Below are 57,671 nucleotides of genomic sequence, written 5' to 3' on the forward strand. Positions count from 1 at the left end.
TCGGCACCATTGGCGCATCGTCGATATCTTTCTGCGTCATACGAAACGCCTCCGGGTAGTGCTCGCGACTGGTACGACGTAGCGGTTCGGTATTACGCCAGGTGTACAGACAATGCTGGCACTGATATACCGTCCAGACACCTTTTACCGGCGAGTTTGCCATCACTTCAATATGTTCATCGGCACAACGTGGACAAATCATCTGCTACTCCTTATTTACGGTTGGCCAGCATGGCGGTCAGTTTTTCTGCCCAGGCTTTCGTTTCCGGTAAATCACATACCGGCTGGCTGTAGTGCCCACGGTTATCCGGCGCGACCGGCGTGGTAGCATCAATAATTAACTTGTCGGTAATCCCCGCCGGACTGGAACCCGGATCAAGCTCCAGCACCGACATATTCGGCAGTTGCACCAGATCGCCCGCCGGATTGACCTTCGAAGACAGCGCCCACATCACCTGCGGCAGGTTGAACGGGTCAACATCCTCATCAACCATAATCACCATTTTCACGTAACCCAGGCCATGCGGCGTCGTCATTGCGCGCAGCCCCACCGCGCGGGCAAAGCCGCCGTAGCGTTTTTTGGTGGAGATAATCGCCAGCAAACCGTGGGTGTACATGGCATTCACCGCCTGCACTTCCGGGAACTCGGCTTTCAGCTGTTGATACAGCGGTACGCAGGTTGCCGGCCCCATCAGGTAGTCAATCTCCGTCCACGGCATCCCCAGATATAGCGATTCAAAAATCGGTTTGGTGCGATAAGAGACTTTATCGATACGTACGACCGTCATATTACGTCCACCGGAATAGTGCCCGGTAAACTCGCCAAACGGCCCTTCGATTTCACGCTTACGGCTTTCAATGACCCCTTCGAGGATCACTTCCGAACCCCAAGGTACGTCAAAGCCGGTAAGCGGTGCGGTAGCGATCGGGTACGGGCTTTCACGCAGCGCTCCCGCCATTTCGTATTCCGACTGATCGTACTTCAGCGGCGTGGCCCCCATCAGGGTGATGATGGGATCGTTACCCAGCGTGATGGCAATCGGCAGATCTTCACCGCGCTCTTCAGCTTTATGCAGATGCAGCGCGATATCATGCATCGGCACCGGCTGCAGGCCAAGCTTGCGTTTGCCCTTCACTTCCATACGATAAATGCCGACGTTCTGTTTGCCGAAGTTGTCCGGATCCAGCGGATCGCGCGACACCACGCAGGCTTTATCAAGATAGAAACCGCCGTCACCATCGTTCAGACGAAACAGCGGCAGAATATCAAACAGGTTGATCTCCTCACCATCAACACAGTTTTCAGCCCACGCCGGGTTGGCACGACGCTCCGGCGTAACCGGAAATTTATCCCAACGGCGAATAAACTCATCAATTTGTTTTTTCACCGGCGTATTGGGCGGCAGGCCTAATGAAATGGCATGATTCTGCCATGAGCCGATGGTATTCATCGCCACGCGGGCATCGGTAAAACCGCTAATATTGTCAAACCACAGCGCAGGCGCACCATCACCAATACGTCCGGTCGCGTTAGCCGCCGCAGCCAGATCCGGCTCAGCGTTGACTTCTTCACTGATTTTCAGCAATTGTCCCTGGTCGTCCAGCGCTTGTAAAAAGCTGCGCAAATCATCAAATGCCATTATTCATTCTCCTGTGAAAAATTCTGCGCCTGCCGTAAACCCTGCCAGCGACGGGCGTTTGGATGCTCCAGACCAAACTGATCGAGCACACGCGCAACGATATGCTGAGTGATGTCATCGACCGTTTGCGGGTGGTTGTAAAACGCGGGCATCGGCGGGACCATCGCCACGCCCATGCGGGAAAGTGCGAGCATGTTTTCCAGATGAATAGTGCTGAGCGGCATTTCACGCGGAACCAGAACCAGCTTGCGCCCTTCTTTCAGCACCACATCAGCAGCGCGCCCCACCAGTCCTTCCGCGTAGCCTGCTCGGATACCGGCCAGCGTTTTCATACTGCAGGGGATAATGATCATGCCGTCAGTACGAAACGATCCTGAGGATATGGTCGCCGACTGGTCCGCCGGGTTGTGGCAATAATCGGCCAACGCCGACACATCACGGACGCTGTACGGCGTCTCCAGTTCAATAGTGGTTTTGGCCCACTTTGACAGCACCAGATGGGTTTCTACCCCCGGCATTTCACGCAGCGCCAGCAATAGCGACACACCAAGCGGTGCGCCGGTCGCCCCGGTCATTCCTACAATCAGTCTCATTTCGCCCTCAATTTTGTTCGTGTACGAACATTTTGATTAAAATACTCCCTCGATGCATTCCGGACAAGAGCACCTCGCACAGATTGCTAAAGCAGCAATGGTTAAACTATGACGCGTTACCCGTTAAGATAGAGACTGACAGATATTCCGGAGCTCTCATGCCGTTAAGAAACACAGCCTTTCACCTTTTACGTCAGCTTTTTCAGCAACATACGGCTCGCTGGCAACATGAATTACCGGATCTGACCAAACCGCAGTATGCGGTGATGCGCGCCATTGCCGAGCATCCCGGCATTGAGCAGGTCGCCCTGACCGAAGCCGCAGTCTGTACCAAGGCAACGCTTGCGGAAATGCTGAGCCGGATGGAAAAACGGGAGTTGGTCAGACGTGAACACGACCCGGCGGATAAGCGTCGGCGATTTGTTTATTTGACCGCGCAAGGAGAAGCATTACTGACCAGCGCAACCCCGTTAGGCGATAGCGTGGATGATGAGTTTCTGGGGCGATTATCTGATGAAGAACGTGAGCAGTTCATACGTCTGGTGCGTAAGATGATGAACTAATCTGCCGGATGGTGACATAAATGTCTTATCCGGCCTACAAAGTCCTGCTCCCCGTAGGCCTGATAAACGCAGTGCCATCAGGCAACAAACATAGAAAAAGGCCAGTCTCAATGAGACTGGCCTTTCTTGATAGAACTTGTGCTTACTCGCGGAACAGCGCTTCGATATTAAGTCCCTGAGTCTGCAGGATTTCACGCAGACGACGCAGACCTTCAACCTGAATCTGGCGAACACGTTCACGGGTGAGGCCAATTTCGCGGCCCACATCTTCCAGTGTCGCAGCTTCATACCCCAGCAGACCAAAGCGACGTGCCAGTACCTCACGCTGTTTGGCGTTCAGTTCGAACAGCCATTTGACGATGCTCTGTTTCATATCATCGTCTTGCGTGGTGTCTTCCGGGCCGTTTTCCTTTTCATCGGCCAGAATATCCAGCAACGCTTTTTCGGAATCGCCACCCAGCGGGGTGTCTACCGAGGTAATACGCTCGTTGAGTCGGAGCATACGGCTGACGTCATCAACCGGTTTGTCCAGTTGTTCAGCAATCTCTTCTGCGCTCGGTTCGTGGTCCAGTTTATGCGACAACTCACGCGCGGTACGCAGATAGACGTTCAGCTCTTTTACAATGTGAATTGGCAGTCGGATCGTACGGGTTTGGTTCATAATCGCCCGTTCGATCGTCTGGCGGATCCACCAGGTTGCGTATGTTGAGAAGCGGAACCCGCGTTCCGGGTCAAACTTCTCGACTGCACGGATCAGTCCCAGATTGCCCTCTTCAATCAGGTCCAGCAATGCCAGACCACGATTGCCATAACGACGAGCAATTTTCACCACCAGACGCAAGTTACTTTCAATCATGCGACGGCGGGATGCGACATCCCCACGCAGTGCGCGACGCGCAAAATAAACTTCTTCTTCGGCTGTTAACAGTGGTGAATAACCAATCTCACCAAGGTAAAGCTGAGTCGCGTCCAACACACGCTGTGTGGCCCCCTGCGATAACAGCTCTTCTTCAGCCAGGTCGTTATCACTGGGTTCCTCTTCACTCAAGGCTTTTTCATCAAAAGCCTCTACTCCGTTCTCATCAAATTCCGCATCTTCATTTAAATCATGAACTTTCAGCGTATTCTGACTCATAAAGGTGGCTCCTACCCGTGATCCCTAACGGAACTAGCACGTGAAAGCCTGGTTCCGCCGAATTATCGCTGCGGTAAATAACGCAGCGGGTTTACGGATTTCCCCTTGTAACGAATTTCAAAATGCAAGCGTGTTGAACTGGTTCCGGTACTACCCATGGTAGCTATTTTCTGCCCCGCCTTGATTTCTTGTTGTTCCCGGACCAGCATTGTATCGTTATGGGCGTAGGCACTCAGGTAATCATCGTTATGTTTGATGATAATAAGATTACCGTAACCACGCAGCGCGTTACCGGCATAGACGACGCGTCCATCTGCGGTCGCGACAATAGCCTGTCCCTTGCTGCCTGCAATGTCGATCCCTTTATTGCCACCTTCGGTAGCCGCAAAGTTTTCGATCACTTTGCCGTCGGTCGGCCAGCGCCAGGTAGAGATTGGCGAGCTGGTTGACGTTGAGCTTGCAGTTGATTCGGTTGCGCTAACTGCCGGAGCCGTTACAGGCGCTGTGACCACAGTCCCAGCAGGCTTGTTGTTCGGCAACATTTTATTAGCACTTTGTTCACCTGAATCCTCAGAATACGTAATTGTTGGTTTCGAAGCAACAGCAACGGTGGAATTTTGTGCAGGGTTGGTCACAACTCCTTGCTGTGCTGCATCCGCCTGGGTGATGGCATTTCCACCGGTAATCGGTGCGCCAGACGCATTGCCCACTTGCAGAGTTTGACCGACATTCAGGCCATACGGGGCCGGAACGTTATTGCGTTGTGCGAGATCACGGAAATCGTTCCCGGTAATCCAGGCAATATAGAAAAGGGTATCGCCTTTCTTAACAGTATAGGTACTGCCGCCCGTATAGCTACCTTTCGGAATGTTCCCATACTTACGGTTGTACACAATACGACCGTTTTCCATCTGCACAGGTTGTTCCGCAACAGGCTGGATCTGTGTTGACTGTGTGGTCGGACGCTGCACCGGCTGGATCTGCGGCGTTTGCTGTACTGTCGACGTCGAGCCCATTTTTGGTGGAGGCGTAATCAGCATACCGGAATTGGTGTTCGTTGATGCACCGCCATCAACGGAACTGACCGGTGCAGGTGGATTCGAGGTATTTGAACAACCTGCCAGCCATAATGAAACCAGTGACAATGCCGCAATGCGGCGAACGGTAAATTTGTGGCTTCCCGCGCTCATTTATCCCCCAGGAAAATTTGGTTAAAACCAGTGACGTAATCACCGTGCAAGGCATCGGACTGGGCACTGGAAACGTGACCACGATACGCTTACTAATTCCAGAATATCCAGGAAAACTCCAGGTATTCAGAGCCTGTATCTACGCAAGCTCCCCTTTTACTAAGGGAACGAAGCGTACGGCCTCCACGGTATCGATAATAAATTCGCCTCCCCGACGACGCACCCGTTTCAGAAACTGGTGCTCGTCACCCACGGGTAAGACGAGAATGCCGCCTTCATCCAACTGCATCATCAATGCGGTTGGGATCTCAGGCGGCGCTGCCGTAACAATGATAGCGTCAAACGGGGCTCGCGCTTGCCAGCCTTGCCATCCATCACCATGACGGGTAGAAACATTATGTAAATCAAGCTGTTTAAGTCGACGACGCGCCTGCCACTGCAAACCTTTAATGCGCTCAACAGAGCACACATGGTGCACCAGGTGCGCCAGAATCGCCGTTTGGTAGCCAGAGCCGGTACCAATTTCCAGCACCCGGGACTGTGGCGTTAACTCCAGCAGCTCGGTCATCCGTGCAACCATATAGGGCTGCGAAATCGTCTGCCCCTGACCAATCGGCAGGGCAATATTGTCCCAGGCCTTATGTTCAAACGCCTCATCAATGAATTTTTCACGCGGCACGGCGGCAAGTGCATCGAGAACAAGCTCATCTCTGATGCCCTGCGCACGTAATTGTTCAAGAAGAGTGTGTACGCGTCTGCTTACCATTGCGTGTCGGCTCCCACGCTGTCTAACCAGTCAGAAACAACTTCATGCGCGCCGTATGCGGTTAAATCGACATGCAGCGGCGTGATGGAAACATAGCCTTCATCGACGGCGGCAAAATCAGTATCCGGTCCGGCGTCGCACTTTTCGCCCGGTGGCCCGATCCAATACAGCGTATTACCGCGCGGGTCCTGCTGTGGTATCACCTGATCCGCAGGATGGCGACTACCGCAGCGGGTGACGCGGATACCTTTAATCTGATCCAGCGGTAAATCCGGCACGTTGATATTCAAAATGCGCCCGGTGCGCAGCGGTTCACGACTCAGCGCCCGTAAGATACGGCAGGTTACTGCGGCAGCAGTATCGTAGTGTTTATGCCCATCAAGTGAGACAGCCAGCGCAGGGAAGCCCAGGTGACGACCTTCCATCGCCGCCGCAACGGTACCGGAATAGATAACATCATCGCCGAGATTAGGACCTGCGTTAATACCAGACACGACAATGTCCGGACGCGGACGCATTAATGCGTTAACGCCCAGATAGACGCAATCGGTAGGTGTACCCATTTGTACGGCGATATCACCGTTATCATAGGTGAACGTGCGAAGTGAGGATTCCAGCGTCAGCGAGTTGGACGCGCCACTGCGGTTACGATCCGGGGCAACCACCTGTACGTCAGCAAACTCACGCAGCGCTTTCGCCAGCGTTTGTATACCGGGTGCGTGAACCCCATCATCGTTACTCAGCAATATACGCATAATCACCCATTGTGTTAATAAGTTCCCTTACAACACTGGTGGCGAAGCTACCTGCCGGTAGCCAGAAACGTAACTCAACGGTTACGTCATCCCACCAGTTCCAGCTTAATTGTTGTGGATACAGCAACATAGCGCGACGCGACGCGTCGACTTTCTCGCGCAATAACAGAGACTGCAGCGCGGTTTCATCAGCAACAGCGGCTTCTTCAAACGCCAGCGCGTCGCGTTGAGTTCCCCACTCACCGCTGCCCGGCAATGCCGCTGTAATCATCAACTCTTTCTCATCGACGCGACGCTGTAATTCAGTTTGTTCTTCCTGTGTGGCGACAAACCAGCTTCCGCGCCCCGATAATTGTAGCGCATCGCCGTCAACAACTTGATTAAAGTCTGTTTTTTTCAGGCGTTCACTGACTATCTGATTAAACAACGCGCTACGGGCCGCCGACAACCAAAAACTGCGTTTATTGCGATCGCGCACCGGCGCATCGCTTTGCGCCCAGCGCAGCGCCCCTTGCAGGTTGCTGCCGCCGATACCAAAACGCTGAGCGCCAAAATAGTTCGGTACGCCGCGCTCGTTAATTGCCTGCAAACGCGCTTCAACATCATTTCGCTCGCTCACTTCACGCAACACCAGCGTAAATTCGTTGCCTTTCAGCGCCCCTAAACGCAGCTTACGCTTGTGGCGCGCGTACTCCAGCACTTTACAGCCTTCAAGCTCAAATTTGCTTAAATCAGGCATCGCATTGCCCGGCACACGCGCACACAGCCACTGTTCCGTGACCGCATGCTTGTCTTTCTGGCCAGCAAAGCTCACTTCGCGGGCATGAATTTTCAGGAATTTCGCCAGCGCGTCAGCCACAAAACGGGTGTTACAACCGTTTTTCAGGATACGCACCAAAATGTGCTCGCCTTCGCCATCGGGTTCGAAGCCTAAATCTTCGACGACGACAAAGTCTTCCGGATTCGCTTTCAGAACGCCATGGCCTTGTGGTTTGCCATGGAGATACGTCAGATCTTCAAACGCAGTCATTTCGTTGCCTTAATGAGTAACGCCACCGCTTCACAGGCAATCCCTTCCCCACGCCCGGTAAAACCGAGTTTTTCCGTGGTGGTCGCTTTCACGTTAACATCATCCATATGGCAGCCGAGGTCTTCGGCAATAAACACACGCATTTGTGGAATGTGCGGCAGCATCTTCGGCGCCTGAGCAATAATTGTCACATCCACATTACCAAGCGTATAGCCTTTGGCTTGAACACGCCGCCAGGCTTCACGCAATAATTCACGACTATCTGCACCTTTAAAGGCCGGGTCGGTGTCCGGGAATAGCTTACCGATATCCCCCAGCGCAGCCGCGCCCAGCAGAGCATCGGTTAACGCGTGCAACGCCACGTCACCATCAGAATGCGCCAGCAATCCTTTTTCATACGGGATGCGCACACCACCAATGATAATTGGGCCAACTCCTCCAAAAGCGTGTACGTCGAAACCGTGTCCAATTCGCATTATGCCTTCTCCTGATATACACAGCGTCCTCCAGGCAGCCTGAAGGATGATGTATCTAGATAGTTCGGGTCAGATAAAATTCCGCCAGCGCCAGATCTTCCGGGCGGGTGACTTTGATGTTGTCAGCACGCCCTTCGACCAGCTGCGGATGAAAGCCGCAATATTCCAGCGCCGAAGCTTCGTCTGTAATAGTTGCACCTTCGTTGAGTGCACGCGTCAGGCAATCGTGCAATAACTCACGTGGGAAAAACTGCGGCGTCAACGCATGCCATAAATCGGTGCGATCGACCGTATGGGCGATGTCTGTTCGCCCCGGCTCCGCGCGCTTCATTGTGTCGCGTACCGGTGCGGCAAGGATCCCGCCGGTACGGCTGGACTCGCTGATTGCCAGCAAACGGGCCAAATCATCCTGGTGCAGGCACGGACGCGCGGCGTCATGCACCAGCACCCAACGGGCCTCCCCTGCGGCTTGCAAACCGGCAAGGACAGAATCGGCACGCTCGTTGCCGCCATCCACCGCCGTAATTTGCGGGTGCGCAGCAAGTGGAAGTTGGGCAAAGCGACTGTCGCCTGGGCTGATAGCGATGACGACTCGCGTCACCCGGGGATGAGCCAGCAGCGCATCAACCGAGTGTTCAAGAATGGTTTTATTGCCAATAGAGAGGTACTGCTTAGGACACTCTGTTTGCATTCGGCGGCCAAACCCGGCAGCCGGCACCACGGCGCAAACGTCCAATAAAGTGGCTGCCATGTTAAATCCCTGGACGGTTTATCGATTGTTTTGCCCTGCAGTCTGAGCGCGTTTAGACGCGTCAGGCACCAGACGATAAAAGGTTTCGCCCGGCTTAGTCATACTGAGTTCGTTGCGCGCACGCTCCTCAATAGCCTCTTGTCCGCCATTGAGATCGTCAATTTCGGCAAAGAGCTGATCGTTACGCGCTTTAAGTTTCGCGTTTGTAGCTTGCTGCGCAGCAACATCATCGTTGACGCGACTATAGTCATGTATGCCGTTCTTACCGAACCACAGCGAATACTGCAGCCAGACTAATAAAGCCAGCAACAGCAGCGTTAGTTTACCCATCCTGCCCCCTGAAAAACGGCATTAATATCCCATAACTTCCGCAGACAACTTTACATCAACGGTCGGGAATGCCGCGACAACGCGGGCAAATGTACCACATTTGCCCGTTGTTACGTATACCCCGTGTAAGGAGAACATAATCTCATTGTTGGTTACGGTTTGAATTATGACCAGAGAGTGAACAACGTCGGCGATTGTTAAAAAAAGGCGTTTGCCTAACCCAATAACCATAAAAATAGTGCGCCAAACATCGCCCCAACCACCAGCAGGGTACAGGTAATGCTCAGCAGCAACCTCCCCTTCAATAGCGAGTGCAAGGCAATACCCGCGACAATCGCCACGGGCAGCAATGCGAGGAAAAAGGGCCAGGTATAAATGAAGAAAAACAGTGTATTAGGGCCATACATCAGACACGGGAATCCCAGCGCCAACAACCACGCGATAAAACCGACCACCGCCCCCGGTAGTGACCAGGTGGTTTCGTCGTCGGCGGCGAAGGTATCTGACTCTGTAATAGTAATGTTATGGCTGTTACGCATATCTAATCCTGTGACCGTGACTGACCGGGCATGTGAGCTCGGGTGTCTCAGGATCTGATAATATCTTCCTGCCTCAGCAGGTCTAATAATTGGGGTACCAAATTTGTTACCAATTGTTCACCATCAAGATGAATCTCTGGCGATTCAGGCGCTTCGTATACCGAATCAATTCCGGTGAAATTGCGTAACTCACCCGCCCGCGCTTTTTTATACAGCCCTTTTGGATCGCGTGCTTCACACGTTGCTAATGGCGTATCGACAAAAACTTCAATAAAACGCCCTTCGCCAACTCGCTCACGAACCATTTTGCGCTCAGCGCGATGCGGTGAGATAAAGGCGGTCAACACCACAAGCCCCGCATCCACCATCAGGTTAGCCACTTCACCAACCCGGCGAATATTCTCCTTACGATCGGCATCACTAAATCCAAGATCGCTGCACAAGCCGTGACGCACGTTATCGCCATCCAAGAGATAAGTACTCACCCCCAGCTTATGCAACGCTTCTTCAAGCGCCCCTGCTACCGTGGATTTACCGGAGCCTGACAGCCCGGTAAACCACAGCACAACACCACGATGACCGTGGCGTTGTTCCCGCTGTTGCGGTGTAACAGGATGGGCATGCCAGACGACGTTTTCGTCATGCAGCGCCATTATTTTCCTCCCAGCAGATCGCGCGCACCCCAGTGTGGGAAGTGGCGACGCACCAGTGCATTAAGCTCCAGCTCAAACGCGCTGAACTGAGAAGCCGCGGCGAGCTCCTGGACGATTGGCTCACGCACCAGTCCCGCGCCAACGGTAACGTTGGTCAGGCGGTCAATAATTATCAGCCCGCCCGTCACCGGGTTCTGCTGATAGGTATCCAGCACCAGCGGCTCATCAAAGGTCAGATTAACCAGACCGATGCCGTTCAGCGGTAGCGCTTCAACGTCACGTTGGGTCAGGTTGTTTATATCGACCTGATATTGCACGCTATCAACGCGTGCGCGGGTCTTCTTGCCTGCGACTTTGATGTCGTAGCTTTGTCCAGGCGACAGCGGTTGTTCTGCCATCCAAACCACATCAATGGCAGCGCTTTGAACCGCCGGCAACGCCTCACCGGCATCAAGTAACAGGTCGCCCCGGCTGATATCGATCTCATCTTTCAGCACCAGGGTGATCGCTTCACCTGCATGCGCTTCCTGTAAATCGCCATCAAAGGTCACGATCCGCGCTACGCTGGACTCAACGCCGGACGGCAGCACTTTGACGCGCTGCCCGACCTTCACGCTACCGGAGGCCAGCGTTCCGGCATAACCACGAAAATCCAGATTCGGTCGGTTCACATACTGCACCGGGAAGCGCATCGGCTGAGTATCAATACTGCGCTGGATCTCAACGGTTTCCAGCACTTCCAGCAGCGTCGGACCGCTGTACCACGGCATACTGGCGCTTTGCGAAGCCACGTTATCGCCTTCCAGCGCAGAGAGCGGCACAAACCGGATATCCAGGTTGCCCGGAAGTTGTTCAGCAAAAGTAAGATAGTCTTCGCGAATGCGATTAAATGTCTCTTCGCTAAAGTCCACCAGATCCATTTTGTTGATCGCCACCACCAGGTGTTTGATCCCAAGCAGCGTGGAGATAAAGCTGTGACGACGAGTCTGATCCAGCACACCTTTACGCGCATCGATCAATAGGATCGCCAGGTCGCAGGTCGACGCACCGGTCGCCATGTTACGGGTGTACTGTTCATGCCCGGGAGTGTCCGCAATAATAAATTTGCGCTTCTCGGTAGAGAAATAACGGTAAGCCACGTCGATGGTGATGCCCTGCTCGCGCTCGGCCTGTAAGCCGTCAACCAATAACGCCAGATCAAGCTTTTCGCCCTGAGTGCCGTGACGTTTACTGTCATTGTGCAGCGATGAAAGCTGGTCTTCATAAATCTGACGCGTGTCGTGCAGCAGGCGACCAATCAGGGTGCTTTTCCCGTCATCCACGCTACCGCAGGTTAAAAAGCGCAGCAGACTTTTGTGTTGCTGGGCGACCATCCAGGCTTCAACGCCGCCTTCATTAGCAATTTGTTGTGCAAGTGTCGTATTCATGGCGGCTCCTTAGAAATACCCCTGACGTTTCTTCAGCTCCATGGAGCCCGCCTGGTCGCGGTCAATCACGCGGCCCTGACGTTCACTGGTGGTTGAGACCAGCATTTCTTCGATAATTTCCGGCAGCGTCTGCGCATTCGACTCGACCGCGCCTGTCAGTGGCCAGCAACCGAGCGTACGGAAACGTACCATGCGTTTTTTAATCACTTCCCCGGGTTGCAGATCGATTCTGTCGTCATCAATCATCATCAACATGCCGTCGCGTTCAAGCACCGGACGCTCCGCCGCCAAGTACAGTGGCACGATGTCGATATTTTCCAGCCAGATGTACTGCCAGATATCCTGTTCGGTCCAGTTGGAGAGCGGGAAGACGCGAATACTTTCGCCTTTGTTAATTTGTCCGTTGTAGTTGTGCCACAGCTCCGGGCGCTGATTTTTAGGATCCCAGCGATGAAAACGATCGCGGAAAGAGTAAATACGCTCTTTGGCACGTGATTTCTCTTCGTCACGACGAGCACCGCCAAACGCGGCATCAAAACCGTATTTATTGAGCGCCTGCTTCAGCCCTTCGGTTTTCATAATGTCGGTATGCTTGGCGCTGCCGTGGACGAACGGGTTGATGCCCATCGCCACCCCTTCCGGGTTTTTATGCACCAGCAGTTCGCAGCCGTAGGCTTTCGCCGTACGGTCACGAAACTCGTACATTTCGCTGAATTTCCAGCCGGTATCAACGTGCAGTAATGGGAACGGCAGCGTGCCTGGATAAAACGCTTTACGCGCCAGATGCAGCATTACGCTGGAATCTTTGCCGATGGAATACATCATCACCGGATTAGAAAACTCGGCGGCCACCTCACGAATGATATGGATGCTTTCCGCTTCCAGTTGCCGCAGGTGGGTAAGTCGTTTTTGATCCATAACCGTTCCTATGTAATGCCGTTATTTTGCTAACGATGCTCAGATAACCTGACTATAGGGAGGGCAAGAGGGCGAATGAAATTACGAATTGGAATGAGTAGTTCCTCAAAGGAATAACGATCCGGAAAAGCAAATATCAAAAAGTGCTTAAGCTACCGGATTTCGGGCATTTAGGAGCAAATGAAATTGTTTTACCTCGATCACAGTTTCATACTAGCGGCTGAAAATTTCTGCTTGGTATTTAAGGACTCATTATGTTTTCCGCAACGCGCCACCTTATTGCTGCCATGGCGCTCGGCGCGTGTTTTATCCTTCCTGCACAGGCAACATCCTCCAAACCTGGCGATATCGCAAATACCCAGGCTCGATATATCGCAACGTTTTTCCCGGGCCGCGTGACGGGATCTCCGGCTGAAATGTTATCTGCTGATTATATACGTCAGCAATTTCAGCAGATGGGCTACAGCAGTGATATTCGGACGTTTAATAGCCGTTATGTTTATACCGCCAAAAATAACCGTAAAAACTGGCATAACGTAACGGGAAGCACCGTTATTGCAGCACATGAAGGCAAAGCGCCGCAGCAGATTATTATTATGGCGCACCTCGACACCTACGCCGCACAAAGCGATGCCGATTCAGATGCCAATCTGGGTGGATTAACCCTGCAAGGGATCGACGACAACGCTGCAGGTGTTGGCGTGATGCTGGAACTGGCGGAAAAACTCAAAGACGTGCCGACGCAGTACGGCATCCGATTTATCGCCACCAGCGGCGAGGAAGAAGGCAAACTGGGCGCGGAGAACATCCTGAAGCGAATGAGCGCCGCCGAGAAGAAAAACACGCTGCTGGTTATCAACCTCGATAACCTGATTGTCGGTGATAAGCTCTATTTCAACAGCGGTAAGAAAACCCCGGAAGCGGTGCGAAAACTGACGCGCGACCGGGCACTGGCTATCGCGCATAGTCGCGGCATTGTAGCCAGCACCAATCCAGGCCTGAACAAAGACTATCCGAAGGGAACAGGATGTTGTAACGATGCGGAGGTCTTCGACGACGCGGGTATTGCTGTGCTCTCCGTTGAAGCGACCAACTGGAACCTGGGCAAGAAAGATGGCTACCAACAGCGCGCCAAAAGCGCCTCGTTCCCGTCTGGCAACAGCTGGCATGATGTGCGACTGGATAACCAGCAGCATATCGATAAAGCCTTACCGGGCCGGATAGAGCGCCGTAGCCGCGACGTAGTACGCATTATGCTGCCGCTGGTAAAAGAACTGGCGAAAGCAGGTAAATCCTGAAGAAGAAGCCCGGTAATAAGTAAACGTTACCGGGCTTTTAACAGTTAGCCTTCGTGCAGCCCGCACTCTCTTTTCAGCCCAAAAAACCGCGTCTCTTCTTCCGCCATTCCCGGCTCCCATTTGCGGGTGGTATGGGTATCGCCGACTGACAGATAGCCCTGATCCCACAGTGGATGGTACTTCAGACCATGCTTTTGCAGATACTGGTAAACCGTACGGTTGTCCCAGTCGATGATCGGCAGAACTTTAAACACACCACGCTGAATAGCCAGCACCGGTAAATGCGCACGACTGCCCGATTGCTCACGGCGCAGACCGGCAAACCAGGTCTGCGCTTTCAGCTCCTGCAATGCCCGGTTCATCGGCTCGACTTTGTTGATGTCATTGTATTTTTCAATGCCCTCAACGCCCTGCTCCCACAGTTTGCCATAGCGCGCTTCCTGCCAGGCCGCACTTTCCTTCGCCCGGTAGACTTGCAGATTAAGCTTGAGCTTGTCCGTTAACTCGTCAATAAACTGGTAGGTTTCCGGGAACAGATAACCGGTATCGGTGAGGATCACCGGGATATCCGGGCGAACCTGATTTACCAGGTGCAGGCTCACTGCCGCCTGAATACCAAAACTTGATGACAGTACATATTCGCCAGGCAGGTTTTCCAGCGCCCACGCCACGCGATCCTCGGCGCTCAATTTTTCCAGTTGGTCGTTGGTTTGCGCCAACGCCATAACGCGTTCAACTTTCGGCAGTTCGTTCAACGCGTTGAGATCGAGTTTGGACATAAGTTCCTCACTGTTTGCCTTGCCTGATGGCGCTGCGCTTATCAGGTCTACCGATTCAGTAGACCCGATAAGTCAATTTCACATTATTCCCAGAAATCCCGGGCAGGATCGAGCACCGGGCGAATAATGCCCGCACGCACCGTAAAGTCACCGAAGCCTTCACCCGCTTCGCGCTCTTTCGCCCAGCGCCCAATCAGTTCATCCAGCGATGCCAGAATTTCCGGCTCGGTGATGTTCTCTTTAAACATCCGGGGAATGCGAGTTCCAATACGGTTACCCCCTAAATGGAGGTTGTAACGTCCGGGCGCTTTCCCCACCAGACCAACTTCCGCCAGCATCGCGCGGCCGCAACCGTTCGGGCAGCCAGTCACACGCATGACAATATTTTCATCACTCAGGCTGTGCTTCGCCATCAGCGTGTCGATGTTGTCGATAAACGTTGGCAGGAAGCGCTCGGCCTCAGCCATCGCCAGCGGGCAGGTTGGGAACGACACGCAGGCCATCGAGTTTTCACGCTGCGGAGTGACCGCATTCATTAAGCCACTCTTCTGCGCAATCTTCTCGATCTTCGCCTTTTCACTCTCAGGAACACCTGCAATGATCAGGTTCTGGTTCGCGGTAATACGGAACTCACCTTTGTGGATCTTCGCGATCTCAAGCAGACCGGTTTTCAACGGACGGCCCGGATAATCCAGGATACGGCCGTTTTCAATAAACAGCGTCAGATGCCATTTATTGTCGATCCCTTTCACCCAGCCGATACGATCGCCGCGACCGGTGAATTCGTACGGGCGGATAGGCTCAAACTTGATCCCCGCGCGGCGCTCAACTTCAGCTTTAAAGGTCTCAACGCCTACGCGTTCCAGCGTGTATTTGGTTTTGGCGTTTTTACGATCGGTACGGTTACCCCAGTCACGCTGAGTCGTCACCACCGCTTCCGCCACAGCCAGTGTATGCTCAAGCGGCAGATAACCAAATTCGCTTGCCGTCCGGGCGTAAGTTTTCTTATTGCCATGCTCAATGGACAAACCGCCGCCCACCAGCAGGTTAAAGCCCACCAATTTGCCGTTTTCCGCAATCGCCACGAAGTTCATGTCATTGGCATGCAGATCGATGTCGTTCTGCGGTGGGATCACCACCGTGGTTTTAAACTTACGCGGCAGATAGGTTTGACCGAGGATCGGCTCCTCGTCGGTGGTCGCAACTTTTTCCTGATCAAGCCAGATCTCTGCATAGGCGCGGGTGCGCGGCAGCAGATGTTCGGAGATCTTTTTCGCCCACTCGTAGGCTTCGGCGTGCAGCTCAGATTCATACGGGTTGGAGGTACACAGCACGTTACGGTTCATATCGTTGGCGGTCGCCAGTGCGTCCAGGCCGACGGAGTGCAGCATCTGGTGTACCGGCTTAACGTTCTTCTTCAGAATGCCGTGAAACTGGAAGGTCTGACGGTTGGTAAGACGAATGCTGCCGTAAATAGTGTTGTCATGGGCGAACTTGTCGATCGCCTGCCACTGTTTGGTGGTAATCACTCCACCCGGCAGACGACAGCGCAGCAGCATCGCGTGACGCGGCTCCAGCTTTTGCTCGGCACGTTCGGCGCGGATATCGCGGTCGTCCTGCTGGTACATACCGTGAAAACGGATCAGCAGGAAGTTGTCGCCTTTAAACCCGCCGGTCAGGCCGTCGTTTAAATCTTCGGCAATGGTACCGCGCAGATAGTTGCTTTCCAGCTTCATACGCTCAGCGTCGGACAGTTTGCCTTCGACCACCAATGGTCCTGGATGTTTTTCGCTCATTAGTAGACATCTCGCTGATAACGGCGCTCAATGCGCAGCTCACTTAAAAATTCATCCGCCGCTTCGATATCCATACCACCGAATTCGGCAATCACTTCCAACAACGCCTGCTCAACGTCTTTCGCCATACGATTGGCGTCGCCGCAGACATAAATGTGGGCACCGTCGTTAATCCAGCGCCACAGTTCCGCGCCCTGTTGGCGCAGTTTATCTTGTACGTAGACTTTTTCTTTTTGATCGCGGGACCAGGCGAGATCGATACGGCTCAGTACGCCCTCTTTGACGTAACGCTGCCATTCCACCTGATACAGGAAATCTTCGGTAAAGTGCGGGTTACCGAAAAACAGCCAGTTTTTGCCTTCAGCTCCATCAGCCGCACGCTGCTGCATGAAGGCACGGAACGGTGCAATTCCCGTACCCGGGCCAATCATAATTACCGGCGTCTGCGGGTTTGACGGCAGGCGGAAATTGTCGTTGTGTTCAATGAACACGCGAACTTCACCTTCTTCTTCCACGCGGTCGGCGAGGAAACTGGAAGCACCACCAGCACGGGCGCGACCTTCTATCTCATAACGCACCACGCCCACGGTGACGTGCACTTCGCTTTCCACTTCCGCTTGAGAAGAGGCAATGGAGTACAAACGCGGCGTCAACGGACGCAGAAGATCAACTAACGCCTGAGCATCCAATTGCGCCGGGGAAAAGCGCACCATATCGACGATGGGCGTGGTGGCGGCATAATGCTGCAACTGTGCTTTGTCACCCACTAACGGCAGCAATGTTTCGCTGCGGGTTAAGGTGGCATAGTTCTCCACGATATTGCCGGTATTCACCGTCAGCTCGAAATGCCACTGCAACGCTTCAGCGAGCGACAAGGTTTTGCCTTCAACCGTCACCGGCTCATCACCTTTCAGCCACAGCAGTTCAACCAGTTCTTTAACCAGATCCGGGTCATTCTGATACCAGACGCCCAAGGCATCGCCCGGCTGATAACGCAGGCCGGAATCGCCTAAATCAATTTCAATATGGCGTACGTCTTTTTCAGAGTCACGGCCGGTAATTTTCTGATTCACCGCAAGCGACGCCGTCAGCGGCGCTTCTTTGGTGTACGGACTGGTGTGTACTTCATTTACCGCACCGCTCGCGGCAACTTGCACAGACGGTACCGCAGGCGCACGTGCTTTCAGGACATCAACCAAACGGGCACGCCACTGCGCGGCGGCGGCCTGATATTCGACGTCGGCATCTACACGATCGAGCAGACGTTCACCGCCCAGCTCAGCCAGTTTCGCATCGAAGTCTTTTCCTGACTGACAGAAAAACTCATAGGAGGTGTCGCCAAGGCCAAACACGGCAAAAGCGGTGTTATCGAGCTTTGGCGCTTTTTTCGAGAACAGGAATTTATGCAACGCCACGGCTTCTTCCGCCGGTTCACCTTCCCCTTGCGTCGACGCCACCACGATCAGCAGTTTTTCATTGGCGATTTGTTTGAATTTATAGTCGCCAGCGTTGATCAGAGTGACGTTGAGCTTCGCGGCGATCAGATCATCGCGCAGGGCTTCCGCCACACGACGCGCATTACCGGTTTGCGAGGCGGAGATAAGCGTAATGCCTGGCATTTCAGCGACAGGCGCAAGCGCCGCTGCATTGCTACCAGGCTGCTGATTCAGCGCGCCCCAAAAATAGCCAGAAACCCACGCAAGCTGTGCGGGAGTGAAATCGGTCGTGGCTGCCTGAAGGCGTGCCAGTTGCTCCGGGTTTAGCGGTAGCAGAGCGGAAGGTGGGGCCTGTGTCGTCATGCGTTGTCATGTTCCAGTAAGCAAAGCGGATTTCAGCAATAAAACCCAAACTGAAGATAAGGTTAACGGCGGGGATAGTAACAATTAAAGAAGGGATAGAAATAACAAATAACCAAATGGACTAACCTGTTTTAGTTATAGTCATTAACGACAAAAACGATTTAATAACTATATGATATATAAATAGTTATCAAACATTAACAGCGTAAATATGACGTTCTGATGCTTAGCGCCCTTTTAACTAATGATAAAAATTGTGCTTTACGGTACCCTACGGCGGTTTTTCGCATTCTTGAGAGTAAATAATGTCCACCACCTTGTTTAAAGATTTCACCTTCGAAGCCGCTCACCGCCTGCCGCACGTACCGGAAGGGCATAAGTGTGGCCGTCTGCATGGTCACTCATTTATGGTGCGTCTTGAAATTACCGGTGAAGTCGATCCGCATACCGGTTGGATCATGGATTTTGCTGAATTAAAAGCCGCGTTTAAGCCGACTTACGACAGACTCGATCACTACTATTTGAACGATATTCCTGGCTTAGAAAATCCAACCAGTGAAGTGCTGGCCAAATGGATTTGGGATCAGATTAAACCTGTGGTCCCTCTGCTAAGTGCTGTAATGGTGAAAGAAACCTGCACAGCAGGCTGCGTGTACCGCGGCGAGTGATTGTAGCCTTGCCGGATGGCAATGCGTCTTATCCGGCCTGCAACAAGCAACAAACTCTGGCCGGGTAAGCGAAACGCTCCCGGCACAGTTATCAGGCAATATTCAGATATTTATGGGTTTGCATCGACAGACGCCAGTTGCGCGCAATACAGGTATCAATACACAAACGCGTCGCATCTTCTTTCTGGCTGATTGGCTGTAAGGCGATGATTCGTGGTTTGTCGTCGCTCAACGTCGCCAGCAGTTCATCCAGCGCTTCAATATCGCGAACGCGACCAACCGGATGTTTGATTTCATTCGCGCGCTCCAGCGCCTGCGACAGCACATCATAACCGCCACGCATATTTACCTTCGGCGATACGGTCACCCAGGTATTCGGCGTACAGCGTACTTCGTGGGTACCACTAGTTTCAATCTGGCAGCTAAAGCCGTTCTTTTCCAGCAGGTCAGTCAGCGGCATCAGGTCATGAATGCAGGGCTCGCCGCCGGTGATCACCACATGACGGGCGGTATACCCCTGACGCGAAATGACCGCCAGCAGATCCTCACTGCTCGCCGCCCCCCATTTGTCGCTTTCTTTGGTCTTGGCCAGGATGCTGTACAGGGAGACTTCCCGATCCTCAAGCTTATCCCAGGTGTGTTTGGTATCGCACCAGGCACAGCCAACCGGGCATCCCTGTAAACGAATAAAAATGGCGGGGACGCCGGTAAAGTAACCCTCACCTTGCAGGGTCTGGAACATCTCGTTAATCGGGTACTGCATAGCGCTCTCAATATGGGGATAAACGATAATTATCGCAGATCCCCGCCAAAGTATCATGCCCCATCGATGCTTTACGAGGCGATCGCCGCGACAAAGCGTGCCGTTATCTGCTGCGGACGCGTGATTGCGCCACCAACCACCACGGTATGGGCACCTAATTCCAGGCATCGTGCGGCACGTTCCGGAGTATCGACGTTTCCTTCTGCCACGACAGGTACGCTGACCGCCGCCAATACCTCACGTAAAAAACCGCAGTCGTTTTCCGCCAGCACATGCCCGGCAGTGTCAGCGGTGTAGCCGTAGAGCGTGGTGCCCACGCAGTCAAAACCCAGACGCTCAGCTGTCACCGCCTCGTCTATGGTGGCGATATCCGCCATCAGCAGCACAGACGGGTAGCGAGCGCGGATTTGCATAACTAATTCTTCCAGCGTTTGTCCACCTGGGCGCGGGCGCGCTGTCGCATCCAGAGCAATAATCTCCGGCTCAACGGTCATTAGCTCATCCACTTCCTGGAGCGTGGCCGTGATAAACACATCGCTACCCGGATAATCGCGCTTGATAATCCCAATCACCGGCAGGGAGACGCTCTCTTTGATCGCGCGAATGTCCACCACGCTGTTCGCACGAATACCTACAGCACCTCCCTGCGCTGCCGCCAGCGCCATACGCGACATAATAAACGGACTGTGCAGGGGCTCATTTTCCAGCGCCTGGCAGGAGACGATTAATTTACCTTTCAGGGAATCCAGTACAGTTTTCATTACGATAAGATCTCTTCGACTTCGTTTTTGATGATGGTGACATGCGGGCCATAAATCACCTGAACCCCGTTGCCGCGAATAATTACGCCACGCGCTCCGGTCGCTTTCAGCGCCGCTTCATCGACCTTGCTACTCTCTTTTACCGTCACGCGCAGACGTGTGGCGCAACAGTCCACCTCTTCCAGATTCTCTTTCCCCCCCAGTCCGGCAATCACGGCCGCAGCACGCTCACTTTGCGGCAGGCCGGATTCAGTCGGTGCTGCGTTTTCACGACCAGGCGTCAACCAGTTAAAGCGGTTAATCAAATAGCGGAAGGTGAAGTAGTAAAGGAAGAACCACGGGATCCCCACCATAGGGACGTACATCCAGTTGGTTTTAGCTTCCCCCTGTAGCACACCGAAGAGGAGGAAATCGATAAGCCCACCCGAAAAGGTTTGCCCGATGGTGATATGTAAAATATGTGCCATCATAAACGCCAGACCATCGAAGAAGGCGTGAATGACGTATAACACAGGTGCGACAAACAGGAAGGAGAACTCGATAGGCTCAGTGATCCCCGTCAGGAAAGAGGTCAGGGCCGCAGACAACAGCAGTCCGGCGACAAGCTTTCTGTTCTCTGGTTTGGCAGTATGGTACATCGCAAGACATGCGCCAAGCAGGCCAAACATCATGGTGATAAAGCGCCCGGACATAAAGCGCGAGGTGCCCGCATAGAACTGCTGCGTATTCGGATCGGCAAGTTGCGCGAAGAAAATACGCTGCGTGCCTTCAACCAACTGGCCGTTGACGATTTCACTCCCGCCAAGCGCTGTGGTCCAGAACGGTAAATAAAAGATATGGTGTAACCCCAGTGGGCCAAGCATACGCAGGATGAAGCCGTACAACAGCGTACCCAGATAACCGGTCGCATCCACCAGACCACCCAGTCCAAAAATGAGTTTCTGGAAATGCGGCCAAACCACCGTCATGACCGCACCCACTACAATCGCGGCAAGGGAGCTAATAATCGGCACAAAGCGCGAACCGCTGAAGAAACCAAGGAACTGAGGCAGCGAGACTTTATTGAAACGGCTATGCAGCGCGCAGGTGACAAGCCCAATCACCACCCCACCAAATACGCCTGTTTCCAGCGTCTGAATACCCAGCGTCATCCCCTGGCCTACGGCACCGGGATTCTCGTGCGCCAGCGTTCCGTTGAGTGTCAATAAAGCGTTGATGGTGGCGTTCATCACCAGAAATGCCAGCAATGCAGCAAGCCCGGCGGTGCCTTTATCCGTTTTCGCCAGTCCTACTGCCACACCCACCGCAAAAAGCACCGACAGGTTGGCAAACACAATAGAACCTGCGCTGGTCATGATCGTGAAGATTGCCTGTAACCAGTCAACGTCCAAAAACGGATACGCCGTCAATGTGTTTGGATTCGACAGCGCACCGCCAATCCCTAACAACAGCCCCGCAGCGGGCAGTACCGCAATCGGCAGCATGAACGATTTGCCGAACCGCTGTGCCTTTTCAAACCATGCGCCCGATGAGGCGCCGCTAAACATTTGCATCATTTTTTCATCTCCCCGATTAATGATGAAAATTTTTACCATAATTAATTTTATAAATGAAAATTATCATCAAAAACCAGGAAGCCGATCATACTTTTTTAAAATGACTGGCATCTCTCCCCTGCTTTCCGCCACACTATCAGCAGAGAAACGCATTAAGGATTTTGCATGTCAGAAAATGAAAACCTGCTGCTGAGATTGCGCCAGGGCGTTGACGGATATAGCCGAACACAGCAGAAGCTGGGAGAGTTTGTGCTTAGTGATCCGGCAAAAGTTGTCTACCTGACGATTACCGAACTGGCGCGTGAAAGCGACACCAGCGAGGCGAGCGTCACACGTCTGTGCCGCACGCTTGGGTGTAAGGGTTATAACGAATTCAAAATGGCGCTGGCTCTCGATCTCCAGCAAGGACAGCCGGTAGAGCACAGCGGGGATGAAATTGACAATGTGGTCAATGAATCCGTGCAAGCGCTGCAGGACACAGCAAAGTTACTCGACAGGACATTACTGGAATCCGCCGCTCTGGCGCTACATCAGGCTCAGTCGGTACAGATTTATGGCGTAGCGGCCAGCGCTATTCTGGGGGAGTATTTACATTACAAACTCCTGCGCCTCGGCAAACCCGCGCAACTGTTCAGCGACATGCACCGCGCAGCCATGAATGCCACTACGCTTAGCAAAAATACGCTCGTGGTAGCGATCTCCAGTTCAGGCTCCACGCGCGATCTGCTGCATGTCGTGAAACTGGCGCGTAAGCAAGGCGTGCGCGTACTGGCGCTAAGTAATACACCGCGCAGTCCGCTGGCTTCGCTGAGCGATATTCAACTGGTCGCAGCCAAACCAGAAGGTCCGTTGAGTGCTGGTGCGCTAAACGCCAAGGTGGGTGTGATGCTGTTGGTTGAACTTCTCACCACGTCGCTGATTGCGCTGGATGAAAAGTACAGTGATGTGAGCCAGCAAACAGCCAGCGCAACACTTCCTCTACTGCTTTAAAAGCATAAAAAAACCCGCCGCAGCGGGTTTTTACGTTAAGAGTTAAAGAACAGGATTACGCCTGACCTTTGATCTCTTTACGACCGTTATACGGTGCTTGTTCACCCAGAGCTTCTTCGATACGAATCAGCTGGTTGTACTTAGCAACGCGGTCAGAACGGCTCATAGAACCAGTTTTGATCTGGCCTGCAGCGGTACCAACAGCCAGGTCAGCGATGGTAGCATCTTCAGTTTCGCCAGAACGGTGAGAGATGACAGCGGTGTAGCCAGCGTCTTTCGCCATTTTGATCGCAGCCAGAGTTTCGGTCAGAGAACCGATCTGGTTGAATTTGATCAGGATGGAGTTAACGATGCCTTTTTCGATGCCTTCTTTCAGGATCTTGGTGTTGGTTACGAACAGATCGTCACCAACCAGCTGGATTTTGTCGCCCAGTACTTTAGTCTGGTATGCGAAACCATCCCAGTCAGACTCGTCCAGACCATCTTCGATGGACACGATCGGGTACTGTTTGGTCAGTTCTTCCAGGAAGTGAGTGAATTCTTCGGAGGTGAATGCTTTGTTGCCTTCGCCAGCCAGAACGTATTTACCGTCTTTGTAGAATTCAGACGCTGCACAGTCCATCGCCAGAGTGATGTCTTTGCCCAGCTCGTAGCCAGCTGCTTTAACCGCTTCAGCGATTACAGCCAGAGCTTCAGCGTTGGAACCCAGGTTCGGCGCGTAGCCGCCTTCGTCACCAACTGCAGTGTTCATACCTTTAGCTTTCAGAACTTTAGCCAGGTTGTGGAACACTTCAGAACCCATACGAACGGCTTCTTTCAGAGTCTTAGCGCCAACCGGCTGAATCATGAATTCCTGGATGTCGACGTTGTTGTCAGCGTGCTCACCACCGTTGATGATGTTCATCATCGGAACCGGCATGGAGTATTTACCCGGAGTACCGTTCAGTTCAGCGATGTGTGCATACAGCGGCAGGCCTTTAGCAGCAGCTGCTGCTTTGGCGTTCGCCAGGGACACAGCCAGGATGGCGTTTGCACCGAAGTTGGATTTGTTTTCAGTACCGTCCAGATCGATCATGATCTTGTCGATGCCAGCCTGATCTTTAGCATCTTTACCCAGCAGAGCCTGAGCAATTGGGCCGTTAACAGCTGCAACAGCTTTCAGTACGCCTTTACCCATGAAACGGGATTTGTCGCCATCGCGCAGTTCCAGTGCTTCGCGGGAACCAGTAGAAGCACCTGACGGAGCTGCTGCCATACCAACGAAACCACCTTCCAGGTGTACTTCGGCTTCAACAGTCGGGTTACCACGGGAGTCGATGATTTCACGACCGATGATTTTAACGATTTTGGACATTAGATTTTCCTCAGTACAAGTTAAACTAAAACTCCAGACAAACAATGCACCCTGATGGGTGCATTGCCGTTCTAACTTATTTACTTCTTACTTCGCCTGACGCTTCTGATGTTCACTGGCGGCTTTCACAAAGCCGGCAAACAGCGGGTGCCCATCACGTGGCGTGGAAGTAAATTCCGGGTGGAACTGACAGGCCACGAACCACGGATGATTCGGTACCTCAATGATCTCGACCAACTGATCATCACCGGAACGGCCTGCAATACGCAGACCCGCAGCTTCAATCTGTTTCAACAGCATATTGTTGACTTCGTAACGGTGGCGGTGGCGTTCAACAATTGTCGGCGCGCCGTACAGTTGACGAACCAGGCTATCGTCGCTCAACTGACACTGCTGCGCACCAAGACGCATAGTGCCGCCCAGATCGCTCTTCTCGGTACGGACTTCGACGTTGCCGTCTTCATCGCGCCATTCGGTAATCAGGGCCACCACCGGGTACTTACAGTCTGGCACAAATTCCGTGGAGTTGGCGTTGTCCATACCCACTACGTTACGTGCAAACTCAATCAACGCAACCTGCATACCCAGGCAAATGCCCAGATAAGGAATATTGTTCTCACGCGCAAAGCGCGCCGTCGCGATTTTACCTTCAACACCACGGTAGCCGAAGCCGCCAGGGATCAGGATTGCATCAAGACCTTTCAGGATCTCAACGCCACGCGTTTCGACATCTTGTGAATCGATCAGCTTGATATTGACGGTGACACGATTCTTCAGACCGCCATGCTTCAGCGCTTCGATAACTGATTTATAGGCATCCGGCAGTTCAATGTACTTGCCGACCATACCGATAGTCACTTCGCCTGCCGGATTCGCTTCTTCGTAGATAACCTGTTCCCATTCTGACAGATTAGCTTCCGGACAGTTCAAGCTGAATCGTTTACAAATATAATCGTCAAGGCCCTGAGATTTCAACAGGCCCGGGATTTTATAGATGGAATCGACATCTTTCAGAGAAATCACCGCTTTTTCCGGAACGTTACAGAACAATGCAATTTTTGCACGTTCATTAGCCGGAACTGCGCGATCGGAGCGGCAAATCAGGATATCTGGCTGAATACCGATAGAAAGCAGCTCTTTTACAGAGTGCTGGGTCGGTTTAGTTTTGACTTCACCTGCCGCCGCCATGTACGGAACCAGCGTCAGATGCATAAACAGCGTGTGCTCGCGACCAATTTCTACGGCCATCTGGCGAATCGCTTCAAGGAACGGCAGAGATTCGATATCCCCAACGGTTCCGCCGATTTCGACCAGAACAACATCATGACCTTCACCGCCTTCCAGAACACGCTCTTTAATGGCATTCGTGATGTGCGGGATAACCTGAACGGTCGCGCCCAGGTAGTCGCCACGGCGTTCTTTACGCAGAACGTCGGAGTAGATACGACCCGTAGTGAAGTTGTTGCGGCGGCTCATTTTGGTACGAATGAAGCGCTCATAGTGACCCAGGTCCAGGTCGGTTTCAGCGCCGTCTTCGGTAACGAACACTTCCCCGTGTTGGATTGGGCTCATAGTACCTGGATCGACGTTGATGTACGGATCCAGTTTCATCATGGTTACATTGAGGCCACGGGCTTCAAGAATGGCTGCCAGGGAGGCTGCGGCAATGCCTTTTCCCAGAGAGGATACGACCCCGCCGGTCACAAAAATATAGTTCGTTGTCATGCTGGACCTGAGAAGTTAGGGTGAAACGATGGAATTACCAAGACGGGAAAGTAGTATACCCGAACATGACGAGCGCCACAAACTTTCATTATTCCTCCTCTTCACCAGGCTCACATTAACATCGGGAGTGAGAAAATAGCCCCTTTGGGGTAAATGTTTTTGACGTAAATCAAGCGCTTGTTATTTAAAAAATCACACAAATCGCCCTTGACCGACGAAATCCCTTAGAGATCAATTTCCTGCCGTTTTACCTGTTGCCAGACTTCTTCCATAGTTTCCAGATCAACACCAGTCATTTCCAGACCTCGAGCCGCCACAATTCGCTCAACCTCACGAAAACGCCGCTCAAACTTCTCGTTCGCTTTCTGCAATGCGGTCTCTGCTTTAGTGCCTAAATGCCGGGCCATATTGACCGTGGCAAACAGCAGATCGCCCATTTCCTCCTCCAGTTTAGCCTGGTCGACAACAGCCTGCTTCGCCTCAAACATGACTTCGTCGATCTCTTCGTAAACCTTGTCGACAACCGGTCCTAATGTTTTCCAGTCGAAGCCAACATTTGAGCAGCGTTTCTGGATTTTTTGGGCGCGCATTAATGCCGGTAAACTACGGGGAATATCGTCGAGCGCGGAATGCTGTGCCTTCTCAGCACGTTCTTCGGTTTTGATTTGCTCCCAACGGGTAAGCACCTCGGTGCTGTTACTTGCAGAAACATCAGCAAAAACATGCGGGTGGCGGCGTTCAAGCTTATCGCTTATCGCAGCGCAAATATCATCAAAGTTGAAGCGTCCTTCTTCCTGAGCCATCTGGGCGTAAAACACCACCTGGAACAGCAGATCCCCCAACTCTCCACGCAGGTCGTCGAAGTCTTCTCGCGCAATCGCGTCCAGCACTTCATAAGTTTCTTCGAGGGTATAAGGAGCAATAGTGGCGAATGTCTGCTCTTTGTCCCACGGACAGCCGTTCTCCGGGTCGCGCAGGCGCTGCATAATACCGAGCAGTCGGTCGATTTGATTCATTGGAATATCCTGAAATTTCAATACGGTAGGCCGGATAAGGCGACATCAGGCAACATAGCAATGCCTGATGGCAACGCTAACGCGTCTTATCAGGCCTACAAGGTTATCCGGCCTACATAATGATTAATTACCGTGCAGACGACGTGCGTCGATCACATCCGGTACCTGGTTCAGCTTGCCGAGCACGCGCCCGAGCACCTGCAGGTTGTAGATTTCGATGGTCATATCAATGGTGGCAAGCTGTTGTTTGGTATCACTCCGGCTGGCAACTCCCAGCACGTTCACCTTCTCGTTGGCGAGAATCGTGGTGATATCACGTAACAAGCCACTGCGATCGTTGGCCTGGACGCGAACCACCAGCGAATACCCTGCAGAGTAACTTTCGCCCCAGACCGCATCGACAATACGTTCCGGCGCATGGGAACGCAGCTCAGTCAGCTGTTCACAATCCGCCCGGTGCACGGAAATACCGCGTCCCTGGGTAATAAACCCGACAATCTCATCGCCTGGAATCGGCTGGCAGCAGCGAGCGATGTGGTGCATCAGGTTACCTACCCCTTCCACCACGACACGACCGTCGTCTTTACGGCGACTTTGCGGTGCGTGCGTTTTCTGCTGAAGCTGTTTCAGCGCGGCGGCATCCTGTTCGGCAGCGCTTGGCTTATTAAACTGCGCCTGCAGGAAATTCACCATCTGGTTGAGGCGGATGTCTCCTCCGCCAATCGCCGCCAACAGTTCATCCAGCTCATTGAAACTGTAGCGCGGCAGCAGATGTTTTTCCGCTTCTTTCAGGCTGATGCCTAAATGCGCCAGTTCATCGTCGAGGATCTGGCGACCTGCAAGAATGTTCTTATCACGGTCCTGTTTACGGAACCAGGCGTGGATCTTCGAACGCCCACGACTGGTGGTTACGTAGCCAAGGTTAGGGTTCAACCAGTCGCGGCTTGGGTTTGGCTGTTTCTGGGTGATAATTTCAATTTGATCGCCCATCTGCAGTTGGTAGGTAAACGGTACGATGCGTCCACCAATTTTCGCGCCAATGCAACGATGCCCCACATCACTATGAATGTGGTAAGCAAAATCGAGCGGCGTGGAGCCTGCAGGCAGATCCACAACGTCGCCTTTCGGCGTAAAGACATACACGCGGTCATCAAAGACCTGGCTACGAACTTCATCCAGCATTTCACCGGAATCTGCCATCTCTTCCTGCCAGGCGATCAGCTTACGCAGCCATGCAATGCGATCTTCATGACCAGAGCGCGCCGCGCCTGAAGCGGTGCCCTCTTTGTACTTCCAGTGCGCCGCGACGCCCAGTTCGGCATCTTCGTGCATCTGTTTGGTACGGATCTGAATTTCAATGGTTTTCCCGCCCGGCCCCAGCACAACCGTATGGATTGACTGGTAGCCGTTGGGTTTCGGGTTCGCGACGTAGTCATCAAACTCATCCGGCAGATGGCGATAGTGAGTATGTACTATCCCGAGCGCGGCATAGCAGTCCTGTAAACGCTCTGCCACGATACGCACTGCGCGCACATCGAACAGTTCATCGAAGGCCAACTGCTTTTTCTGCATTTTGCGCCAGATGCTGTAGATATGCTTCGGACGCCCGTACACTTCAGCTTTGACGCCTTCCGTTTTCATCTCTGAGCGCAAATGACCAACGAACTCATCAATGTAATGCTCCCTGTCGATACGACGTTCATGCAGCAGCTTGGCAATGCGTTTGTATTCAGCCGGGTGCAGATAACGGAAGCAATAATCTTCCAGCTCCCATTTTAATTGCCCGATTCCCAAACGGTTGGCCAGCGGTGCATAGATATTGGTGCACTCTTTTGCCGCCAGAACGCGTTCATCTTCCGGCGCGTCTTTCACTTCACGCAGATGGGCAATCCGCTCTGCCAGCTTGATGACCACACAGCGGAAGTCATCTACCATTGCCAGCAGCATGCGGCGGACGTTATCGACCTGCTCGGAAGAAACTGAATCGGTATGCGTGGCTTTAAGCTGGCGTATCGCCGCCATATCACGCACGCCGTGGATAAGATGAACAATGGATTTGCCCACGCTCTCGCGCAGGATGTCTTCACTTACCACGTTGGCATCAGCCAATGGGAACAGCATTGCTGCACGCAGCGTGTCGATATCCATGCTCAACATGGAGAGAATTTCTACCATCTCCACGCCACGCCACAGCAGCAGATCCGCATCCGGATGCCCCTGTGTCTGCTGGAGGCAGTACGCCCAGGTTTCGGCTAAGCGTTCACACGACTGCTGGCTGGAGATCCCCAGACTCGCGATCCATTTCTTGGGATCAAACTCACCAGCTTTATTTAAATGTGCACTTCTTACCGCAACCATCGTCCTCTCCTTAAGGGGCATGGCCTGTCGAAGTCGACAAGCCGAACCCATTGTCTTTCACACAGCATTACAAGGCGAAATCCAATGGGTATTAAGTTCATTACAAACGCTCAAACAGGACCATTGATTCCAGGTGTCCAGTGTGCGGGAACATATCGAGCATCGCCAGCCGCCGGATGGCATATCCCGCATTGAGCAAAGCATCGCTGTCACGAGCCAGCGTTGCCGGGTTACAGGATACATAAACAACGCGTATAGGTTCTAATTTTATAATATGTTGCATCACACCAGCAGCCCCCGCACGCGCAGGATCGAGCAAAACTTTGTCGAATCCGTTTTTCGCCCACGGCTGCCGGGTAACATCTTCCTCAAGGTTCTCATGAAAGAATGTCACATTGTGTAATCCGTTATTCAGCGCATTCTCCCGGCCTTTTTCAACCAGCGCCGGAACACCTTCCACGCCAACCACACTTGCTGCTCGAGTTGCCAGCGGCAGGGTAAAGTTACCCATTCCGCAGAACAGATCGAGCACGCGATCTTCAGGTTGCACATCGAGCCATTCCAGCGCACGGGCCACCATTTGTTGGTTTACCCCTTCGTTAACCTGAATAAAATCGCGCGGGCTGAAGGTTAACCGTAGTCCATTTGAGTCATACCAGGGCGATTCTTCTGATATTGATTCCAGTATCTCGCTTTGCGGGGCCAGAAACAAAGACAGCCCCTGAGAATGCGAAAAGCATTCCAGTTTTTCTTTATCCGCTGCACTTAATGGCGCCGTGTGGCGCAAAATCATCAGGGTTCCGCTCCCTGCCTGCACCAGTTCAACATGTCCAAGGTGGCGTAACCCTTGAAGACTTTCCAGACACGCCCTGAGATGGGGCAATAACGCTTCAAGCTGGGGCACCAAAACAGGGCATTGTTTGACATCGATAATGTCGCTGGAGCCTGATTTACGAAACCCCATCTGCAATTTTTGTTCTTTTGGCCGATAGTTCAGGCTCAATCGGGCACGACGACGATAGCCCCACGGCGTATCAGCTATAACATCCGACACGTCACATTTCATTAAACGCGACAACGCCGCGCTTTTACTACGCTGCTGTAACGAGATGCTGGCATGCTGCTGCTGGCAACCGCCGCATACGCCAAAATGCGGGCAACGTGGCACTTCACGCTCAGGGCTGTTGTTCAAACGTCGTTTTACTTGCGCGCGGGCGAACTGTTTTTTATCTTCGGTAATCACCACCTCGGCGCTTTCCTGGGGTAGCAATTCCGGTATAAACAACGCTTTTCCGTTATGGCGAGCGACGCCCTGACCAAAAGGATCGAGGTCATTGACGGTAACGGTTATGATCTGACGCGTCGTCACGCGTCGTTTTGCAGAGTAGAATTGCGCCATCGACGAGATATTTCTCTATTTAACAGTGTGACCCTAATTGTCCCATAACGGAACTCCATGACCAACTACAGCCTGCGCGCACGCATGATGATTCTGATCCTGGCCCCGACCGTCCTGATAGGTTTGTTGCTCAGTATCTTTTTTGTTGTGCATCGCTATAACGACTTGCAGCGTCAACTGGAAGATGCTGGTGCCAGCATCATAGAACCACTCGCGGTCTCCAGCGAATATGGCATGAACCTGCAAAACAGGGAATCTATCGGCCAGCTTATCAGCGTGCTGCATCGTCGCCATTCCGATATCGTGCGGGCAATTTCTGTTTATGACGAAAATAACCGACTGTTCGTCACCTCTAATTTTCATCTCGATCCGTCTGAAATGCAGTTGGCGACAGGTTCACCGTTTCCCCGTAAGCTGAGCGTCACCCGGCACGGGGATATCATGATCCTGCGTACCCCGATTATATCGGAAAGCTATTCACCAGATGAATCCGCCGTAAGCGATGCGAAAAACACCAAAAATATGCTGGGGTATGTGGCGCTTGAGCTGGATCTTAAGTCCGTGCGATTGCAGCAGTACAAAGAGATCTTTATCTCCAGTGTAATGATGCTGTTTTGTATTGGTATTGCGTTAATTTTTGGCTGGCGTCTGATGCGAGACGTAACCGGCCCGATTCGCAATATGGTGAATACCGTTGACCGAATTCGTAGAGGACAGCTCGACAGCCGCGTGGAAGGTTTCATGTTGGGCGAGCTGGATATGCTCAAAAATGGTATCAACTCGATGGCGATGTCACTTGCGGCTTACCATGAAGAGATGCAGCACAACATCGATCAGGCCACCTCTGACCTGCGTGAAACGCTGGAGCAGATGGAAATCCAGAACGTCGAACTGGATCTGGCGAAGAAACGCGCCCAGGAAGCGGCGCGTATTAAGTCTGAGTTTCTGGCTAACATGTCGCACGAACTGCGAACACCGCTGAATGGCGTGATTGGCTTCACCCGTCTTACGCTAAAAACCGAGCTCAACACCACGCAGCGCGATCACCTGAATACCATTGAACGCTCGGCTAACAATCTGCTGGCTATCATCAATGATGTACTCGACTTCTCCAAACTTGAGGCGGGCAAGCTGATTCTGGAAAGCATTCCCTTCCCGCTGCGCAGCACGCTGGATGACGTCGTTACGCTGTTAGCGCATTCATCCCATGATAAAGGGCTTGAACTGACGCTAAATATTAAGAATGACGTGCCGGACAACGTCATCGGCGATCCGCTGCGCTTACAGCAGGTAATCACCAATCTGGTTGGCAATGCCATCAAATTTACCGAAGGCGGCAATATCGACATTCTGGTCGAGAAGCGCGCCCTTAGTAATACGAAAGTGCAGATTGAAGTACAAATCCGCGATACCGGAATTGGTATTCCTGAGCGCGATCAGTCACGCTTGTTCCAGGCCTTCCGCCAGGCGGATGCCAGTATTTCCCGCCGCCACGGCGGTACCGGGCTGGGCCTGGTCATTACGCAAAAACTGGTCAACGAAATGGGCGGGGATATCTCCTTCCATAGTCAACCGAACCGGGGTTCCACGTTCTGGTTCCATATCAGCCTCGATCTTAACCCTAACGTTCTCGTTGACCGCTCAACCACGCTCTGCCTGGCCGGTAAACGACTGGCCTACGTCGAACCGAACGCCACTGCCGCACAGTGCACATTAGATATCTTGAGCGAAACGCCGTTGGAGGTGATTTACAGCCCTTCATTCTCCGGGCTGCCGAAGGATCACTACGATATTCTGCTGCTCGGCATTCCGGTTACTTTACGCGAACCGCTCACCATGCAGCATGAGCGGCTGGCAAACGCTGCGGCGATGACCGACTTTTTGTTACTGGCCCTGCCTTGCCATGCGCAGATTAACGCCGAGAAGTTAAAACAGGGCGGCGCGGCGGCATGTCTGTTGAAACCTCTCACCTCAACTCGCTTACTGCCTGCGCTGACAGAGTATTGTCAGGTGAATCACAGCGCGGATCCGCTGCTGTTAGACGATAGCAAAATTGCGATGACCGTTATGGCGGTAGACGACAACCCTGCGAACCTCAAGCTGATTGGCGCACTGTTGGAAGATAAGGTGCAGCACGTCGTGCTCTGCGACAGTGGGCATCAAGCGGTGGATCGCGCCAGACAAATGCAATTTGATCTGATCCTGATGGATATTCAGATGCCAGACATGGACGGCATTCGCGCTTGTGAACTAATCCACCAGCTTCCTCATCAACAGCAGACACCGGTCATTGCGGTCACCGCACACGCCATGGCCGGGCAGAAAGAGAAGTTGCTCAGCGCCGGGATGAACGATTACCTGGCGAAGCCTATCGAAGAAGATAAGCTGCATAATCTGCTGTTACGCTACAAACCTGGCGCAAGCACAGCGCTTAGGGCGATCGCCGTTGAACCTGTTGAGCCGGTAGTCAATCCGAATACCACACTCGACTGGCAGTTAGCATTAAGACAAGCCGCAGGTAAAAACGATCTGGCGCGGGATATGCTGCAAATGCTGCTCGATTTTCTGCCCGAAGTACGTAACAAAATTGAAGAACAGCTGGTCGGTGAAAACCCTGAAGGTCTGGTGGATATGATCCACAAGCTGCACGGCAGCTGCGGTTATAGCGGCGTTCCCCGCATGAAAAACCTGTGTCAGCTTATTGAGCAGCAATTACGTAGCGGGACCAAGGAAGAAGAGCTGGAGCCTGAGTTTTTAGAGCTTCTGGATGAAATGGACAACGTTGCGCGCGAAGCGAAGAAGTTGTTGGGGTAATATTCGCAGGAAGGCGGCGTGACCGCCTTATCCAACCTACAACTCAGCGTAATTGCTGCCCGGCTTTAAGCGTTGCGGCCACGTTTCTCGCCGTCATTCGTACGTTGTCGCTCGCGTTCTTTAGCGCCTCATCCAGGGTACAGATGGTATAGATGACGCTGAAAACCGCATCCAGCCCATGCTCGTGGACCACACCGACATCCGCCGTCAGGCTACCGGCAATGCCGATAACCGGTTTGCTGTAACGCTTTGCGACCTTCGCCACGCCAACCGGAACCTTACCGTGAATGGTCTGACTATCAATGCGCCCTTCACCCGTGACCACTAAATCCGCATCCGCAACGCAGGCGTCAAGGTGCAACGCATCCGTTACTATCTCAATACCGCAGCGCAACTGTGCGCCGCAAAACGCATATAGCGCCGCCCCCATACCACCAGCGGCGCCACCGCCGGCCAGATCCAGCACGTTGACGTCCAGATCGCGGGCAATGAGTTGCGCATAGTGCGTGAGTGCCCGATCCAGGCGGGTAATCATCTCCGGCGTCGCCCCTTTTTGCGGGCCAAAAACCGCAGAAGCGCCCTCTTCACCGGTCAACGGATTAGTCACGTCGCAAGCTACTTCAATACGACACGCAGCAAGTCGCTGGTCTAACTGAGAAATATCAATCCGAGCGAGCGATTCGAGGCCAGCCCCGCCATGGGCAATATCGTTATTTTGCGTATCCAGCAATTTTGCTCCCAGCGCTTGTACCATCCCGGCACCGCCATCATTGGTGGCGCTTCCGCCAATTCCAATGATGATATGCTCAACGCCAGCGTCCAACGCATGACGGATTAACTCCCCGGTTCCCCAGGATGTCGTTTTCAGCGGATCGCGTAACCCCGCAGGAACCTGTTCCAGTCCGCTGGCAGCCGCCATTTCGATAAACGCCGAGCGCTCATCACCGGATAAACCATAAAATGCCTGAATTGTGTTGCCCAAAGGGCCGGTAACATCAACATGTACAAGGTGACCTTGCGTTGCGGCAACCATCGCTTCGACCGTTCCTTCACCGCCATCTGCAACCGGAATCTTCACGTAATCCGCATCGGGCCAGATCTCACGAAACCCCTGCTCAATAGCCGTTGCCACTTCAAGCGCACTCAAACTTTCCTTATAGGAATCCGGTGCGATTACTATTTTCATAAAGCATCCTTACGCATGTTGACTGTGTTAAGCATATACCAGGATAAAAACCGCCCCTCAATGGGAGCGGTCCCAGTTCGCTTAGCGTACCATGCACGGACGCTTATTATCAAACGTCCAGTTCGGGATCAGATACTGCATTCCCATCGCATCATCACGCGCCCCCAGTCCATGTTGCTGGTACAGCTCATGCGCTTTCATGACCTGATCCATATCCAGCTCCACGCCCAGACCCGGTTTTGCCGGAACCTGCACCATGCCGCCTTTGATTTCAAATGGCTCTTTGGTCAGGCGTTGATTACCTTCCTGCCAGATCCAGTGGGTGTCAATCGCGGTAATTTTGCCCGGAGCCGCTGCCGCGACATGCGTAAACATCGCCAGCGAAATATCAAAGTGGTTGTTAGAGTGCGATCCCCAGGTCAACCCAAACTCATGGCACATTTGCGCCACGCGGACAGAACCCTGCATGGTCCAGAAGTGCGGGTCCGCCAGTGGGATATCCACGGACTGCAGCGACAGCGTATGCCCCATCTGACGCCAGTCGGTAGCGATCATGTTGGTGGCGGTCGGCAGACCGGTAGCGCGGCGGAATTCCGCCATCACTTCACGACCAGAGAAGCCCTGCTCGGCGCCGCACGGATCTTCCGCATAGGCCAGAGAACCCTTCAGATATTTGCCGATCTTAATCGCTTCATTTAGCGACCACGCGCCGTTCGGATCCAGCGTGACGCGGGCCTGCGGGAAACGCTTCGCCAGCGCAACGATAGATTCCGCTTCCTCTTCCCCGGCCAGCACGCCGCCTTTCAGTTTAAAGTCGTTGAAGCCATACTTCTCATACGCAGCTTCCGCCAGGCGCACTACCGCATCCGGGGTCATCGCCTCTTCATGACGCAGACGATACCAGTCGCACTTCTCATCCGGCTGACTCTGGTACGGCAGCGGCGTTGCCTTACGGTTACCGACAAAGAACAGGTAACCCAACATTTCAACTTCGCTACGCTGCTGTCCATCACCCAGCAGAGAGGCGACGTTTACGCCCAGATGCTGACCTAACAGATCCAACATGGCCGCTTCGATCCCAGTAACCACATGAATAGTGGTACGTAAATCAAACGTCTGCAAACCGCGACCGCCCGCATCACGATCGGCAAAAGTATTGCGTACCGCATTCAGCACGTTTTTGTATTCACCTAACGTTTTGCCTACCACCAGCGGGATCGCATCTTCCAGCGTTTTGCGGATTTTTTCTCCGCCGGGAATTTCACCCACGCCGGTATGACCGGAGTTATCTTTAATAATCACAATATTGCGCGTGAAGAATGGAGCATGTGCGCCGCTCAGGTTCATCAGCATACTGTCATGACCCGCAACCGGAATAACCTGCATAGAGGTAACCAATGGGGTAGAAAATTGTGCGCTCATAATTAAGTCCTTATTCAAAATTAGTGGCGGCCGAAAACGGGACGTTTACGGTCAAAAGTCCATCCGGGGATCAGATACTGCATTGGGCCTGCGTCATTACGCGCGCCGCCGGGCAGTCTCTTGTAGGCTTCATGAGCCTTGTTAACCTGATCCCAGTCCAGCTCTACGCCCAGTCCAGGCGCGTCAGGAACAGCAATTTTCCCGTTCTTAATCTCCAGCGGATTTTTGGTCAGACGGCAATCGCCCTCCTGCCAGATCCAGTGGGTGTCGATAGCCGTCGGGTTGCCCGGCGCAGCGGCGCCAACGTGGGTGAACATCGCCAGCGAAATATCAAAATGATTGTTAGAATGGCAGCCCCAGGTCAGGCCCCAGTCATCGCATAACTGTGCCACGCGTACCGCGCCGGAAAGGGTCCAGAAGTGCGGATCGGCCAGCGGAATATCTACTGAGTTCAGCATCACCGCATGGCCCATTTCACGCCAGTTGGTGGCTATCATGTTGGTTGCTACCGGTAGACCGGTTGCACGGCGGAACTCGGCCATCACTTCGCGGCCAGAAAAACCCTGTTCAGCGCCGCATGGATCTTCGGCGTAGGTCAGAACATCGTTCAGCCCTTTACACAGGGAGATGGCTTCATCCAGCAACCAGGCACCGTTGGGATCAACCGTAATACGCGCATCCGGGAAGCATTTTTTCAGCGCACGAGCGGTGTCGATTTCCTGCTCGCCAGGCAGTACACCACCTTTGAGTTTGAAATCTTTAAAGCCGTAGCGATCCTGCGAAGCCTGAGCCAGACGTACCACCGCCTCACTGTTCATCGCTTGCTGGTGACGCAGGTGATACCACTCATGGTTTCCCGGCGTGCTTTCCAGATACGGTAAATCGGTCTTTGTGCGATCGCCCACGTAGAACAGATAGCCGAGTACGGTGACCGCATCACGCTGCTTGCCCGGCCCTAACAGTTCACAAACCGGCACGTTCAGCGCCTTGCCCAGCAGGTCGAGCAGCGCCGCTTCCAGCGCCGCTACCGCGTTTACCCGTAGCTCAAACGTCCAGGCGCCTTTGCCGAAGGTGTCAAAATCAGCGGCCTGGTTGCCTTTATGCACCTGCTGTACCACCTTATTCAGGCGCGCAACTTCCTGACCCAATACCATCGGGATAGCGTCAACCAGCGTCTGATAAATCACTTCGCCGCCCGGCGCTTCACCGACGCCGGTATTGCCGGCGTTATCGGTAAGAACCACAATATTGCGGGTGAAATATGCATTGTGCGCACCGCCAATATTGAGCAGCATGCTGTCATGACCGGCCACCGGGATGACCTTCATATCGGTAATAACGGGACTCGATTGTGTTGTCATCATCATTGTCCTGCGACAGGTTTCAGTTCGATACGTTTAATATCGCCCACCAGTACCAGATAGCTCACCACCGCAATCAACGCATGCACCCCGACGTAAATCAACGCGCCGTTAAACGAGCCGGTGGTCCCTACGATGTAGCCGATAGCAATTGGCGTGACGATACCGGAGATATTGCCAAACATGTTGAACAAACCGCCGCTCAGACCGCTGATCTCTTTAGGTGCAGTATCAGCCATCACCGCCCATCCCAACGCACCGATACCTTTGCCGAAGAAGGCCAGCGCCATAAAGCCGATGATCATCCACTCCACGTTGACGTAGTTACAGAACACCATCACCATCGACAGCAGCATGCCGAGTACGATTGGCGTTTTACGGGCGATATTTAGCGAACCGGTACGGCGCATCAGCCAGTCGGAAATAATGCCGCCGAGCACACCGCCGGCGAATCCGCAAATGGCCGGGACCGAAGCGACAAAACCAGCTTTCAAAATCGACATACCGCGAGCCTGCACCAGATAAACCGGGAACCAGGTGATAAAGAAGTAGGTCAGCGCGTTAATGCAGTATTGCCCGATGTAAATACCGATCATCATCCGTGAGCCCAGCAGCTGTTTGATTTGCCCCCACTTCACGCTGAACGGCACTTTAGCTTTGGCGGCCGCCTGATCCATATTGATCAGCGCCCCGCCTTCAGCAATGTACTCCAGCTCTTTTTGGTTTACGCCCGGGTGCTGGTTTGGTTCATGAATCACCTTCAGCCAGATAAAGCTGATAACAATCCCGAGGCCGCCCATAAAGAAGAACACATGCGACCAGCCCACTTCGTGGGTCAGCCACCCCATGATTGGCGCAAAAATAACGGTGGCAAAGTACTGCGCAGAGTTAAAGATTGCGACCGCCGTGCCCCTCTCCTGTGCCGGGAACCATGCCGCAACTATACGACTATTGCCGGGGAAGGAAGGTGCTTCAGCTAAACCGACAAGGAATCGCAACGTAAACAGCGCAACGATAATGCCGAAGCCACTAAAGATATCGACGAAGCCTTGCAGCAGAGTAAACATGGACCAAATAAAGATGGACCAGAAATAAACACGTTTTGAACCGAAGCGGTCAAGCAACCAGCCGCCAGGGATCTGGCCGATAACATAGGCCCATGAGAAAGCGGAGAATACATAACCCATCCCTACCGCATCCAGACCAATGTCTTTGGCCATCTCCGAACCGGCAATGGATAAGGTGGCGCGATCGCCGTAGTTGAAGGATGTGACGATAAACAACATCACCACTATCCAGTAGCGAGCGTTAGTGCGTTTTTCAGCGCTGCTCGCCGCCTGACTTAATGAACTCATTGTTGCACTCCTGAATCTTGGCTTTCGCCAGTTCATTCTGTACAGCACCTGTAGGGTGATCAGAATGAGAGGTTAGTGTGTGGCAGTTTTGGTACAGCTCAGGGCCGTTTTATTCTGACTCGCTGCCTTTTCGGGAACTGACGGGAAAAGTATATGAAGGAGTGGCTCTTACCCTCACCGTGCATGAACACAACATTCGGGAGGCAGTAAGAAGTTGTTTGGGGCATAAGCCCAAAGCAGTGGAAGTTAGTTCACGTAATTGGGGTTTTATTGCCGGGTGGCGGCTTCGCCTGACCCGGCCTACGGTTCAAATGGGGGTTGTATGTCCGTACGGGCGAGAGATTATTTGAGCAAGGTTCCCCAGTTTTCTACCCAAGGGTTGGATTCGCTTTCCGGTTCAGGATGTTCGCTGGCGTCAATCAGCAACATTTCACCCACGCGCTGTGCGCTTTGCTCCTGCAACAGCGCATCAAACTGTTTGCCACCATTACAGAAATTAACGTAGCTGCTGTCGCCCAGCGCAATGACTCCGTAATGCAGATTTGGCTGGAAACCGAGATTATCTTTGATCCCCTGAAACAGCGGCACAATGCTATCGGGCAGATCGCCCTGCCCGGTCGTTGAGGTCACCACCAGCACATATTTATCCTGATATACCTGCCAGTCGCTAAGCTCCGGATCTTCAAACACCGTGGCTTTATGACCCTGTGCCGTCAAAATGGCCTCGGCCTCTTCGGCAACCAGCAGCGCGTTTCCGTACATTGTGCCGACAAAAATTCCAATTTCCGCCATAACCGTAATCTCCTGGGACTTAAGAATCTATCTGCTCATCCTGACCTGACATCCCGCTGAACTCAACCCTTTCATTCTCAGGGAGAAGTCCACGCCAGCCAAATTGTGACAATGCCTGCATCCAGACGTCATCCAGCCCGGCGCGAATAACCAGCGGCTCACCGGTGAATGGATGCGTCAGCTCAAGCTGGCTGGCATGCAGCATTAATCGCTGACAACCGAAATGCTCTGCGGCGCTGCGATTTTGCCGTAAATCACCGTGCTTGCTGTCGCCAATTATCGGATGGCGTAAGTGGGCCAGATGGCGCCTGAGCTGGTGTTTCCGACCGGTTTTAGGATCCAGCTCCACCAGTCCATAACGGGTGGTCGGATAACGCCCGGTCGCTACCGGCATTTCTACCGTTGCCAGGCCGCGATAATGGGTGACGGCAGGCTGCGGGCCTTTATCATCGCGGGCAAACTTATCGGCAATCTTATCCAGCTCTTCGACCAACGGGTAATCCAGCACGGCATCATCCATCAGCCAGCCACGCACAATCGCATGATAGCGTTTCTGAATTTGATGATGTTCAAACTGCTGAGACAACAAACGCCCGGCTTCGCTGGACAGTCCCATCAGCAGCACACCGGAGGTTGGTCTGTCGAGTCGATGGGCGGTAAAAACGTGCTGACCAATTTGGTCTCGCACCGTTTGCATCACCACCACTTTCTCATCCCGGTCGAGCCAACTGCGGTGAACCAACCAGCCCGAAGGTTTATTGACTGCAACCAGCCATTCGTCCTGATAAAGAATTTCCAGCATCAGGCGTTATCACTGGTAAACAGCGCATCCAGCTCCTGCAATGCCGCCAGGAGAATGTCGCGTTGCGGATGATCGGCTGCTAGCGCCATTTCGTAATACGGTGCAACGGCAAAAGCCTGCGGAAGCGGCTGCGCGTTATCGAGTAGCGTATGCATGCGGGGAATCAACACCCACTGCAGCCACTCGACCGGCTCCATGGTATCCATACAAAAAGGCTGCGTACTGGTAAACAGATGCTCTGCTGGCTCATCCATCCGCCAGTGATTATGTTCACGCAGTAGCGCTTCAAGTGCGTGTAACTGCTGGCGCACACGGTCATGAGTCGTCATGAAATAAACCTCAATGATGAAAAATCTGGCGCGAAGAATAGCACTAGTGGAGGGAAATAAAAAAAGGGAGCACTGTAAAAAAACAGTGCTCCCGGTTCGTTTCGCAGCATTCCAGCTACTTTTAGTGCTCCCTGCTCATCCGTGACAACTTTTCCTGTGGTCTTGCGACCTTGTTCATCCTGAACTTTTGCATCCTGCTCACATCACCCCGATGTGAAAACTTCATCCTGAAGTATCCTGGCCATCCTGACCCGCCGAACATCCTGACCGGCTCTCATTCTCCGTCCTGGAGGTGTCCTTTAACGCATCCAGCGTCTTCCTCTTTGCTTCGTCCTGAAGCCTGTCCTTGCAACACCGTCCTGGTGTATCCAAGTGAAGAGCCATCATCCTGATGTTCTCTTCGTTGTGCGACTCCTTGTCGACAGATATAGAATCGCCTGTTTCGCTTTGTCTTACAAGATGCTTACAGGCTTACCCTTACGATTATTTTCGTATGAAAGTTGACAACAAAAGACTAACCAATTGAATAATAATAAATTATTATTTTATTAATTCATTAAGTCTTTACTTATCACCTGGCAATGTCCTACAGGGTTTGTAAGAGATCTCTCACAAGATTCAGGGCAAACAGGATTACAGAACTGGCTTAAGTTGAGTGAGGAATTCCGTAAGTGAGGCCGCCAGCACCGTTCGTTTACGGGTTCCCAGCGTTTCTTTGCACACTTCACCGGACAGATTGCACACCGAAATGACGTCAAGCTCATTATCTTGTGTGGCAATAAAAAGCGTAGGCGAAAGCTTAAGTCGCTTTTGCGTAACCAAGTGACCAATCAGGTTTTCCTGAACGCGCCTGAAGTCATCTTCACTCCAGGTCTGCAGCAGCGTCAGCTTTTCATCCGCAAACTGCGCGTGCATATCCCCGGCAAACTGGGTGGTGTAAAAAGCGTGAGCGGCAGGTTGTACCACAATATCAAAGGCCCGTTCAACCGCATTGAGGTTTTTTTCGCCGACAAAAGGTTGAGGCTGCCAAAATACCGCATCGTCTGTGGAAGAAATGATGCACGGAGAAGGTACGCCATACAGCTCTTCACTGAGTGGCCAACTGTTGTTTTTTTCATGCCATGCGTCGCAATAACGCGTCGTAAAGGCTACCAACGCCTGCGCTGTCAATTCGTCCACTGATTTCTCTCTTCACAAAAGCCAGGATACACTTGTCGCATAGTGTATCTGGTTTATGACGGTGAAACATGTCCTCTTATGAAAATCATCAGGCGCTTGACGGCCTGACTCTAGGTAAATCAACGGATTACCGAGACAATTACGATGCAAGTCTGTTGCAGGGCGTTCCGCGCAGCCTAAACCGCGATCCGCTGGATTTAAAGGCCGATACCCTGCCTTTTCACGGTGCAGATATCTGGACGCTGTATGAACTGTCGTGGCTGAATACCAACGGCTTACCCCAGGTCGCAGTCGGTCACGTGGAACTGGATTACACCAGCGTAAATCTGATTGAATCGAAAAGCTTTAAGCTTTACCTGAACAGTTTTAATCAGACGCGTTTTGATTCCTGGGATGCGGTACGTCAGACACTGGAAAACGATCTTCGCGCCTGCGCTCAGGGCGATGTCAGCGTGGCCCTGTACCGCCTTGACGAACTGGAAGGGCAACCGATAGCCCACTTTAACGGCACCTGTATCGACAATCAGGATATCGTCATCGATAACTACCAGTTCAGCACTGCGTATCTGGAAAATGCCGTGAGCGGTGAAAAGGCAGTGGAAGAGACACTGGTCAGCCATCTACTGAAATCCAACTGTCTGATTACCCATCAGCCCGACTGGGGCTCCATACAAATTCAGTATCGCGGACGGAAAATCGACAGGGAGAAGCTGCTGCGTTATCTGGTCTCCTTCCGCCACCATAATGAGTTTCACGAGCAGTGTGTGGAACGCATTTTCAATGACATTCTGCGCTTCTGCCAGCCGGAGAAACTGAGCGTTTACGCACGCTACACGCGACGTGGTGGCCTGGACATTAACCCATGGCGCACCAACACCGATTTCACTCCGGCAACCGGTCGTCTGGTGCGTCAGTAATCTTTTTTCTCAATTTTGCGTGTCGGATTCCGCGCACAAGGTTGTGAAAGGTCATAAGCCAGGGCTATTGTAATCACAGGGAATGACGTGTTGCGTCCCATAAGGAGTTTACTTGATTACACATATTAGCCCGCTTGGCTCAATGGACATGTTGTCGCAGCTGGAAGTCGATATGCTTAAACGCACGGCCAGCAGCGACCTGTATCAACTGTTTCGTAACTGTTCGCTTGCCGTTCTGAACTCCGGCAGTTTGACCGACAACAGTAAAGAACTGCTGTCACGCTTTGAAAGTTTCGATATTAACGTACTGCGCCGCGAACGGGGCGTGAAGCTGGAACTGATCAACCCACCTGAAGATGCGTTTGTTGATGGACGCATTATTCGTGCGCTACAAGCTAACCTGTTTGCCGTGCTGCGCGACATTCTGTTCGTCAATGGCCAGATCCATAACGCCGGTCGTTTTCAGCATCTGGATCTCGAAAGCTCGGTGCATATTACCAACCTGGTATTCTCGATCCTGCGTAATGCCCGGGCGCTGCACGTTGGTGAAGCGCCGAACATGGTCGTCTGCTGGGGCGGTCACTCAATCAACGAAAATGAGTACCTGTACGCTCGTCGCGTCGGCACCCAGTTGGGCCTGCGCGAACTGAACATCTGTACCGGCTGCGGTCCAGGGGCGATGGAAGCGCCAATGAAAGGCGCTGCGGTAGGCCACGCCCAGCAGCGATACAAAGACAGCCGCTTTATTGGCATGACCGAACCGTCAATCATCGCCGCTGAACCGCCTAACCCGCTGGTAAACGAACTGATCATCATGCCGGACATTGAAAAACGTCTGGAAGCGTTCGTGCGTATCGCCCACGGTATTATCATCTTCCCGGGTGGCGTAGGGACAGCAGAAGAGCTGCTGTATCTGCTGGGGATCCTGATGAATCCGGCCAACAAAGATCAGGTTCTACCACTGATCCTGACCGGACCAAAAGAGAGTGCGGATTACTTCCGCGTGCTGGACGAATTTATCGTGCACACACTGGGGGAAGACGCGCGTCGCCACTATCGCATTATCATTGACGATGCAGCGGAAGTGGCGCGTCTGATGAAAAAAGCGATGCCGCTGGTGAAAGAAAACCGTCGCGACACAGGTGATGCTTACAGCTTTAACTGGTCGATTCGTATCGCGCCCGATCTGCAGATGCCGTTCGAACCGTCCCATGAAAACATGGCCAACCTGAAGCTGTACCCGGATCAACCCGTTGAAGTACTTGCGGCCGATCTACGTCGTGCATTCTCCGGTATTGTGGCTGGTAACGTGAAGGAAGTCGGCATCCGCGCTATTGAAGAGTTTGGCCCGTACAAAATCCACGGTGACCGCGAAATGATGCGCCGTATGGACGATCTCCTGCAGGGCTTTGTTGCACAACATCGTATGAAGTTACCGGGCACTGCGTATATCCCTTGTTACGAGATCTGCGCCTAACCTTCTACACCCGCTAGCAGCACTATAGCGGTGACAGTTTTGTCCATACCAAAGCCGGGTTTGGCGCATTTGCCTCCCGGCTTTTTTTAGTGATACCAGTCACATAGCTCTGACAATCACATAAATACCAGTGATGATTCATTAAAAACAGCGCGTCACGCAAACGATTACCTTGAAAACCCAACCGTGATTTATCTTAGTAAATTATTATTAGTCGCCGAAATCATCTAAAAACAACAGTTTTTACAGCTGAACACGCCTATCTTCGCGCCTTCGCTTTCATGAGATATGTCGTTAATGTTAGCCTTCGCGCCCGTAAATTCGCTTTGACTATTTTTTAACAGATTAATGGCCCAAATTTATCCACATAAAAGGTGGATTATTGCATTTGGGATCCCGATCACTGATACATTCATTACTAAAATGTATCTTTCCGCCCGAAAATTATTACGGCGAAAAATTATATAAAAATCGCTCAACGAATTTCGATTTACAGCCGGGTACTTTCTCATTGGATTGACCTCAAACCCGGCTTTTTAAGCTTCCTCCAGGAGAAATAGATGGAAAACACTCAAACCAGCACTATCGTTACGGGCCAGACCCGCAGCGCATGGCGCAAGACAGACACCATGTGGATGCTGGGCCTTTACGGCACGGCGATTGGCGCGGGTGTATTGTTCCTGCCGATCAACGCAGGCGTAGGCGGTATGATCCCGCTGATCATCATGGCGATCCTTGCCTTCCCAATGACCTTCTTTGCACACCGCGGTCTGACTCGCTTTGTGCTGTCCGGTAAAAATCCGGGTGAAGACATCACCGAAGTTGTAGAAGAACACTTCGGCGTTGGCGCAGGTAAACTGATTACCCTGCTCTACTTCTTCGCTATCTACCCGATTCTGTTGGTTTACAGCGTAGCAATCACCAATACCGTTGAAAGCTTCCTGACCCATCAGCTGGCGATTACGCCTCCGCCACGTGCAATCCTGTCTCTGATCCTGATTGTCGGCATGATGACCATCGTGCGCTTCGGTGAGCAGATGATCGTTAAGGCGATGAGCATCCTGGTATTCCCGTTCGTTGCGGCTCTGATGCTGCTGGCGCTGTATCTGATCCCTCAGTGGAGCGGTGCGATTCTGGAAACCATGTCTTTTGACTCTGCGGCAACCACCGGGAACGGCCTGCTGTTGACCCTGTGGCTGGCGATTCCGGTAATGGTGTTCTCCTTCAACCACTCCCCGATCATCTCCTCCTTCGCCGTGGCGAAGCGTGAAGAGTACGGTGATGAAGCTGAGAAGAAATGCTCCAAGATTCTGGCATTCGCTCACATCATGATGGTACTGACCGTTATGTTCTTCGTCTTCAGCTGCGTATTCAGCCTGACCCCGGCGGACCTGGCAGCAGCAAAAGAGCAGAACATCTCGATTCTGTCTTACCTGGCGAACCACTTTAACGCGCCGATTATTGCCTGGATGGCACCGATCATCGCGATTATCGCTATCACCAAATCCTTCCTCGGCCACTACCTGGGCGCACGTGAAGGCTTCAACGGGATGGTGATTAAGTCTCTGCGCGGCAAAGGCAAATCCATCGAAATCAACAAACTGAACAAAATCACTGCACTGTTCATGCTGGTAACCACCTGGATTGTGGCGACACTGAACCCGAGCATCCTCGGTATGATTGAGACCCTGGGTGGCCCAATCATCGCGATGATTCTGTTCCTGATGCCGATGTATGCCATCCAGAAAGTACCGGCAATGCGTAAGTACAGCGGCCATATCAGCAACGTCTTCGTTGTGATTATGGGCCTGATCGCTATCTCCGCTATTTTCTACTCTCTGTTCAGTTAATTCCCCTGCGCCGCTCTTCGGGGCGGCGCATCTCGATACACAATGGACGCCTCATGATTAGCGTATTCGATATTTTCAAAATCGGCATTGGCCCTTCCAGCTCCCACACTGTTGGCCCGATGAAAGCAGGCAAACAATTCACGGATGACCTGATTGCACGCGGAATTCTCACTGACGTAACCCGCGTAGTGGTTGATGTCTATGGCTCCTTGTCTCTGACGGGGAAAGGTCACCATACCGACATCGCGATTATTATGGGCCTGGCGGGTAATCTGCCGGATACCGTAGACATTGATGCCATCCCTTCCTTTATCCAGGATGTGAATACTCATGGGCGTTTGCTGCTGGCAGACGGTCAACATGAGGTCGAGTTCCCGGTCGACAAGTGCATGAATTTCCATGCGGACAATCTGTCCCTGCACGAAAACGGAATGCGTATTACCGCACTGGCAGGTGAAAAAGCCATTTACAGCCAGACTTACTATTCCATTGGCGGTGGTTTCATCGTTGATGAAGAACATTTTGGTTTACCGAATAACTCTCCGGTAAACGTGCCGTATCCGTATAAATCCGCAGCTGATTTGCAACGTCATTGCCAGGAAACCGGCCTGTCACTTTCCGGTCTGATGATGCAAAACGAACTGGCCCTGCACAGCAAAGAAGAGCTGGAACAGCACTTTGCTAACGTCTGGGAAGTGATGCGTAGCGGGATTGAGCGCGGCATCACCACCGAAGGTGTATTGCCGGGCAAACTACGCGTCCCGCGTCGTGCTGCTGCGCTGCGTCGCATGCTGGTCAGCAGCGACAAAACCACCACTGACCCGATGGCGGTTGTTGACTGGATCAACATGTTCGCGCTGGCCGTGAACGAAGAAAACGCAGCAGGTGGACGAGTGGTTACCGCGCCAACCAACGGTGCATGCGGGATTGTTCCTGCCGTACTGGCGTATTACGACAAGTTTATCCGTGAAGTGAACGCTAACTCGCTGGCACGCTACATGCTGGTCGCGAGCGCCATTGGTTCTCTGTATAAGATGAATGCCTCTATCTCTGGTGCCGAAGTCGGCTGTCAGGGTGAAGTTGGCGTGGCCTGCTCCATGGCAGCGGCTGGTCTGGCTGAACTGCTGGGTGGTAGTCCAATGCAGGTGTGCATCGCGGCAGAAATCGGTATGGAACATAACCTGGGTCTGACCTGCGATCCGGTTGCCGGCCAGGTACAGGTACCGTGCATTGAGCGTAACGCGATCGCGTCCGTGAAAGCGGTGAACGCCGCACGTATGGCGCTGCGCCGTACCAGTGAGCCACGCGTGTGCCTCGATAAAGTTATCGAGACCATGTACGAAACCGGTAAAGACATGAATGCCAAATACCGCGAAACATCTCGCGGCGGTTTGGCAATGAAAATTGTCACCTGCGATTAAGTCCCACCCCATTGCCGGATGGCGCAAGCTTATCCGGCCTACAGTGCCGTATTCATTTGTAGGCCGGATAAGGCTTCAGCCGCCATCCGGCAAAATGTTGTATCAGATCTTCGCCTCCACTCGCCGTGAATGTTACCCTACAGACTGATTTGTTAGGGAGAACACCGTGGCCGTCCATCTGCTCATTGTCGATGCACTGAATCTTATCCGCCGAATTCACGCCGTACAGGGCTCACCCTGCGTGGAGACGTGCCAGCACGCGCTCGATCAGTTGATTGTGCACAGTCAGCCCACACACGCCGTGGCGGTATTTGATGACGAAGCGCGCAACAGCGGCTGGCGTCACCAACGCTTACCTGACTACAAAGCCGGTCGCCCGCCAATGCCTGACGATTTATACAAGGAAATGCCCGCCTTACGCGCCGCTTTTGAACAGCGCGGTGTCTGCTGCTGGGAATCCAGCGGGAATGAAGCCGATGATTTAGCCGCAACTCTGGCGGTGAAAGTTAGCCAGGCCGGACATCAGGCAACCATCGTCTCAACCGATAAAGGCTATTGTCAGCTACTCTCCCCAACACTGCGTATTCGCGATTATTTCCAGAAACGCTGGCTGGATGCGCCGTTTATCGAGAAAGAGTTCGGCGTACTGCCGCAACAGTTGCCTGATTACTGGGGACTGGCAGGGATCAGCAGTTCTAAGATACCTGGGGTTGCCGGTATTGGTCCTAAAAGCGCCACACAATTGTTGACGCAGTTTCCAACGCTGGAAGCACTGTATGAACATCTGGATGACGTACCGGAGAAATGGCGCAAGAAACTCGAAGAACATCGGGAAATGGCGTTTTTGTGCCGCGATATCGCGCGGCTGCAAACGGACTTACATATCGACGGAAACCTACAGCAGCTACGGCTGGCACGGTAGTCTTATTTTCGGATGGCGCTGCGCTTATCCGGCCTACTTAACGTATAACCCTGTAGGCCAGATAAACGCCAGGTGATTACCAGGCAGTATGGTACAGCTCGACGATATCCCCAAGGCTCGCTTCACGCGGATTTCCCCCGGTACAAACATCGTCAAATGCGGCCTGCGCCAGCGCAGGAATATCCTCTTTACGGACGCCAACATCGCGTAAATGCAGGGGGATCCCTACATCGCGGTTAAGGGCGAAGACGGCATCCACTGCTGCTTTACGTGCTTGCGCCAACGTCAGTCCTTCAACCTTAACCCCCATTACCCGAGCGATATCGCGGAATTTATCCCCGGTAAATTCCGCGTTGTAGTGCATCACGTGCGGCAGCAAAATAGCATTCGCGACGCCGTGTGGCGTGTTATAAAACGCGCCTAACGGGTGCGCCATGCCATGCACTAATCCCAGACCTACGTTGGAAAAGCCCATCCCGGCTACGTATTGGCCCAGCGCCATCGCTTCACCCGCCTGGCTTTCGCCCGCAACCGAACCGCGTAATGCCCCGGCAATAATTTCAATGGCTTTGATGTGCAGCGCATCGGTCAATGCCCACGCCGCCCGCGTGATGTACCCTTCAATGGCATGCGTCAGTGCATCCACGCCGGTAGCGGCTTTTAACGCAGCAGGCATGCCGTCCATCATGTCAGCATCGATGAACGCCACCTGCGGGATATCATGTGGATCGACACAAACAAACTTACGCCGATTTTCTTCGTCGGTGATCACGTAGTTAATGGTCACTTCCGCCGCCGTTCCCGCGGTGGTTGGGATAGCCATAACCGGCACACTTGGGTTGCGTGTCGGCGATAACCCTTCAAGGCTGCGTACATCAGCAAACTCAGGATTATTATTGATAATGCCAATCGCCTTACAGGTATCCTGCGGGGAGCCTCCGCCGATTGCTATCAGATAGTCTGCGCCACTTTGCTGAAAGACACTCAATCCTTCCTGCACTACCGCAATGGTTGGATTAGGAATAACGCCTGAATAGATTTCCCATGCCAGACCTGCAGCATCCATTCGGGTAGTCACTTTCTCAACAACGCCGCACTGCACCAGATTTTTATCAGTCACAATCAACGCTTTGCGATAACCGCGACGAATAACTTCATCGGTTAATGCGCCAACAGCCCCCCGGCCAAACCATGCCGTTTCGTTCAGAATCATTCTGTTCGCCATTGTATTTCTCCTTTTCGCTATGCGAAATTACTCTTCAATGCGTAATCCGTAAGATTTGAATTTCTCCAGCACAATAGCGATCTCCTCGTCATCCAGCTCCGGCACCGGGTCAACAATCGCCAGCGTGCTCAGGTACAGACGGGCCAGAACTTCCACTTCATGCGCCAACCACAGTGCTTTTTCCAAATTCGCTTCGCAAGCAATCAACCCATGGTGCTGTAAAAGCGTTGCCTTACGGTTTTTCAGGGCGACGCTCACATGCTCTGACAGCTCTCGTGTACCAAACGTCGCATAAGGCGCACACGGAATAGAGTTCCCCCCCGCCGCTGCAATCATGTAGTGAATTGCCGGGATAGGGCGATTAAGAATTGAAACGGCCGTGCAGTGTACGGCATGGTTATGGACAACCGCATTGGCATCCGGACGCGTCTGGTATGCCGCCAGGTGAAAACGCCATTCACTGGAGGGTAATTGTCCTTTATCATATTTCCCGTCGTTATCTACATACACGATCATGTTTTCAGTAAGTCTTTCGTAAGGAATACCGCTGGGCGTGATCAGCATCCCGTTTTCATAACGCGCACTCACATTTCCCGCCGTCCCCTGATTCAATCCAAGGCTGGTCATTTCCAGACAGGTTTCAATGATTTCTCGCGACAAACGCATTCTTTCCATAATGATTCTCCGGGTACAGTTTCCCCTCGTCTTTATTGCGAAAAATGCAGCCGCAGAATAAGACGGGTCAGGTTTCAGGTACAGGCAGCCACTGAACGTATTTATTCAGATTCAGTTGGCCGATTTATTTATAGCGACATATTAAGGTTGTCTTACGCGCTTAATAAGTTTCATCTCAACTTTTACAGTTTCTTTAATTGGGTGATCATCAATAGCACTCATCATCATATCGAATGCTTTTTCCGCCCAGACATTTTCATCCTGTTGCATTGACCAGACATTATTGGCGAGGAATCCCAGCATTGGGTGTTCATCGAATGTCCCAATATTAATTTCCGGTGGAATTGTGCCTAAACGATTACGAATAGCGTTAATAGCCCCCTCCAGTACCGGTAATGATGAGGCGATAAACGCCTGCGGACAGCCCTGTTCGCCGATCAACTCATCCATCAGTCGATAACCACCTTCAGGTGTGTTGTCCGGACCTTCGCGCACCCAATCTCTATGTGAAATGCCATTATTGTTCAATGCATTAAGATAACCTTGCAAACGATCACCAATGCTGGGTAATCCAGTATCCCCCACTAAAAACCAGATTGGCGACTTTCCAGCGTCAAACAGACTCTGCGTCAATTTCTCGCCGCCCAAGATGTTATGACTTTCTACCAGTGCGTTATCGGTATACTTAAAATCACGGTCAAGTAACACCATCGGTTTTCTGACCTGACGTAAATGGTGTTGCTGATTCTCTAACGTTGAGGGAACAATAAAAAGGCCATCGACATTACGGGCGATTAACGCTTTGGTCAGTTTATTTTCGTAATCAACATCGTCATAGGTACAGCTAATCGTTAACTGATAACCTGAACGACGACAGCGTTGCTCAAGTTTTTCTGCGAGTGTGGCAAAAAAGACGTTGGAAATATTGGGTACAATCAATCCCAAAGTATCCGTTTTATTTAATTTCAGGCTACGTGCTGAATGGTTAATGACGTAACCATAGCGCTCGACATATTCATTAATACGCGTTTGGGTTTTGACACTGATTCGATATTGCTCTGCTTTCCCGTTCAGCACCAGTCGTACGGTCGTAACCGATAAATTCAGATCGCTGGCTATCTGTTCTACTGTTTTAGCCATCTATATGCCCCAGTCCACATCCAAAAACGTCAATCTACAATCATAAAAGTATTTTAAACTTTTGTCTTACTGCATAAGTTGGTTAATCGCCTGCTGCTGATCCCACAGCATCAGATAAGCCTGGTATTTGCGATCATAGAAGTTCCGCCGCGCCGGGTTCGCCTTAATCACCTCGCCCGATCGAACCATCGCCCGGCATGCGGACGGTATAGTTGCCCACGCGCCGCATGCTACCGCGCCAGTGATAGCCGCACCTAACGTCACCGCATCCTCTTCCTGCATAAGATGAATATCGCATCCGGTAGCATCGGCATATTCTCTCATCCACAGTGGGTTATGCGTTGCGCCGCCGCACAGCGTCAGTCGGGAAATGGTGTGACCGTTTTCACGCATCACTTCCATAATATGCCGCGTACCGCAGGCGATCGCCTGTAATGTCGCCAGGTACAGGCGAGCTACCTGCATCTCACCTCGTTCCAGCGTCAAACCACAGATGCTGCCTCGAGCATCGGGCCGTGCGCGCGGCGAACGATTACCGTGGTGATCGGCAAGCACATGCAGATAACGACCAGGCTCAGACTCCTGCTCCTCAAGTGCGGCAACCCATTCATTAACTAAAACAATGGGATGGCAGCCCCGGGCCTCAGCTTTGTGAAACAGCTCAGCACTGGCTCCTGATTCCTGAAGCGTCCAGTCGACTAACGCCCCAGCAGCACTCTGCCCCCCTTCCGTCAGCCAGTAGCCTGGCAGCATGGCTGACCAATAAGGCCCCCAAACACCTGGCGTATGAATTTCCTGCTCGCTGCACAGCATATGGCAATTTGACGTTCCGCTAATCAGCGCCAACGTCCCCTCAGGCTCAACCCCGGCAAGCGCAACTCCGCCGGCATGGGCATCAATCATACCGCTGGCGACGACCACTGCAGTCGTCAGCCCCAGCGCCTGGGCCGAATCGCTGCTAAGCGTTCCAACGCCAGCGCCTGGCGGAAGAATACGCGACGGGATTTTGCCCAACAAATCCGTTAATTCAACGGCGTCGAGCAGGGAGTGGCTAAAGTGTTGTTCATGTGCCAGATAGTTCCATTTACAGGTCAACGTGCACAAACCGGCAACATCAGTGGCGGTAGCTTTAGAGACCAGAAAGTCCGCAAGATCATAGAAACGATGTGCACTCTGCCACGTTGCGGGAAAATGATTTTTCAGCCACAGCACCTTGGGAAGTTCCATCTCTACGCTGACTTCACCGCCAACGTAGCGTAGAGCCGGATCTTGCGTGGCATTAATGCGTTTGGCCTCATCTACCGCGCGATGATCCATCCACATGATGATGTTATGGTCTGGCGATTCACCAGGCGAAACCGCCAGTCCCTGCCCGTGTTCATCGAGGGCAACTAAGGAGCAGGTGGCATCAAATCCCAGTGAACGAATCTCCTCGACGGGAACCCCCGCTGACGACACCGCTCCTCTCACCGCATGGCAAACCTGCTGCCAGATTTCTGCAGATGACTGCTCAACCCGCTCAGGACCGGGTCGAAACTGCGAGATGGGGCGTGTCGCAAAAGCCAGCCGTGTGCCACTGGCATCAAAGACACCAGCCCTGACGCTGGCGGAACCGACATCCACACCGAGGAAATATCCACTGCCCATAGTAACTCCCTGACGCTGGCTAATGATGGGGCGAGTACCTCGCCCCAACGGTCTTATTTTTTACCAAATGGGTGTAACAATTTGTCAATTTCCGGGGTATCAATGTTCTTCGCACTGACAAATTTCACCGGAATATCAATCTCTTTCGGTACAGACTGACCCGATACCGCTGCATTCAGCGTCTTGATACCCTGGTAGCCAATTTGATAAGCGTCCTGCACCACAAATCCCTGAATCACTCCGGACTTCAGGAAGGCAATAATTGCCTCTGTGCTATCAAAACCAATCACTTTCACTTTGCCTTTCAGGTTCTGACTATCAATAGCGTTTGCTACGCCCAGCGTTGAACCTTCATTCGTGCCATAAATCCCTGCAATATCAGGATTGGCCTGGATCATATCGATGGTTTTATCCATCGCCTTTTGCGGATCGCCATCACTGTACTGGACCGGTAGCACCTGAATATCCGGATATTTCTCCTTCATACGGGCAATAAACCCTTCCGAACGCTCAATTGCTGAGGAGGTCCCCGCTACGTGCGCAATAATGCCAACTTTTCCTTTGCTGCCCACTTCCGCTGCCAGCGCATCTGCGGCTTCTGCACCGGCTTTACGGTTATTCGTGGCGACAAAGCTCACCGGAATATCGGAATTCACGCCGGAGTCAAACGTCACAACTTTAATGCCGCGTGAATTTGCGGTCTCAACTAATGGCGCCAGCGCATTGGCATCTAACGCGGCCAGTAATAGCCCATTAGGTTTTTGCGCCATCGCGTTTTCAACTAACTGAATCTGCTCGGCAATCTGAGTTTCATCCGCCGGGCCAACATAGCTGGTTTTATCACCCAACTCTTTTGCTGCCGCTTCCGTCCCCATTTTTACGGTTTGCCAGAATTCATGCTGGAAACCTTTACTGACCACCGGAAGGTTCATATCTTTAGCCAATACGCTGGATGTCATACAGGCCAGCAGGGATAACGCATAGACAAAATTCCTGGTTCTCATTGTTTTACTCCGTTCTGAGTGAGTCACCCTAAACGTCAGGGTTATGATGCCCCGTGACTTCCGGGAGCGTAAATCAACGAATTTTTTTGCGTAATGTGTCGAGATAAACCGCGGCAATGACCACCACTCCCATGGCTACCATTTGCCAGAACTGGGAAACGCCCATCAGGTTCAGGCCATTCTTCAGCACGCTCATAATGAATGCGCCGATGATCGTGCCGCCGATGGTGCCAATTCCGCCCATCAGGCTCGTACCGCCAATAACAACCGCCGCGATGGCTTCCAGCTCATATCCCACGCCGACCGTTGGCTGACCAGAGTTCAAACGAGAAGCCAGAATCACCCCGGCAATCCCGGTCAGCAGACCACAAAAGGCGTAGACGAAAATTTTGACGCGCTGAACCTTAATACCGGAAAGATGTGCGGCCACCTCATTGCTACCCACGGCGTAAACATAGCGACCAATCACCGTTTTCTTCAGGATGTAGGCGGCGATTAACGCCACCACTACCAGGTAAAAAACGGGATAAGGCAGCACATCGAACAAACGTCCCTGGGCCAGCATTTTGAAGGTGGGGTAATCTGCGAAATAAATCGCACGACCATCGGTCATCACCATATTGATGCCTCTGACTGACATCATCAGGCCCAGCGTGGCGATAAAAGGCGGGATAGTCATTTTGGTGACCAGCAGGCCGTTGATATAGCCGCATAATCCCCCGGCCAGCACCCCCGCCAGAATACATACGGGCAGAGGCAATCCCAGCGTGGCGCTGATGCCTACCGCAACACCAGAAAAGGCCACTACCGAGCCAAGAGAAAGATCGATTCCTGAAGTGATAATGACAAAGGTAACGCCAATCGCCATGATGCCAATCACTGACGTTTGCAAGGCAATTGTCATGATGTTTTCAGTGTTAAAGAAAAATGGCGAACCAAAACTAAAAAATATTACTAAAATAATCAGACTCAAAAGCGGCGCAAGGCGCATTAAAAGTTCTTTGTTAATTTTTATTTTCTTATTATTGCTGTCTGAAGAGGTTACAGAGATAGTCATAAATTAGTCCTCTAACGTCGCGTATTGCATGATTTTTTCTTGTGTGGCGTCATCAGAAGCTAACTCCCCGGTAATACGTCCATTACGCATAACCAAAATGCGATCGCACATACCCAGCACTTCCGGTAATTCAGAGGAAATCATGATAATTGACTTCCCTTTTGCCACCAGTCGATTCATTAATTCATAAATTTCAAGTTTGGCCCCCACATCAATACCGCGAGTGGGTTCGTCAAAGATGAGAATATCGGTATCTTTACATACCCATCTGGCAATAATAATTTTCTGCTGATTACCGCCACTTAAATTCAGTGCAGCCTGCTCTAAATGTGGTGTTTTAATCCGTAGAGCTTTAACCTGTTCCTCGCTGGTTTTCTGACAACGTTTGCTGTCCACATTGCCATAGCGGTCAGAATATTCAGGATAATTGCCCAACATAATATTACGCTCAACGGACAGTCCTAATGCCAGCCCCTCTTTTTTTCTGTCCTCGGTTAAATAGCTGATACCCTGTTGGATAGCATCAGGAATATCTTTAATTACCGTCACTTTTCCGTTTAGCTTGAGGGTACCGCCATCAATGGGATCCGCGCCAAAAATCGCCCGCGCCAGCTCGGTACGCCCTGCGCCCATCAGACCGGCAAAGCCCAATATTTCGCCCTGATACAGGGTGAAATCAATGTTGTTCAGTACACCATTGCGAGTCAGACCGCTGACTTCCAACACCGGCTTACGTTGAGCCAAAGGTCCACGACGAGGATAGATATTGCCGAGGTCCCGCCCAACCATCATGGCAATCAGGTCGCTAATTTTAACCGCATCATAATCTACAGTGGCAATAAACTGACCATCACGCATCACCGTCGCACGATCGGCTATCAGCGCCAGTTCCTCCAGCCTGTGCGAGATATAAACAATGCCCGTCCCCTGTTCTTTCAGCAAACGGGTTACCTGAAATAAGCTGTCGATTTCCGTTTCCGTCAGTGCCGCCGTCGGTTCATCCATAATAAGGATCTTAGCATTCACCGATATCGCTTTAGCAATCTCAACCATTTGTTGTTGCGCGACGGTCAGATCGGCCACCAGCGTTTCTGGGGAGATATTCAGGTTTAATTTTTGCAAAATATCGATAGCAGCCTGTCGCTGTTGTTTTTCATCCAGACGCCAGCGGTTATTTTTGCAAAACTCCCTGCCAATAAAAATATTTTCTTCTACCGTGAGTTCAGGGAAAAGATTAAATTCCTGGTGAATAATCGTGATACCTGCGCTTTGTGCGCTCAACGGGTTCGCAAAAGAAACAGATTGCCCTTCAAAAATAATATCTCCTTCATCAGGCTGATAAACACCGGATAAAATCTTCATCAACGTAGACTTTCCTGCGCCATTCTCACCCAGCAGCGCATGAACCTCGCCTTTGCGTAAAGCAAAATCCACATTACTCAACGCTAATACGCCGGGAAAACGTTTCGTAATATGACTCATCTGTAAAAATGTTTCAGACATTGCTGCTTTCCTCAATATACAGAAACTGCAATCAGTGAATCAGGCGAAAAAACGTTGCCAGGAAGCCATCGTCACCGTTAATGCGAATACTACCTATACGTTCATATGCGTTTTATCAATCATGCTAACTCGAGTTAGCGAAGTGCCTTTTAAAGCTATTTTAGCTACTCAAATTAGCCAAATCATTTGGTTTAAATCTGTGACGCTGAACAAACATTTTATTGCAAATACTTAATTTAAAAGGATTTATACAAAAATATGCGTTCTGGTTTATTTGACGCAGATCGAATTTTAACCACTTCTCGTGAAGCCTCTCACAGTTCCACAACAAAAAAGTTGTGCAAAAAACTCTCTAATACCTAAGCTAACTCGAGTTAGCAAAAATGAGTTATTCAGCCAACTGCGACGGTGGTGTTCAACATCCGCTTTTGCAGCACGGCATAAAGTGAGATGAGGAACCTCGAATGAAAAAAAATAGCTTACCGAAGATTGGCATTCGTCCGGTGATTGATGGGCGCCGTATGGGTGTTCGTGAATCGCTGGAAGAGCAAACCATGAATATGGC

The 57,671-nt window shown here is 52.3% G+C and carries 52 protein-coding genes (2 of these 52 cut by a window edge); 11 read left to right on the forward strand and 41 right to left on the reverse strand.

What is annotated here, in order from left to right:
• The 3 genes in view from OGV89_RS11440 to OGV89_RS11450 are tightly spaced (at most 10 nt apart) and all read right to left on the reverse strand, a layout consistent with a single transcriptional unit that may run on beyond the window.
• Positions 1-202, reverse strand: partial view of a non-oxidative hydroxyarylic acid decarboxylases subunit D gene (locus tag OGV89_RS11440; RefSeq protein WP_003846555.1) — the 5' portion only. The gene continues 35 nt to the left of window position 1, outside the view; only the first 202 of its 237 coding nucleotides appear in the window; the start codon lies at positions 200-202; its stop codon lies off the left edge, out of view.
• Positions 203-212: 10 nt separating this feature from the next.
• Entirely contained in the window at positions 213-1,640 is a 1,428-nt protein-coding gene (locus OGV89_RS11445; protein WP_061549725.1) for a non-oxidative hydroxyarylic acid decarboxylases subunit C, read from the reverse strand.
• Positions 1,640-2,233 (reverse strand): non-oxidative hydroxyarylic acid decarboxylases subunit B, encoded by a 594-nt coding sequence (locus tag OGV89_RS11450; RefSeq protein WP_003034196.1) that lies wholly within the window; start codon positions 2,231-2,233, stop codon positions 1,640-1,642. Before OGV89_RS11450 ends, OGV89_RS11445 begins: the two co-directional genes overlap by 1 nt.
• 158 nt (positions 2,234-2,391) lie before the next feature.
• Here OGV89_RS11450 and OGV89_RS11455 point away from each other — a divergent pair, with 158 nt between their 5' ends.
• On the forward strand, positions 2,392-2,796 hold the full coding sequence (locus OGV89_RS11455) for a MarR family winged helix-turn-helix transcriptional regulator (RefSeq protein ID WP_003034194.1): 405 nt from the start codon (positions 2,392-2,394) through the stop codon (positions 2,794-2,796).
• 142 nt (positions 2,797-2,938) lie between these two features.
• On the opposite strand, the gene rpoS is transcribed toward OGV89_RS11455, so the two are convergent.
• From rpoS to cysD, 12 genes are all read right to left on the reverse strand, one after another.
• On the reverse strand, positions 2,939-3,931 hold the full coding sequence (rpoS, locus tag OGV89_RS11460) for an RNA polymerase sigma factor RpoS (protein WP_000081498.1): 993 nt from the start codon (positions 3,929-3,931) through the stop codon (positions 2,939-2,941).
• A 62-nt stretch (positions 3,932-3,993) separates the two neighbouring features.
• On the reverse strand, positions 3,994-5,076 hold the full coding sequence (gene nlpD / locus OGV89_RS11465) for a murein hydrolase activator NlpD (RefSeq protein ID WP_223232897.1): 1,083 nt from the start codon (positions 5,074-5,076) through the stop codon (positions 3,994-3,996).
• Between the two features lie 184 nt (positions 5,077-5,260).
• A complete protein-coding gene (locus OGV89_RS11470) occupies positions 5,261-5,887 on the reverse strand; it encodes a protein-L-isoaspartate(D-aspartate) O-methyltransferase (RefSeq protein WP_003034172.1) in 627 nt (208 codons plus the stop codon).
• Entirely contained in the window at positions 5,881-6,642 is a 762-nt protein-coding gene (gene surE, locus OGV89_RS11475) for a 5'/3'-nucleotidase SurE (RefSeq protein ID WP_003825728.1), read from the reverse strand. Before surE ends, OGV89_RS11470 begins: the two co-directional genes overlap by 7 nt.
• Positions 6,623-7,672, reverse strand: coding sequence for a tRNA pseudouridine(13) synthase TruD (gene truD / locus OGV89_RS11480; protein WP_003840327.1), 1,050 nt, complete (start codon positions 7,670-7,672; stop codon positions 6,623-6,625). The genes surE and truD overlap by 20 nt, the downstream gene beginning before the upstream one ends.
• On the reverse strand, positions 7,669-8,148 hold the full coding sequence (ispF, locus tag OGV89_RS11485; RefSeq protein WP_003846553.1) for a 2-C-methyl-D-erythritol 2,4-cyclodiphosphate synthase: 480 nt from the start codon (positions 8,146-8,148) through the stop codon (positions 7,669-7,671). Before ispF ends, truD begins: the two co-directional genes overlap by 4 nt.
• Positions 8,149-8,203: 55 nt before the next feature.
• The gene (gene ispD, locus OGV89_RS11490) at positions 8,204-8,899 is read right to left on the reverse strand and encodes a 2-C-methyl-D-erythritol 4-phosphate cytidylyltransferase (protein WP_003846552.1); all 696 of its coding nucleotides are present in this window, start codon (positions 8,897-8,899) and stop codon (positions 8,204-8,206) included.
• A gap of 18 nt (positions 8,900-8,917) precedes the next feature.
• The gene (ftsB, locus tag OGV89_RS11495) at positions 8,918-9,229 is read right to left on the reverse strand and encodes a cell division protein FtsB (protein WP_003034163.1); all 312 of its coding nucleotides are present in this window, start codon (positions 9,227-9,229) and stop codon (positions 8,918-8,920) included.
• 215 nt (positions 9,230-9,444) lie between these two features.
• Entirely contained in the window at positions 9,445-9,768 is a 324-nt protein-coding gene (locus tag OGV89_RS11500) for a DUF3561 family protein (RefSeq protein ID WP_003034160.1), read from the reverse strand.
• Positions 9,769-9,815: 47 nt separating this feature from the next.
• Positions 9,816-10,421, reverse strand: coding sequence for an adenylyl-sulfate kinase (cysC, locus tag OGV89_RS11505; protein WP_003034157.1), 606 nt, complete (start codon positions 10,419-10,421; stop codon positions 9,816-9,818).
• Positions 10,421-11,848 (reverse strand): sulfate adenylyltransferase subunit CysN, encoded by a 1,428-nt coding sequence (gene cysN, locus OGV89_RS11510; protein ID WP_003846551.1) that lies wholly within the window; start codon positions 11,846-11,848, stop codon positions 10,421-10,423. Before cysN ends, cysC begins: the two co-directional genes overlap by 1 nt.
• Positions 11,849-11,857: 9 nt before the next feature.
• Positions 11,858-12,766, reverse strand: a complete 909-nt coding sequence (gene cysD, locus OGV89_RS11515) for a sulfate adenylyltransferase subunit CysD (RefSeq protein ID WP_003034152.1) — start codon at positions 12,764-12,766, stop codon at positions 11,858-11,860.
• A gap of 254 nt (positions 12,767-13,020) precedes the next feature.
• On the opposite strand from cysD, the gene OGV89_RS11520 reads away from it, so the two are divergent.
• Positions 13,021-14,064 carry an aminopeptidase gene (locus OGV89_RS11520; RefSeq protein WP_003034151.1) on the forward strand — a complete coding sequence of 348 codons (1,044 nt, stop codon included), beginning with the start codon at positions 13,021-13,023 and terminating at the stop codon, positions 14,062-14,064.
• A 44-nt stretch (positions 14,065-14,108) separates the two neighbouring features.
• Here the strand turns inward: OGV89_RS11520 and cysH are convergent, their stop codons facing one another.
• The 3 genes from cysH to cysJ all read right to left on the reverse strand — a co-directional run bounded on the left by cysH (position 14,109) and on the right by cysJ (position 18,438).
• A complete protein-coding gene (gene cysH, locus OGV89_RS11525) occupies positions 14,109-14,843 on the reverse strand; it encodes a phosphoadenosine phosphosulfate reductase (protein WP_003846550.1) in 735 nt (244 codons plus the stop codon).
• Between the two features lie 83 nt (positions 14,844-14,926).
• The gene (gene cysI, locus OGV89_RS11530; RefSeq protein ID WP_003034148.1) at positions 14,927-16,639 is read right to left on the reverse strand and encodes an assimilatory sulfite reductase (NADPH) hemoprotein subunit; all 1,713 of its coding nucleotides are present in this window, start codon (positions 16,637-16,639) and stop codon (positions 14,927-14,929) included.
• Positions 16,639-18,438, reverse strand: a complete 1,800-nt coding sequence (gene cysJ, locus OGV89_RS11535) for an NADPH-dependent assimilatory sulfite reductase flavoprotein subunit (protein ID WP_003846549.1) — start codon at positions 18,436-18,438, stop codon at positions 16,639-16,641. The genes cysI and cysJ overlap by 1 nt, the downstream gene beginning before the upstream one ends.
• A 305-nt stretch (positions 18,439-18,743) precedes the next feature.
• Between cysJ and queD the strand changes: the two genes are divergently transcribed.
• Entirely contained in the window at positions 18,744-19,106 is a 363-nt protein-coding gene (gene queD, locus OGV89_RS11540) for a 6-carboxytetrahydropterin synthase QueD (protein WP_003034142.1), read from the forward strand.
• 91 nt (positions 19,107-19,197) lie between these two features.
• Here the strand turns inward: queD and queE are convergent, their stop codons facing one another.
• From queE to OGV89_RS11555, 3 genes are all read right to left on the reverse strand, one after another.
• Positions 19,198-19,869: a 7-carboxy-7-deazaguanine synthase QueE gene (queE, locus tag OGV89_RS11545; RefSeq protein WP_003034139.1), complete on the reverse strand. Its 672-nt coding sequence runs from the start codon at positions 19,867-19,869 to the stop codon at positions 19,198-19,200.
• 71 nt (positions 19,870-19,940) lie between these two features.
• Positions 19,941-20,630 (reverse strand): N-acetylmannosamine-6-phosphate 2-epimerase, encoded by a 690-nt coding sequence (locus OGV89_RS11550; RefSeq protein WP_003846548.1) that lies wholly within the window; start codon positions 20,628-20,630, stop codon positions 19,941-19,943.
• Positions 20,630-22,186, reverse strand: coding sequence for a maltose/glucose-specific PTS transporter subunit IIC (locus OGV89_RS11555; protein WP_003034134.1), 1,557 nt, complete (start codon positions 22,184-22,186; stop codon positions 20,630-20,632). The genes OGV89_RS11550 and OGV89_RS11555 overlap by 1 nt, the downstream gene beginning before the upstream one ends.
• A 165-nt stretch (positions 22,187-22,351) precedes the next feature.
• Between OGV89_RS11555 and OGV89_RS11560 the strand changes: the two genes are divergently transcribed.
• Entirely contained in the window at positions 22,352-23,176 is an 825-nt protein-coding gene (locus OGV89_RS11560; protein WP_003034131.1) for a MurR/RpiR family transcriptional regulator, read from the forward strand.
• A 55-nt stretch (positions 23,177-23,231) separates the two neighbouring features.
• Here OGV89_RS11560 and eno read toward each other — a convergent pair whose 3' ends face one another.
• The 5 genes from eno to rlmD all read right to left on the reverse strand — a co-directional run bounded on the left by eno (position 23,232) and on the right by rlmD (position 31,028).
• Positions 23,232-24,530: a phosphopyruvate hydratase gene (gene eno / locus OGV89_RS11565; RefSeq protein ID WP_003034129.1), complete on the reverse strand. Its 1,299-nt coding sequence runs from the start codon at positions 24,528-24,530 to the stop codon at positions 23,232-23,234.
• Positions 24,531-24,617: 87 nt separating this feature from the next.
• Complete coding sequence (gene pyrG, locus OGV89_RS11570; RefSeq protein WP_003034127.1) at positions 24,618-26,255, reverse strand: glutamine hydrolyzing CTP synthase; 1,638 nt, start codon at positions 26,253-26,255, stop codon at positions 24,618-24,620.
• Between the two features lie 224 nt (positions 26,256-26,479).
• Complete coding sequence (gene mazG / locus OGV89_RS11575; RefSeq protein WP_003840346.1) at positions 26,480-27,271, reverse strand: nucleoside triphosphate pyrophosphohydrolase; 792 nt, start codon at positions 27,269-27,271, stop codon at positions 26,480-26,482.
• Between the two features lie 123 nt (positions 27,272-27,394).
• Positions 27,395-29,629, reverse strand: coding sequence for a GTP diphosphokinase (relA, locus tag OGV89_RS11580; protein ID WP_003034123.1), 2,235 nt, complete (start codon positions 29,627-29,629; stop codon positions 27,395-27,397).
• Between the two features lie 100 nt (positions 29,630-29,729).
• Entirely contained in the window at positions 29,730-31,028 is a 1,299-nt protein-coding gene (gene rlmD, locus OGV89_RS11585) for a 23S rRNA (uracil(1939)-C(5))-methyltransferase RlmD (protein ID WP_003846544.1), read from the reverse strand.
• A 57-nt stretch (positions 31,029-31,085) separates the two neighbouring features.
• Between rlmD and barA the strand changes: the two genes are divergently transcribed.
• Complete coding sequence (gene barA, locus OGV89_RS11590) at positions 31,086-33,842, forward strand: two-component sensor histidine kinase BarA (protein WP_003840349.1); 2,757 nt, start codon at positions 31,086-31,088, stop codon at positions 33,840-33,842.
• 43 nt (positions 33,843-33,885) lie between these two features.
• On the opposite strand, the gene OGV89_RS11595 is transcribed toward barA, so the two are convergent.
• The 8 genes from OGV89_RS11595 to syd all read right to left on the reverse strand — a co-directional run bounded on the left by OGV89_RS11595 (position 33,886) and on the right by syd (position 42,268).
• Positions 33,886-35,028: a glycerate kinase gene (locus tag OGV89_RS11595; RefSeq protein ID WP_003846540.1), complete on the reverse strand. Its 1,143-nt coding sequence runs from the start codon at positions 35,026-35,028 to the stop codon at positions 33,886-33,888.
• An 81-nt stretch (positions 35,029-35,109) separates the two neighbouring features.
• On the reverse strand, positions 35,110-36,450 hold the full coding sequence (gene gudD, locus OGV89_RS11600) for a glucarate dehydratase (protein WP_003034111.1): 1,341 nt from the start codon (positions 36,448-36,450) through the stop codon (positions 35,110-35,112).
• Between the two features lie 20 nt (positions 36,451-36,470).
• On the reverse strand, positions 36,471-37,811 hold the full coding sequence (locus OGV89_RS11605) for an enolase C-terminal domain-like protein (RefSeq protein WP_003846538.1): 1,341 nt from the start codon (positions 37,809-37,811) through the stop codon (positions 36,471-36,473).
• Positions 37,812-37,813: 2 nt separating this feature from the next.
• Complete coding sequence (gudP, locus tag OGV89_RS11610; protein ID WP_003034105.1) at positions 37,814-39,166, reverse strand: galactarate/glucarate/glycerate transporter GudP; 1,353 nt, start codon at positions 39,164-39,166, stop codon at positions 37,814-37,816.
• Positions 39,167-39,508: 342 nt separating this feature from the next.
• Positions 39,509-39,958 carry a flavodoxin gene (locus tag OGV89_RS11615; protein WP_003846536.1) on the reverse strand — a complete coding sequence of 150 codons (450 nt, stop codon included), beginning with the start codon at positions 39,956-39,958 and terminating at the stop codon, positions 39,509-39,511.
• A 19-nt stretch (positions 39,959-39,977) separates the two neighbouring features.
• Positions 39,978-40,760 carry a tRNA pseudouridine(65) synthase TruC gene (gene truC / locus OGV89_RS11620; RefSeq protein WP_003846534.1) on the reverse strand — a complete coding sequence of 261 codons (783 nt, stop codon included), beginning with the start codon at positions 40,758-40,760 and terminating at the stop codon, positions 39,978-39,980.
• The gene (locus OGV89_RS11625; RefSeq protein WP_003034091.1) at positions 40,760-41,089 is read right to left on the reverse strand and encodes a YqcC family protein; all 330 of its coding nucleotides are present in this window, start codon (positions 41,087-41,089) and stop codon (positions 40,760-40,762) included. Before OGV89_RS11625 ends, truC begins: the two co-directional genes overlap by 1 nt.
• 633 nt (positions 41,090-41,722) lie before the next feature.
• Positions 41,723-42,268: a SecY-interacting protein gene (gene syd / locus OGV89_RS11630; RefSeq protein ID WP_003846531.1), complete on the reverse strand. Its 546-nt coding sequence runs from the start codon at positions 42,266-42,268 to the stop codon at positions 41,723-41,725.
• A gap of 68 nt (positions 42,269-42,336) precedes the next feature.
• On the opposite strand from syd, the gene queF reads away from it, so the two are divergent.
• From queF to xni, 5 genes are all read left to right on the forward strand, one after another.
• On the forward strand, positions 42,337-43,185 hold the full coding sequence (queF, locus tag OGV89_RS11635; protein ID WP_003034084.1) for an NADPH-dependent 7-cyano-7-deazaguanine reductase QueF: 849 nt from the start codon (positions 42,337-42,339) through the stop codon (positions 43,183-43,185).
• A gap of 112 nt (positions 43,186-43,297) precedes the next feature.
• Positions 43,298-44,662, forward strand: a complete 1,365-nt coding sequence (gene ppnN, locus OGV89_RS11640) for a nucleotide 5'-monophosphate nucleosidase PpnN (protein WP_003034076.1) — start codon at positions 43,298-43,300, stop codon at positions 44,660-44,662.
• 560 nt (positions 44,663-45,222) lie between these two features.
• Entirely contained in the window at positions 45,223-46,512 is a 1,290-nt protein-coding gene (locus tag OGV89_RS11645; RefSeq protein WP_003034073.1) for an HAAAP family serine/threonine permease, read from the forward strand.
• Positions 46,513-46,565: 53 nt separating this feature from the next.
• On the forward strand, positions 46,566-47,933 hold the full coding sequence (locus OGV89_RS11650) for an L-serine ammonia-lyase (protein ID WP_003034070.1): 1,368 nt from the start codon (positions 46,566-46,568) through the stop codon (positions 47,931-47,933).
• Positions 47,934-48,099: 166 nt separating this feature from the next.
• Positions 48,100-48,855, forward strand: a complete 756-nt coding sequence (gene xni / locus OGV89_RS11655) for a flap endonuclease Xni (RefSeq protein ID WP_003846524.1) — start codon at positions 48,100-48,102, stop codon at positions 48,853-48,855.
• Positions 48,856-48,931: 76 nt separating this feature from the next.
• On the opposite strand, the gene fucO is transcribed toward xni, so the two are convergent.
• The 7 genes from fucO to OGV89_RS11690 form a co-directional block, all read right to left on the reverse strand.
• Positions 48,932-50,080, reverse strand: a complete 1,149-nt coding sequence (fucO, locus tag OGV89_RS11660; RefSeq protein ID WP_003846521.1) for a lactaldehyde reductase — start codon at positions 50,078-50,080, stop codon at positions 48,932-48,934.
• A gap of 27 nt (positions 50,081-50,107) precedes the next feature.
• Positions 50,108-50,755, reverse strand: coding sequence for an L-fuculose-phosphate aldolase (gene fucA / locus OGV89_RS11665; RefSeq protein ID WP_003846518.1), 648 nt, complete (start codon positions 50,753-50,755; stop codon positions 50,108-50,110).
• 141 nt (positions 50,756-50,896) lie between these two features.
• Entirely contained in the window at positions 50,897-51,895 is a 999-nt protein-coding gene (locus OGV89_RS11670; protein WP_003034060.1) for a LacI family DNA-binding transcriptional regulator, read from the reverse strand.
• Between the two features lie 66 nt (positions 51,896-51,961).
• Positions 51,962-53,542 (reverse strand): FGGY-family carbohydrate kinase, encoded by a 1,581-nt coding sequence (locus tag OGV89_RS11675; protein WP_032938369.1) that lies wholly within the window; start codon positions 53,540-53,542, stop codon positions 51,962-51,964.
• 53 nt (positions 53,543-53,595) lie between these two features.
• Positions 53,596-54,546: an ABC transporter substrate-binding protein gene (locus tag OGV89_RS11680; RefSeq protein WP_003034057.1), complete on the reverse strand. Its 951-nt coding sequence runs from the start codon at positions 54,544-54,546 to the stop codon at positions 53,596-53,598.
• A gap of 73 nt (positions 54,547-54,619) precedes the next feature.
• Positions 54,620-55,603: an ABC transporter permease gene (locus OGV89_RS11685; RefSeq protein ID WP_003034055.1), complete on the reverse strand. Its 984-nt coding sequence runs from the start codon at positions 55,601-55,603 to the stop codon at positions 54,620-54,622.
• Between the two features lie 3 nt (positions 55,604-55,606).
• The gene (locus OGV89_RS11690; protein WP_003034052.1) at positions 55,607-57,106 is read right to left on the reverse strand and encodes a sugar ABC transporter ATP-binding protein; all 1,500 of its coding nucleotides are present in this window, start codon (positions 57,104-57,106) and stop codon (positions 55,607-55,609) included.
• 464 nt (positions 57,107-57,570) lie between these two features.
• Between OGV89_RS11690 and fucI the strand changes: the two genes are divergently transcribed.
• Positions 57,571-57,671: the beginning of an L-fucose isomerase gene (gene fucI, locus OGV89_RS11695; RefSeq protein ID WP_003034050.1), read on the forward strand. It continues 1,675 nt past the right edge of the window; 101 of the gene's 1,776 nt are visible here — the first part of the coding sequence; its start codon is at positions 57,571-57,573; its stop codon lies off the right edge, out of view.

The organism is Citrobacter sp. Cf125 (assembly GCF_030333935.1).
Classification (GTDB): Bacteria; Pseudomonadota; Gammaproteobacteria; order Enterobacterales; family Enterobacteriaceae; genus Citrobacter; species Citrobacter freundii.

Excerpts from the sequence above, each read along its gene's own strand:
- OGV89_RS11555 (WP_003034134.1), bottom strand. The coding sequence starts at position 22,186 with ATGATGCAAATGTTTAGCGGCGCCTCATCGGGCGCATGGTTTGAAAAG.
- gudP (WP_003034105.1), bottom strand. The coding sequence starts at position 39,166 with ATGAGTTCATTAAGTCAGGCGGCGAGCAGCGCTGAAAAACGCACTAAC.
- OGV89_RS11520 (WP_003034151.1), top strand. The coding sequence starts at position 13,021 with ATGTTTTCCGCAACGCGCCACCTTATTGCTGCCATGGCGCTCGGCGCG.
- OGV89_RS11605 (WP_003846538.1), bottom strand. The coding sequence starts at position 37,811 with ATGACAACACAATCGAGTCCCGTTATTACCGATATGAAGGTCATCCCG.
- OGV89_RS11455 (WP_003034194.1), top strand. The coding sequence starts at position 2,392 with ATGCCGTTAAGAAACACAGCCTTTCACCTTTTACGTCAGCTTTTTCAG.
- cysJ (WP_003846549.1), bottom strand. The coding sequence starts at position 18,438 with ATGACGACACAGGCCCCACCTTCCGCTCTGCTACCGCTAAACCCGGAG.
- truD (WP_003840327.1), bottom strand. The coding sequence starts at position 7,672 with ATGACTGCGTTTGAAGATCTGACGTATCTCCATGGCAAACCACAAGGC.
- ftsB (WP_003034163.1), bottom strand. The coding sequence starts at position 9,229 with ATGGGTAAACTAACGCTGCTGTTGCTGGCTTTATTAGTCTGGCTGCAG.
- truC (WP_003846534.1), bottom strand. The coding sequence starts at position 40,760 with ATGCTGGAAATTCTTTATCAGGACGAATGGCTGGTTGCAGTCAATAAA.
- cysC (WP_003034157.1), bottom strand. The coding sequence starts at position 10,421 with ATGGCGCTGCATGACGAAAACGTCGTCTGGCATGCCCATCCTGTTACA.
- OGV89_RS11450 (WP_003034196.1), bottom strand. The coding sequence starts at position 2,233 with ATGAGACTGATTGTAGGAATGACCGGGGCGACCGGCGCACCGCTTGGT.
- queD (WP_003034142.1), top strand. The coding sequence starts at position 18,744 with ATGTCCACCACCTTGTTTAAAGATTTCACCTTCGAAGCCGCTCACCGC.
- mazG (WP_003840346.1), bottom strand. The coding sequence starts at position 27,271 with ATGAATCAAATCGACCGACTGCTCGGTATTATGCAGCGCCTGCGCGAC.
- OGV89_RS11645 (WP_003034073.1), top strand. The coding sequence starts at position 45,223 with ATGGAAAACACTCAAACCAGCACTATCGTTACGGGCCAGACCCGCAGC.
- OGV89_RS11670 (WP_003034060.1), bottom strand. The coding sequence starts at position 51,895 with ATGGCTAAAACAGTAGAACAGATAGCCAGCGATCTGAATTTATCGGTT.
- OGV89_RS11615 (WP_003846536.1), bottom strand. The coding sequence starts at position 39,958 with ATGGCGGAAATTGGAATTTTTGTCGGCACAATGTACGGAAACGCGCTG.
- surE (WP_003825728.1), bottom strand. The coding sequence starts at position 6,642 with ATGCGTATATTGCTGAGTAACGATGATGGGGTTCACGCACCCGGTATA.
- OGV89_RS11680 (WP_003034057.1), bottom strand. The coding sequence starts at position 54,546 with ATGAGAACCAGGAATTTTGTCTATGCGTTATCCCTGCTGGCCTGTATG.
- queF (WP_003034084.1), top strand. The coding sequence starts at position 42,337 with ATGTCCTCTTATGAAAATCATCAGGCGCTTGACGGCCTGACTCTAGGT.
- rpoS (WP_000081498.1), bottom strand. The coding sequence starts at position 3,931 with ATGAGTCAGAATACGCTGAAAGTTCATGATTTAAATGAAGATGCGGAA.
- queE (WP_003034139.1), bottom strand. The coding sequence starts at position 19,869 with ATGCAGTACCCGATTAACGAGATGTTCCAGACCCTGCAAGGTGAGGGT.
- cysI (WP_003034148.1), bottom strand. The coding sequence starts at position 16,639 with ATGAGCGAAAAACATCCAGGACCATTGGTGGTCGAAGGCAAACTGTCC.
- gudD (WP_003034111.1), bottom strand. The coding sequence starts at position 36,450 with ATGAGCGCACAATTTTCTACCCCATTGGTTACCTCTATGCAGGTTATT.
- OGV89_RS11690 (WP_003034052.1), bottom strand. The coding sequence starts at position 57,106 with ATGTCTGAAACATTTTTACAGATGAGTCATATTACGAAACGTTTTCCC.
- fucA (WP_003846518.1), bottom strand. The coding sequence starts at position 50,755 with ATGGAAAGAATGCGTTTGTCGCGAGAAATCATTGAAACCTGTCTGGAA.
- barA (WP_003840349.1), top strand. The coding sequence starts at position 31,086 with ATGACCAACTACAGCCTGCGCGCACGCATGATGATTCTGATCCTGGCC.
- OGV89_RS11560 (WP_003034131.1), top strand. The coding sequence starts at position 22,352 with ATGTCAGAAAATGAAAACCTGCTGCTGAGATTGCGCCAGGGCGTTGAC.
- OGV89_RS11675 (WP_032938369.1), bottom strand. The coding sequence starts at position 53,542 with ATGGGCAGTGGATATTTCCTCGGTGTGGATGTCGGTTCCGCCAGCGTC.
- relA (WP_003034123.1), bottom strand. The coding sequence starts at position 29,629 with ATGGTTGCGGTAAGAAGTGCACATTTAAATAAAGCTGGTGAGTTTGAT.
- OGV89_RS11550 (WP_003846548.1), bottom strand. The coding sequence starts at position 20,630 with ATGAAAACTGTACTGGATTCCCTGAAAGGTAAATTAATCGTCTCCTGC.
- OGV89_RS11500 (WP_003034160.1), bottom strand. The coding sequence starts at position 9,768 with ATGCGTAACAGCCATAACATTACTATTACAGAGTCAGATACCTTCGCC.
- OGV89_RS11685 (WP_003034055.1), bottom strand. The coding sequence starts at position 55,603 with ATGACTATCTCTGTAACCTCTTCAGACAGCAATAATAAGAAAATAAAA.
- OGV89_RS11625 (WP_003034091.1), bottom strand. The coding sequence starts at position 41,089 with ATGACGACTCATGACCGTGTGCGCCAGCAGTTACACGCACTTGAAGCG.
- OGV89_RS11595 (WP_003846540.1), bottom strand. The coding sequence starts at position 35,028 with ATGAAAATAGTAATCGCACCGGATTCCTATAAGGAAAGTTTGAGTGCG.
- OGV89_RS11470 (WP_003034172.1), bottom strand. The coding sequence starts at position 5,887 with ATGGTAAGCAGACGCGTACACACTCTTCTTGAACAATTACGTGCGCAG.
- ispF (WP_003846553.1), bottom strand. The coding sequence starts at position 8,148 with ATGCGAATTGGACACGGTTTCGACGTACACGCTTTTGGAGGAGTTGGC.
- OGV89_RS11445 (WP_061549725.1), bottom strand. The coding sequence starts at position 1,640 with ATGGCATTTGATGATTTGCGCAGCTTTTTACAAGCGCTGGACGACCAG.
- cysH (WP_003846550.1), bottom strand. The coding sequence starts at position 14,843 with ATGTCCAAACTCGATCTCAACGCGTTGAACGAACTGCCGAAAGTTGAA.
- ispD (WP_003846552.1), bottom strand. The coding sequence starts at position 8,899 with ATGGCAGCCACTTTATTGGACGTTTGCGCCGTGGTGCCGGCTGCCGGG.
- eno (WP_003034129.1), bottom strand. The coding sequence starts at position 24,530 with ATGTCCAAAATCGTTAAAATCATCGGTCGTGAAATCATCGACTCCCGT.
- cysD (WP_003034152.1), bottom strand. The coding sequence starts at position 12,766 with ATGGATCAAAAACGACTTACCCACCTGCGGCAACTGGAAGCGGAAAGC.
- OGV89_RS11650 (WP_003034070.1), top strand. The coding sequence starts at position 46,566 with ATGATTAGCGTATTCGATATTTTCAAAATCGGCATTGGCCCTTCCAGC.
- cysN (WP_003846551.1), bottom strand. The coding sequence starts at position 11,848 with ATGAATACGACACTTGCACAACAAATTGCTAATGAAGGCGGCGTTGAA.
- rlmD (WP_003846544.1), bottom strand. The coding sequence starts at position 31,028 with ATGGCGCAATTCTACTCTGCAAAACGACGCGTGACGACGCGTCAGATC.
- fucO (WP_003846521.1), bottom strand. The coding sequence starts at position 50,080 with ATGGCGAACAGAATGATTCTGAACGAAACGGCATGGTTTGGCCGGGGG.
- pyrG (WP_003034127.1), bottom strand. The coding sequence starts at position 26,255 with ATGACAACGAACTATATTTTTGTGACCGGCGGGGTCGTATCCTCTCTG.